Below are 57,671 nucleotides of genomic sequence, written 5' to 3' on the forward strand. Positions count from 1 at the left end.
TTAAAATTATGAATTTTTTTAAGAAAAATGAGACTAAATATGCTGCATGGGAATAATCAACTTTTAGACGCCAGGGTAATAGTTCCCACACTACCAAGCTCATCTCATCTTGAAGCGACAATGTTTGTGCGTGGAATATCCAATAGAGGAATTCCACTCAAGTTCATAAAAATTCAACCCTATTTGATACCGAATATCCAACTCTCAAATGAGAGAACGGAACGAGTTGATGTAAGAGTCCTGCCTGTGATATTCAAATTTATTAAACCTGATGACATCAATATTTTCCCAGGACAACTAGTTGATATTTACATTAAAGGAAAAAAATGAAACAAATAAAATCATTATTTTTCCTTTTAATTTTATTTATATTAAATGGGTGCACATTATATCAAAAACCGAAAATCGCTCCTTTAGAAGTACCAAAGCACTTTAAAATTCCTGTCAAAATCACTAATAAAAATCTAAAAGATGATTGGTGGAACAATTTTCATGATAATCAATTGAATCAACTGGTCGCTTGGGCATTAAAAGAAAACTTAAATTATCAAATTGCGATCAAAAACATTCAAATTTCACAAACTTATGTGACGCAAGCAGCCTCTGCCCTCCTACCACAAGTGAACCTAAATTTTGATGCAACGCGTATCAAACTATCACGGAACGCTATTAATACCTTTGGCACTGCAAATAACTTGGGATCAAATAACCCATCAGTTCCATTGCGAAATTTCTCAAGTCCTTTTACTTCCATAGAAGGTTTTTTATCAGCCAGTTATGAACTTGATGTTTGGAATCAAATTCACAACAGCGTCAATCAGGCCAAGGCGAATACTGTGGTCAGTGCCGCAAATAGTGATGTGATTAAACTGACCTTAATCAGTGATGTAGTAAATACCTATTTCCAAATAGTTGCTTTAAATACAAATTTAGCCAATTTACGACAGCAAATTTATTTTTCTAACGAACAGTTAAAACTCACTGCGAGCCAATTTAGGGGAGGTCTTGTTGATGCCCAATCCATTGATGATGTAAAAATTCAAATAGAATCGATAAAAATCAATATAAGCAGTCTTGAAAAACAAAAAATAATTCTATTGAATTCAATGGCTTATTTGTTAGGTCAATATCCAGAACATTTTAATTTTCCAATCAATAGCTTACTCACTAACCGATCTTTCTTAGGACTAGTACCAAAAGATATACCTTCCGCTGTTCTTAGCAGGCGCCCAGACATTCGTGGAGCATTTTATCAAGTCGTTGCTTATGGTTATCTTGAAAAACAAAATATAGCTAATTTTCTGCCTTCATTTAATTTAACGGGCAATTATGGATTTTCTAGTCCTAATTTAAAGAACTTTCTTTCGAGTGGAAGTGTTTTCTGGAATTACGGAACCAACATCTTACAACCAATTTTTGATTTTGGCTTAAGAATGAGCGAATACAAGCGCTCCAAATATCAGTTTGAAGCCGCATTTTTGAATTATAAAAATACAGTAATTAATTCGATTAGCGAAGTGGATAATGCACTATCATCTTATCAAAAAGACTATCTAGCCTTGCAATCTTACCAACATCAATCTGCACTATTTAAAGATAAATTAAGAATCACCACCGCACAATATAAAAGTGGGCTTGCTGATGATTCAAGTTACTTAACTACGAGTCTGACTGCACTCCAAACCAACTACAACCTGGCGAATCAGCAGTTTCTTGTTCTGCAGGATATTGTACAGGTTTATAAAACCTTAGGCTTAGGTTTAAGCACCGAACATCAACCTGATAGTCATGGAATACATCATGCTAAAAAATATTTATGATTTACAGCATAAAAAATATTATTTGCTTGCTTTATCTTGTCTGGTTTTATTGTTGCTTTCATTCGCTACATTCGCAGCAAATAAAGTCGTCGACTTGGACATTAGTTATAAAACAGTTTACTTTGCTAATAAACCCGCTAAGGCTATTGCAGTAAATAATCAAATCCCTGCCCCCACCTTACATTTTAAAGAAGGTGATAAAGTAACTATCAATGTTTACAATCATCTTGATAAAGGAACAGCGATACACTGGCATGGGGTGTTGGTTCCTTGGCAAATGGATGGTGTAGAAGGTGTTGCTCAAACTGAAATTCCTCCAGGCGGTGTTTTTCACTATCAATTTACTTTAAAGCAATCAGGTACTTATTGGTATCATGCACATGCGGGTTTAGAAGAACAACAGGGTTTGTATGGCGCTTTTTTAATTGACCCTAAAATACCACCTCATTATGCTTATACTAAAGATTATGTAGTCGTTTTATCGGATTGGATTAATACCAAGCCAGAACAAGTGTTAGCTAATCTAAAAAAATCCGGGGATTATTACGCACCTCGTTTCCCACTACAGCCATCCCTAACAAAATTTCTCCATGATTACCAAAAAGCATCAAAAAATGAGCGACAAAACCTTCTCGATGATTATAAAAGCATGCAGCAAATGCGCATGGGCATTTACGATATTAGCGACGTCGCCTTTGATGCATTTTTAATGAATGGCCATCCTAAAGACAACCCATGGACTGCACCAGTCAAAGTAGGCGACATTGTCCGTTTACGAATTATCGATGCCGGAAGTAGTACAATCTTCCGTATCAAAATACCTGGTTCTACTATGAGTGTTATACAAGCTGATGGAAACGACGTGCAACCTTATTCTGTTAAAGAGTTATCCATTTCACCAGCTGAAACCTACGATGTTTTAGTGAAAATAGAAAAGAATAAACCTTATATTATTTATGCAGGTTCAAAAGATACTGTAGGCGCTGCTTATGGTGCTTTAAAAACAGCTCCAAATCAAACAGTCAACTATGCTCAAGTAAAACCGTTCCCCGAACCTATCCCTGTTACTCAAGAAATGATGAACATCATGATGGGGGGTATGTATCAAGGCAACTTACCTATAAGTCAGCAAAAACAAGATGCCCCACACTCCACAAAACAAAAACGTATGATAAAAATGGATCATGGTATGCATATGGGACATTCCATGAATATGAAAATGCCTACTGAACCCACTCGATTTAAAGATACAATAGCCCCTTCCAACTCATCCTATATGACCTCATTAGAAACAAAATATCGCGATTTAACTGCCTCAGTCCCAACTAATGATCCCAATAAAGCTGTAGAGGGCGTCATTAATTTGGAATTATTTGGGTACATGGGTCAATACATTTGGTTTGTCAACGGAGTACCTGGTTATAAAGCGAAACCTATTCCATTAAAAACGGGTAAGCGTTATCGCTTTGTATTTACCAATCCATCCATGATGCATCATCCCATGCATATACACGGTCATTGGTTTATTGTACGCTCTGGAAAAGATGCTTTTGATCCTTTGAAGCATACGCTCGATATTCCACCAGGAGGAACAATCACTGCCGATGTAGATACTGATGCAAGCGGCCAATGGTTTTTTCATTGTCATATGCTTTATCATATGATGACTGGAATGAACCGGGTCTTCCAATATACGACTATAATTGAAATAGCTGAAGGCAAGGCTAAACCGGAACATATTGTTAAAGACACTTCTTTCTATAATCGTCCCATAATACGAGTTGACGAAGCAATTAAGCCAATTAACTTACATTTAGTAAAGCACCCAATGGCGCATGGTGCAGGCTTTTGGTTAGCAACTTTTCTAGATATAGGTGCAGATCCTTTCCACAATTCACAGCGTCTTACCTACAAAGGCATGTTTGGTCCTGATTATAACAAACTGGAATTATTTACTAATGATGCTGAAATTTATAAAGGGGTGGTAGAAAACGCAGATATTGATATCTTTTACTGGCATTTAATCAGTCAATTTTGGGCCATCAAAGGTGGCGCAAACTATTTTAATCAACCTGCCAATCGACCTTATTGGCAAGCAGGTGTCGGTCTGGAAGGATTAATGCCTTTTTTTATTGATACCAATATAAGAACATACTTTTATGGTGGTAGTGTTAAATTTGATATCGAATTATCGCGAGATACACAAATTACTAATAATTTTTTAATCAGAACAGGAATTCGCAGCATTTTAGCGACTAAAACAGTTGTTAATGCTCAAATTGGCAGTGGCTTAAATCAAATGCGCTATACCGTAAGACCTTATTATCGTCTTATACCTGGTGTAAGTGTGTTTGTTGAATATGAAAACGAACATGATTATGGAGCGTTTAAAACACTCGAAGATGAAAGTTCCACGCCAGATATCTCTAATACTGTTTCTTTAGGGCTGACCCTTCTTTTTTAGAAAAACTTTATTAGCCTCTCATAGATCTAGTAGCCTGGGTCGGCGCAGCGGAACCCGGGTTCTTAGTAAATGGATAATCCTTATCCCGGGTTCCGCTGCGCTGCACCCAGGCTACAAAAACAGGTTTTATGTTCAATATTCAGGGTAATCACCTAGTATCCAACTTACTCTTGAATATAAAAATAAGTTACACTACCCTAAAATTTGCATTATGGATGCTTAAGTTGAGTAATACGCCAAGGATCATTGTACTCAAAAAAACAAATATGCTGTTTGATTTTCTAAGCAAACTGATGTTGTTACTGGTTATCATGTGCGTTTTTATCCCTCTCTCCCCCAAAATGCCAGCCCCGGGAATTGACCCTTCATGGGCCCTTGGCCTAAATCAAGCAGTTGCCCAAGGATTAGCATTTGGTCGAGAGATAATATTTACCTTAGGGCCCTATTCATCTCTTTATACAAAAACTTATCATCCAGCTACAGATTTCCTAATGATTACCGGATGTCTTAGCTTAGCCGTATCCTACTGGCTCTGTCTGCTTTTTTTAATGAGAGGAAAACAATGGTACTGGTTTATTATTTATTGCGTACCACTTTTAGGCATGATGTATGCTCGAGACTCATTATTTTTTTCATATCCATTACTTGTAGGATTAATGAGCTTCAAAATAATGTCCACAGAAAATCGTGATATGCTCGCAAATAATTATCTTTTATTGCTTGTTTTTTTTCTATTTACCCCATTTGGCTTACTTGTGCTCATCAAGGGGTCTATGCTCATTCTTTGTATTCTTACGCTTTTTTTATGCGTTATCTTTTTTTTCACCAACGATGAAAAAAAACTTGCATTGATTTGCGTTGCCTCCCCTTTAGTATCACTGATTACGTTTTGGCTTGCAGCAAGACAACCACTCGCCTCCTTACCTGATTACCTAATAAGTACACTCCGTATCGCATCAGGCTTTACTGAAGCAATGTCTACGAGTGGGAATATGAACGAAGTAATTCTCTATCTACTTACTTGTATATTAATTTTCCTAGCTATTTCCTGGCAAAAACACATATCAAAGGGTGCGAAAATATTCTTACTGGGGATTTATTTTGCTTTTTTATTTGTTTCTTTTAAAACGGGCTTTACCCGTCATTTAGGCCATGCCTTTATACCTGGTACTTCTGTTTTGCTTGCAGCGCTATTTTTACCCTTTATTTTTAATTCTTGGGCCAGCTTTCTGCTCATCCTGGTCTCCTTAAATAGTTGGTATTATATGAATAGCCACTATACCCGTATATCAATTCGAGATAACTTCATCTCTTCTTATTCCGCTGCCTGGCATGGGCTAAAAAGCAGAGTACATGATCCCGATTGGCTTAAAAAAAATTTTATACTTACTATGAATTTCTTACGTGAACAAGCGGCCATCCCTATTTTACAAGGGACTACTGATATTTATTCATACAATCAAACGTACTTAATTTCTTCGCAAAATATTTGGTCACCACGTCCCGTATTTCAGAGTTATTCTGTTTTTAATCTAAGCTTAGCCGAAAAAAATAAACAGCATCTTCAGGGAAAACATAGTCCTGATAATGTTATTCTTAATGTTGAACCCATTGATCAACGTGTCCCCTCTCTGGAAGATGGGGCGAGTTGGTCTTTATTATTGACCAATTATCAACCAACTCAGTTGACACATAATTTTCTATTTCTTCATAAAAAAAAGCACTCCCATCCAATAAATCTAACTTTGTTAAAAAGCGAGTCTCATACTCTGGGTGAGCAAGTCAGGTTACCCAAGAAACGACTTCTGTTTGTTAATATTGATTTGAAACCTACTATTTGGGGTACTTTAGCAACTATTTTTTTTAAACCTCAACAATTACAAATCACTTTGAAACTAGGAAATGGCACTACAAAGCGTTACAGACTTATTGCAAATATGGCAAAATCCACCTTTCTTCTCACGCCACTTATTGAAAATACGACTGAATTTTCAATGCTCTATGAAAAAAATAATAAATTAAATGAAAAAAGAGTGAGTTCTTTTGTCATTACTACAAGTCAAGGAAGAAATTGGCATTGGAATAATACTTATACAATCAACTTTAAATATGCTAAGCACTGAAACTTTTATAATAAAAGCGCTTACAAGAAACGCTCTATTTTAGTACAACATATAATCCCCTCCAGAGAGAGGATAAGAAGAGAAAATTAAACCGGGTTTATTTTTGTAAAGAATAACCCTCATCAAGCCAGCCTTGTAATCCAGTCTCTAATGAATATACATGGGTATATCCCATTTTTTGCAAACTTTCGGCAACCAGCGCACACCGAAATCCTCCACTACAATAAACAACAACCTGATCATTTAAATTAGGGATTTTCTTTTCGATATCTCGTTCAATGATTCCCTTACTCAAGTGCATTGCTGTTGGTATATAACCTGTTTCCCATTCATTAAGCTCGCGTACATCAATAAGAAACATAGGTTCTTTTGACTCAATTTTTTCTTTTAATACTTTAGGTGTTATTTCTTTAATCCGCTTCTTAGACTCTGCTACCAGTGACAAGAATCTCTGGGCATGTTGTTTTTTCATCAATTTTTCCCCTGTATTATTTCATTTTACTTTCAATAATTTACTCCCATTCACTCATGCTTGCAAATCCATTACGTTTAAATTCTCACCTATATGTTATAATTATAATCATATAGTCTATGCAGTAACCTATGCCTTAAATGAATCCGGAGTATGCGATATGAAAACAAAAACATTTTTTGGACAAGTATCTAAGCATGAACATAGAGGTCATAAGCATAGAAGTGAATATCCCAGAAGAGTATTATCGTTTGTCGAGAAAGAAAAGTGGCATACGACAACAATTCCTTCAATCCCCAAATACTTTGAATCATTCAAAAAAATGTTCTCGACAAGTTATGATACGTTCCCCAGGATTGCGGAATCAATAGAAAAACAAAACAAAGGTCGATTTATTTATAGAGGAATGAGTCTTGCAGAGTTAACGAACATCCTCCGTAATACAAAATTCATTAGTTCGCCTAAGCAAAAAAAACAAGATCACTTTGATATTGCTGAGCATGTTGTAGCTAATAATAGCTCAAGATTTCTTGGTTTAACCCCATCATTACTGCTTGGTGGTACCTACGCCAGTATGAGTTCAATAATACCCAGTAATGGAGCCATAATACAAACCAATCTTCCACCTTTTTTTATTGACCCTAAAGAATTGCTAGGAACCCATCCTGAGTTATATCAACGCTACCATCAGCGTAAAGAAGGCGATGAACGTGCAACCGACACAACAAATTTCCAAGGTATATCTGATGTTACGGAAACAACAGCAAAAAACACAGAAATCACCATGATTAGCAATTTTGGTAAAACTTATGTCGGCTTAGGAATGCACGATGTAAAATCAATTCATTTATTAACGATTCCTGGTGAAATATTAAGGAAATGGACGAGCATAAAAACTCCTTTGCATGAAATCAGCTTTGAAAATCCAGATTATAAGCCTAGAGTTTGTGCGATTAAAACGGGTTTTGTAGCCCATGATAATTATCTTAAAGAGGAATTTGATTTAGTTAATAGAAGAAACATAGATATGGGGCTCATTCCCCCTGAAGGTAGGGTGATTACATTACATGAAGCAGAGGAATTAGCCCAGTCAGGTTTATTGGAGCAAATTAATGACGCATTTGCCAGTGATAATACCTATGTTTTTTCCCATGTTCCAAGTACCATTCCAGTTAATGATATAGAAGGAATTACGAAATTTATAACTGAAACAATTGCATCATTGCCAAACGTGAAAAGAGTAGGACCTGTAATTGAGGAAATCACCGATGAAGAACCTCAAGGACCTAAAAAGGATTAGTCCGTTCAACCTATCAATTTTATTGATATATGGGGGCGATTGTGAAAATAAAATTTCAATTCACCTCTTCAATTAATGATCTTTTCCAATTCGCTTAAACCAATTTTTTAGTTCAGACCAAAAAGCAATAATCCCTATGATAAGGGTAAATAAGATGACTGTAATGACCATTTGAACTATAGGGAACTTCAGTTCATCATGCGCAACGAACCAGCTCGCAATTGATCCTGAAATTACAAAAAGCACTCTTAAAAGCCACTGAAACATAAATAACACTCCAGATAATTTATGTGTCCAACACTACATTTAAAGTATGTTTTGCGATCATATATTCTTCATTTGTAGGAATAACACCCACAAATACTCTGCTTTGAGTATGACTAATCACTGCTGCATTCCTCATATTTGCGCTTTCATCCAACATAACACCCAGCCAAACCAAGCGCTCACATATTTTTTTTCTGACTGGTGCTGAATGTTCGCCTATTCCGGCAGTGAAAATGATCGCATCACAGCCTTGTAAGCTACTGGCTAAAGCACATAATTCTCGTGCAGCTCGATAACAAAATAATTCAATCGCTTCAACAGCGTTGGTTTCTTTACTTGATTGCAGTTCACGCATATCACCGCTGATTCCAGAAACCCCCAAAAGACCTGATTTTTTATATAAAATGGTATTTACTTCTTCTACCGATAGTTTTTTTTCTTGAAGCAGGTACAAGATTACTCCAGGATCAATCACACCGCAGCGGGTTCCCATCATTAATCCATCTAATGCAGTAAATCCCATAGAGGTTGTAACACTTTTAGCATGCTCCATAGCGCACATACTTGCACCATTACCAAGATGAGCAACGATTACTTTTTTGTTTTTTATTGGCTCAGGTAATACTGAAGCAATGTATTCGTAAGAAATACCATGAAATCCGTAGCGAACAATGCCCTCTTCACTTAATTCTCTAGGAATAGCAAAAAGAGTGGCCAGTTTATCTTGAGTTTGATGAAATGAAGTATCAAAACAAGCAACTTGTAACAAATCAGGGTAACGTTTCAAAATGCTTTCGATTATGGCAACATTATGTGGTTGATGAAGTGGTGCCAAAGGATTTAAGGAGGATAATTTTTTAATGGAATCTGGGTTGATTAAAATGGGACGATCAAAAAAACGCCCTCCATGAACTACCCGATGTCCCACCGCTTTTAAAATATAATGAGTTGGTAAATGAGCAATCCACTCAAATAAATAACTTAACAAAGATTCATAACCCGATGATGAAATGGATTTTTTAACAATTTGCTCATGTTTTGCATTAGAAACCGTAATTTGTGGATTATCAAAAATACTTTCTATTTCACCATGATAAATTAATGTTAAAGAAGAAATAAAAAGGCTAAATTTAATACTGGAAGATCCTGCATTAATGACCAGAATCACTTCATCAAGTTGATTTAATTTCATTATTTTTTCTTCGTACGTACAATAAAGCCATAACACATGATGCTTTTCTCGATAACTCATCGCTACCACGGCTAGTAAGGATAATCGGAACATGAGCCCCTAATACCATCCCTGCAGCTTCAATACCTGATAAATAAGTCATTTGTTTGTACAGCATATTACCTGACTCAACATCTGGGACAACTAAAATGTCTGCATTACCTGCAACTGGGGAACAAATGCCTTTTTCACGTGCTGAATCCATGGAAATCGCATTATCAAATGCTAATGGACCATCTAAAACCCCTCCGGTAATCTGACCACGCTCAGCCATTTTACACAGTGCAGTCGCATCAAGTGTGGATGGGATTTTTTCATTTACAGTTTCAACCGCAGAAAGAATCGCAACCTTAGGGGTACCCAATCCAAGTGCGTGGAATAAATCGATCGCGTTTTGTACAATGTCACACTTCTCTTTTAAATTAGGGAAAAGATTAATTGCTGCGTCAGTTAAAAAAATCGGCTTTGGATAATTAGGCACATCCAGAGAAAATACATGACTCATACGGCGCCCCGTTCGCAAGCCATTTTCTTTGGCAACAATTGGCTTCATCAGCTCCTCGGTATGAATTTTCCCCTTCATGATTGCCTCAACTTTTTTTGTTGCAGCCAGTTTAACTGCAATCTCAGCAGCTTCATTGCTGTGTTCTGTGGCAACGAGCTCATAAGCTGAAATATCTATGTTGGCTTCTTTTGCTGCATCAAGAATTTTTTGTTTCGGTCCAACAAGAACTGGTGTAATTAATCCCTCTTCAGCAGAAGCAATTGCGCCTTTAAGTGATAGTACATCTACCGGATGCACAATAGCTGTTTTAAGAGGCTTTAATTCATTCTTCGCAGCAATTAAACGCTGATACCAATGTTCTTGCTTGGGTTTAAGTTCTACTTCCGGTAGCTCAACACGTACTCTTTTAATTTTGGTTGTTGGTGCTATAACTGTTGCAAGGCCACTAATGACCGTTTTCCCCAGCTGATTCACACACTTACAATCAAGTTCAACAATATGTTTTTCAGGTATTTTATTCGCTACTGTAAGCGTAACAGTAATTGTATCGCCTAAAGCAACTGGATGTTCAAATTTTAAGGTTTGATCTAAATAAATGGTCCCAGGCCCGGGTAGCTCAGTTCCTAAAACAGTAGATAAAAGAGATGCACCCCACATTCCATGAGCAATGATTTTATGAAACATATCATTTTTAGCATATTCTGCATCAACATGTGCTGGATTTACATCTCCAGACATAACCGCAAAAAGCTCGATGTCTTCTTGAGTTAATGTTCGTATTAAACTGGCTGACTCACCAATTACTAACTCATCAAAGACGTGATTTTCTATATAGCTCATTTGGATGCCTGTCATAAAAAAATTGATGCAAAATCCGCTTTGAAAAAAAGTATTGAATTCAAAGCGAAAAAAAGGGCCCCATAGTGACGATGGGGCTATTGTATGTTTATTTTGCTTGTTCTACTTTTATATCTCGAGATTTTCCTTTTGCTTCTGCTTTTTTAGGCAACTCAACCCAAAGCATCCCTTTTTTAAAACTCGCTTTAACCTTATCTATATCAACTGTTGAAGGTAAGGAAAGTGAACGCTCATATTTACCATAACCAATTTCTCGAGATATATATTTTTTATTTTCATTTTTTTTAGAAGTTGTCTTTTCACCAGTAATAGTGAGCACATTACCACTAAAAGACACACTAATGTCTTTTTCATCCATGCCGGGCATTTCCATCTGAATGGTAAAATGATCTTTATCTTCTACTACATCCATTGAAGGCATTAGATTCAGATTCTCAAACTGGTCCCAGCTCTTACTGGATGCAAACATATCATAAAAATCACGAAATGCTTTATCAACTTCTTGTTGGAGGTTTAAAAAGGGATTATGAGAATGCTCGATTGAAATTGGGTTGCCTTTCTTCCATTTTAACAATGTATTCATGTTATTGACTCCGTCCAATATAATTTTCCAATTAATAATAAAAAATACACCAAAATAAGTTTGATATACAAAAGTAATTTGTCAAGCAAAATAGGTTTCACTATTTTAGTCTACAGTTTAATAGATATTCTATTATTTTGAAGATTAAAACAATTAGGGAAAAATCATTATGATGCATGCAATGGTTTTGGAGAAATCAGGGCAAAAATTGATCTATAAAAACGTAAAAAAACCTGCTCCGCAAAAAAATGAAGTGCTCGTCAAAGTGAATGCCTGTGGTATTTGTCGCACCGATTTACATGTTATGGATGGCGAATTAAAAAATCCCAAACTTCCCCTTATTCCAGGCCATCAAGTTGTTGGTACTATTGAAAAAATTGGTTCTTCAGTTACCAATTTTGTAATTGGACAACGCATTGGGATTCCTTGGTTAGGAGGAAGTTGTGAAGCGTGTCAGTTTTGCTTATCAGGGCGTGAAAATCTTTGTGACCAAGCTCGCTTTACTGGCTATCAAATTGATGGAGGATTCGCAGAATATTGTGTCGCGAACCATCGATTTTGTTTCCCTATACCCGATGGTTACGCTGACTATCAAGCTGCACCACTTTTTTGTGCTGGATTAATCGGCTATCGCGCCTTGTTAAAAACTAATAGTGCCGAACATTTAGGGTTATATGGTTTTGGTGCAGCAGCACATATCCTTATTCAGGTAGCGCAAAATCAAAAGCGAAAAGTATATGCCTTTACTAGCCCCGGAGACCACCATGCTCAGAAATTTGCCTATAAACTAGGAGCAACATGGGCAGGAGACTCAAATAAATCCCCACCTCATCTTCTTGATGCCGCAATCATTTTTGCACCTGTTGGCCCACTTGTTCCACTTGCACTTCGCAATACAATAAAAGGTGGAATTGTAGTTTGTGCTGGAATCCACATGAGTGATATTCCTAGTTTTCCCTATGATATTCTCTGGGGTGAGCGAACTCTTTGTTCTGTTGCAAACCTCACAAGAAAGGATGGAGAAGAATTTTTATCATTAGCACCAAAAATTCCTGTTAAAACGGAAATTCATACTTATCCATTGACTGAAGTCAATCAGGCACTTGATGACCTTCGTTATGGACGGTTTACTGGCGCAGCAGTGATTACTATCTAAAATTATTGACTCTAATCCTCTCGCAATGATTCTTTAGAAGTACATTGTAGTGCGTTGTAGCCTGGGTGCAGCGCAGCGGAACCCGGGGATAATCTATTCTGTAAATCCCGGGTTCCGCTGTCGCTGCACCCAGGCTACAAGACCACAAGACTAAAATGTAGCTTACATAACAAAATTTTTTTATACCTCTTGATTTGATATATGAGTTTTGGGACCATCGGCGTATGATACGGTGTCATTTATTTATCAAAGGGAATTATTATGTTTCAACAAGCAATTGTACGTACACCATCGCCCAACTTAATTCATGGATTAACATCAACCCCGGAATTGGGTCGTCCAGATTATGCAAAAGCCCTGGAACAACATCAAAATTACATTACTGCACTGACAAACTGTGGTGTGGAAGTGACTGTCTTACCCGCAGCAGATGATTTTCCTGATTCATGTTTCGTAGAAGATCCTGCGCTCCTTACAGATAAAATCGCCATTCTAACTCGACCGGGTGCTCGATCAAGACAGGGTGAAGTAGATTTAATTGAGCCGTGCGTCCAAACTTTTTATCAAGGTCGCACCTATAAAATAAAAGCTCCAGGAACATTGGAAGCAGGCGACGTTATGCAAATTGAGGATGTTTTTTACATAGGGATCTCACAACGTACCAATCAAGAAGGCGCCCAACAATTAGCCACCTTATTGGCACAGTATGGCTATAAAAGTACCTTAATCGAACTTAAAAAATTCCTACATCTTAAAACAGGGGTTTCATATTTAGGAAATGGATGCGTGCTCGTCAATGGCGAATTAGTTAATCATCCTGCCTTTAAGTCATTGAAACAATTAATTATTAGTGATAATGAGGCTTATGCAGCGAATTGCATTAGGGTCAATAATACGGTCATTATGCCTCAAGGTTTTCATCAGGCTATAGAAATGGTTCGCAGTTCAGGTTTTCATGTCGTTACTGTGGATGTAAGTGAGTTTCGTAAAGTTGATGGTGGTTTAAGCTGTTTGTCATTGAGATTTTAATGAATAAAAAGCTAACCATTTTTAGTTTAACCTTGATGACCGTTGGTTCGGTAGATAGCATTCGCAATTTGCCTGCTGCAGCATTAGTTGGAGCAGATATTTTTTGGTATTTTGGACTGGCTTTATTTTTCTTTTTATTACCCAGTGCAATTATTGCAGGATGGTTTTCCGTCACATCCCATGCAGGAATTTATGAATGGGTAAAAAAAAGTCTGGGCAAAAAAGCAGGCTTCATCGCCATTTGGTTTCAATGGATGCAAAATGTCCTTATTTATCCTACATTCTTCAGCTTTATAGCTGGAACACTCTTATATTGTATCAACCCAAATTTTGTTGAAAATAAAATACTTCTGTTTACCCTAATCAATCTCCTTATCTGGTGCTTGACTTGGGTGAACATAAAAGGGTTTTACTTGTCTCATCGGCTGACTGTTTTCTGCTCTATATTCGGACTATTGCTCCCTTTTATTTTAATTTTAACTATAGGGGCTATTGAGATGATATTTTATCCTCAATCCCTAAAACTCATTTCCCCTTCCCATCATCAGGATTCATGGGCATCTCTAACCGCGATTATTCTTTCCTTTTGCGGTATTGAAATTGCTGGGGTTCATACTCAAGAATGTAAACCTGGGGCTCTGCCTAAAGCCATTGCTCTATCTGTAATTATTATTTTTTTTACCATGCTCTTTGGTTCATTGACCTTAGCGTTGCTTCTTGCCCCACAACAATTAAATCTTATTAGTGGCGTTCCCGAGTTGTTTCAAGCATTTTTTGCACAAATTCAATTCGCCAACTTAAGTTTGATTGTCAATATTTTAATAGTTATTGGGTGTATTGGTTGTGCCAATAATTGGCTTCTCTCACCACTAAAAGGTCTTTTATTTGCGAGTAATGAGCTCACTAATTCGGCGCATCAATCCGCATCTAAATTCTTGCTTATACAAGCATGTGGAGTCTCATTTATAAGCACTCTTTTTTTATTATTTCCGAGCATTAACGCTTCATACTGGTTTATGATAACTTTAGCAACTCAAATGTATTTGCTCATGTACGGGTTCATGTTTGCAGGTGCTGTACGATTAGCGTGGCAAGAGAAAAAGCGCTTTTACTGGTTAATTATTATATGTTCCCTTTTTGGATTTATAGGTATCGCAATTGCAATTGTAGTAAGTTTTACGCCTCCAAGTTCATTAAAATATGGTTCCCTCCTGTATTATGATTTATTTATTATTGCCTGTTTGTTACTTATTGGTTTTTCATCCATTTTATGGAAAAAAGCTATAAAAGTAGCGCCAAAAGATACAAAGCACTTTAATCTGTTGATGAACCAACAAATTCAAGATTAACATCTTGATTTCTCGGTTTATTACGAAATGAACCACTTTACTTTAAACCCAAAAAAGTTTATAATTTGTACAGATATGAATATTGGAGTTCTTCTGTGCCCACTACATCACCAATGACTTTAACTTCAAGTCAACTAGAACAATGGTTTGCTACCATAGAACGAAATAACAATCCTAATAGCCAAGAAAAGGATCCTTATTTGGCGATTCAATTTCTTTCTCGTTTTGGGCTAAAAAATGCGAAACAGGTGTTTGAGTTCCTTAAAACAGCTGGCGGTCACGAAACAATCAATATGATAATCAAAGAACTTATTAAGGAAGAGGCTCAACTTCAATTCATTAGAGAACGAAATGCCGAGGAAATGCTTAAGCAACAACGATTGCTTTATCTTCTTATGGCATCCATTGCAAAAGACAAAGCACTTGCAAAACACGTTAATGAAGTTATTCAGCAACAAATCGATCAAAAACTTAAAGAAACAAAAACTGTTGAAGGACCAAAAGCTAACATTATTGCACTACAAATTATGGACGCTAACATTCAAGCATATACTAAGGCGCTCAAGGCTTTAGATGAAGAAGAGAAAAGCATCGAGGAAGAATTAGAAGAAATAGAAGAAGCGTTGAAGGCTCTTGAAGAAGAAGCCTTATTATTGGAAGAGAATCATGCCTATATGACTGACCATTTGGATGTGATCAGTACATTTCTTCAGGCGCCTCTATTCAATAATCAACCAATGACTCAATTTGTTAACTATTCGAACCAACAAGTAGCTTCTTTAACTTCACAGCTAGACACTCTTAGAGCACAGTATACAGCACAATCAGCTACCACAAGTGATGTCAGTGGCGTCCAAGAGATTGTTGAATCACCCATTGCTAGGAAAATTCGAATGCTGCAAGATCAAATTGACTTTTATAAAACTCAATTTGAACAGCCGCCTCAAAGTCAAGAACAAGTAGTTCAAAAATTAATTGATCAAGTTAGGAGCAGATTGGATCAAATGCAACGTCTTGATCAAATACACGTACCAATACCGTTCCGTGAACGAGAGTTAGATGGATTAAGATTACAAGAACGTGCATACCAGCAAGCTCAGCAATTTTTGAAAAAGGAAAAAAATCTCCTCAATGCTCAGCCGAATCCTGTTGATGATTTTAGCCAAGCTATTTTAATTATTGACCCGATTGCTGACTACTATGCAAGAAGACAACAACAACTCGATTCACTGAGTCAACGTATGCACCCTCTTAAATCGAGGCAGAGTAATGCCATTGAGCGCCTTGAGCAAACCAAAGCAAGTAAGGTCGAGATGCTTCATGCGTTAACGAGTGCTAAAGCTCAACGCGCATTATTAAGCCAATCTCATGAAGTCACACCTTTAGCAATGACACCTAAACCCACCCCAAAAGTAGTAGCTCCTAAACCCGAGCCTCAAAGCAGCTACTCCCTTATGATGCGTAGTTTAGATTGCTTGGCACCAACCCATCCACCTGCACCACATCCTAAAGACATTAGAAGTGCGCTTGAGGCTATAGTTCCACCAGATGGAAAAGGTACATTGGATGCACAAATCAATGAAGCTAAACCCGGTGAAATTATGCAACTTGGTTGGCTCTATGGAGCTAAAAAGCTGATGCCAGATATTCCTATACCCGAATTGGAATCCGATTTAAGGCATAAAAAATAGTGTAGGCTGGGCTGTTAAGCCCAGTCTCGGGCCATATTCACGGGCACGCATACGTTCACGTAAAAGCTGAGCGTAGAATTATAAAGAATCTAAATTCTTTTGATATTCTATTTGACAAGATCAAGCACAAATTGTTACTATTCAAGTAATGAATAATTTATTTCACATTCTGTAATATATATGAGCAATGGCGCACAACATCAATTTTCTTTAAACAGCTCGGTTAAGTTGGCGCGTGTTATTGCTTCTGTCGTCTCTGTTGTTGTGGTGGTAGTGGTCTTCCTCTCCTCGCCCTAGAGTCGCGTTTTTGATTATCAGCCTCTCTAGGGAGAAGGCAAAATAATCAAAGCGATACGACTAACTATCTTGAGGAGATTCATTATGGGAAACGCACTTGATGCAGAAGCATCACAGAAACAAATTACTTATCGCGCCATCTTTATCATTAGTTTATGTGCTGCATTTTTATTTTATAAATACATCCTCCAAAACTTTCCAAGTGTAATGCCTCAACAACTGATGGACACATTTCACCTCCAGGGGTTAGGCCTTGGTGTTTTATCAGGTGTGTATTTCTGGACCTATCTAATTGTTCCCTTATTTGTAGGAATTATCCTCGATCATTATGGTACTCGATGGGTTACCACAGGAGCCATTTTTTGCTGCGCCCTTGGAATTTATATTTTTTCGCAAGCACAGGATTTAAATACCGCTATTTTAGGACGCTCTTTAACCGGAGTTGGTGTTTCTTTTGCTTCCATCGCTTATTTTAAACTAGCAGCAGTATGGTTTCCCAAAAAACATTATGCCTTGCTAACCTCATTACTTGTTACTGCAGCTATGGTTGGTGCAATTTTCGGGCAAATGCCATTAGCATGGTTAGTTGATCAGATAGGTTGGAGAGCCAGTTTAGCCAATGTAGCTTGGATGGGAATAGTTTTAGCGTTCATGTTCCTATTTATTGTTAAAGATAACCCAACTTTTTCCTTTGAAAAATCTAAATCTGAAACGCATGCTTCAAAAAACCCTCATCTATGGCAAGATATTTTATTGATTGTAAAAAATAAACAAAACTGGCTATTAACTGGATACAGTGGTTTAGCATTCTCTCCCATCGTTATTTTTTGCGGTTTATGGGGAAATCCTTTTTTACAAAAAGCATATCATTTAGATAAATTAGTAGCTCCGTCACTTATTTCTTTAGTTTTCGTAGGATTAGCAATTGCATGTCCTGTATTTGCATTGTTTATTAACCGCATACAAAATCGTTGTGCTTTTATGTTTTACAGCACTTTAGTCTCTGCTTTATCCATTAGTTTGGTGATCTACGCGCACCCTATGCCAATCTGGTTACTGAGTGTATTACTTTTTCTTTTTGGCTTTAGTTTAGGCGCATTTCCATTAGTATTTGTAATTGGGAAAGAATCAAATCCATTATATCTTGCAGGTACAGTAACCTCTTTAATCAATGCCAGTGACGCTTTCTTAGATGCAACTACTGAGCCTGCAATAGGGAAACTTCTAGATGCTTTTAGCAATGCAGGTACTTCTCACGATTTTTCACTATTTAGTTATCATATTGCTTTGGCTATTTTACCTTTATACCAAATAATCGGAGCATTTTTGATGAGATGGGTTAAAGATGAGCATCGTGCAGTTCATTGAGAATGCAACGATTCATTAAAAATTGTAGCCTAGGTGAAGGTGCATGCCGTAGCCCGGGTTTTCCTTCCAGCGATTTCCCGGGTTCCGCGTCGCGGAACCCAGGCTACAATTCTGTTTGGATCAAATAAAACAAGTTATTCAATTACTCTCAACATGTACATACACCCACGCCAATATGCCTGAAATAAGCTTCACTTGAATCCGTTTATAGTCTGCCACTTCATAAGAATCAGCTTTTTTTAACTCCTCGGCACTGACATCAAATACCATGCCGTCTACACTATCCGTTGAATTTCCAGTATAAGTAATAATTGGATGCTCGTCTTCACCACTTGCAGCAATAACATCCGAATCCTTTATTTTTACTTTTGACATGCCAAAACCAGGAAGACTATCTGCTGTGCCATCCAATTTTCTTCCAAAATTACTTAATTGCACCGATTCATAACGCAATGTGCCATAAGAAAATAGTTTTTCAGTATTCACAGACTTATACCTTCAAATAATAGTATTGGTTGATTATCCAGATTTTATTATCAATAACAATATCTGGAATATCATAATTAAATCAAATGACTCAATTTATAATTCAAACCTTTGTTATACTGTAACTATATACAACGCACTATTTAGGGAAAATAATGCGCTTATTATCAATTCCTTACATTCTATTTGGTTTTGCATTTTCATCACTTGCAATAGCAAAGCACACCCATCATAGTGATGCTGTAGGCCTTGACCATAATTTTTCAAAACAAGAACTCTCTATTTATATCGATCAAAGCAAAATATTTAAAAATATTCCCAACTTACAAAAGGCCGGACTAGTAGATGCAAATCTTTCCAATACTGAAGCAGGTTTTTATAAAACGGAACTCGCTGCACTGGTATCAATACCCTATGTTATGAAAATTATTCATAACCTGTATTCCTCGAATAGAAAAACGGATCAGATTTATATTAAATCTTACCTGCTAGCTACAGATCTATATGGTAATAACACACCATTTTTTTGTTATTCATTCACTTTTAACCGCCAACTGTATCAAAAAATTAATTGGAAAACTTTTCAAACTAACGATATTGTAAAAATTGCACCCAATTTTAAAACGTCAGATACATGCAAGATACTTGATGAAACAAGCCCTCTTAGCATTTAATGGTTGCGATTTTGATGCATGTTTGAACTGGCTACAACTTTATTACGACCCATTTTCTTTGCTTGATAAAGTGCTTCATCCGCTTTGGATATCAAATCAACTACTTTTTTCCCATCATAAGGATAAAAAGATATCCCAACTGAGATCGTAACGGAGATTGGTTCTTCTTGGTTGACGTCGATAGTGAACTGTTCAATGGACTCACGTAGTGTCTCAGCTTTTGATTTTGCAGCATCTAAGCTATTGGTTTTTAAGAAAATTATAAACTCCTCACCTCCCCAACGTGATACCAAATCATCTTGACTACATATTTGACGTATTTTTACAGCAAATTCAAAAAGAACCTGATCGCCAACCAAGTGACCATAGGTATCATTTATTCGTTTAAAAAAATCAATATCAATTAATAAAAGAGCAAATGGGAATGGATTACTTTTAGACTTTAGAATTTCATTTTGGAGATATTCTTCAAAGAACCGTCGGTTATAAACACCAGTTAAACTATCCTGAGTAGATTGAGTTTTTAGAACATCACGAAGCTTAATATTGTAAATGCTCAATGCAGACTGTTCTGCGATAATTTGTGCTAAAGCAATTAATCGCTGTTTGTCAGTATTTAACCCAAATTCCACATAAAATAGTCCTAACATCTCATTTTGGGCAAATAAGGGCAAACAAACATAACTTTCAGGTTTTTTATCCGCTTTTTTAATATGATTGCATAAAACGCCTTCAGTGGTATCAGAAATATAATAGGATTGATGCCTTAATATCGACAAGCAATTTTTTGGTTTAAAAAGAAATAAATTGGAAACGGGCTCACCCCAACTTAAAACTCTACTAATTAGGTCTAAGTTATCTGACGAAATCAGATAAACAATCCCAGAAGTACCTGATAAAATGCGTTTACTGTAATTTTTAATGATTTCAACCGCATCATTCATGGAAAGACTTGATTGCAATAAGCTCATTAACTCCTTCAATAATTCAAGTTCTTTATTTTGCATTTCAAGACTTTTAATTACATTTTCAAGTTCATGTTTTGATTCTTCAATTTTTCTTTCACTTTGAATACGCTGGTGAACATTGATTGCAAAATGACTCACACCGATAAGCTTACCGTCTGAATCACGGATTGGGTTATAATGTATTTCGAAATCCAGCCCCTCATGTTGTTTGTCTTTAAATGACTCAATCACGGTGAATGCGGAACCTTTCATTGCTTTTTCCCAAAGCGACATAGTTTTCTTTTGGTTCTCTTCACTCATTTTCGGTAAAAGTGCCCTAAAGTTCATACCAATTTCTATATCAATTTTGAAAATACGATAAACTTCACATTTATACATTGTATTAAACGCAATAAAATCATAATTCAAATCAATTGCGGCAACTAAATCACTACTCCCCTCAATAATTCCATGTAAACGTTCACGAGCATTAGCCAATTCTGTTTGTGTTCGATTTAATTTTTCAGTATTTCCTTTTATAAATTGCAGTGTATAAATTAAAAATCCAGAAAACAGCGCCATAAGCATTCCAGTAAACAAAATCATGGATGGAAAAAATGATGTAATAACCTGAGCATGAAGCGCAGTAGAAGGCCAAAGTGTGATCTTCCAATTTTGCCCGAACAAGGGAAGAATAATGCTGTGTTTCCAACCCTTGTAAAAGGTATGGTCTCCTTGTGCGTTAGTAAACAAAAGTCCTGAAGCATCAGAGATGCTCAGATTGTATCCTTGTATATCCGTTTTCTTTAAAATGTCTTCTAAAAACATTTGTGTGCTTAAAACTCCGACCATAAACCCTTGAAACTGTTTTTCTTTAATAATTGGGCTCATTAATAAGATCACTTTATCTTCATCAAGGAGATCAAACTGGGTACTTAGTTGCAGCTCATTTTTTGTTAAACTTTTTGACATTTCTTTACGTCGATCTGCATCTTTGTATAGGTTAAGTTCTTTAATTAATTCATTACCTTCTTTAGGCACAATCCATTGTGTAATATATTTGTTATCAACCCATTCAATTGCTCTATAACCTGGTTGATCGTGAATGTAATGCATCACATCAGCACGCCATTCATTCTCCGGCGTTGTTTGTCGATTCAGCCAACGATAAGTAATTCTTGAAAAGGAAGAGGTAAGCTCAAGGATGTGAGACTCAATTACATCCTCTATATTTTCAACTTTCAACTGTAATAACATGCTCAATGAGTTTTCTTGATTTTTTTTAGTGAACTGCCATCCTAATATGGTGATATTTAAAATTATAAAAACTGTTATTAAAGGAAGAGAAACGAGTGCATGCTTTACATTTTTTGAATTAATGTAGGAAATGACACCTAAACTTAAAAGAATCAATCCAGCAGAAGTATAGATAGAAATTTTCATCCATCTGCCAGCGCCAAAGACTGTTGCGAAATCAATAAAATAATTGGTACTGGCTATAAACCCCAAGCTTAAGGTAAAAAAAACGCCAAATAAACTCAGCCAAAGCCAAGCAATGGAAAAATGAAATGAAACAATAATAAGACAAAGAGCAATAATGAGAAAACCAAATGCAACACTTGGTGCAGTAGGTCCTGGATATTGATTGAAATTGAGTGCAAAAATTTTAATAAAGAACGCGTCAAGAAACTGAGTATTCAAAATATGTTCAGCCAAAATAAACCCAGAAAATAATATGAGAATACAACTAAGCGTTCGGCTGGATTTAATCAACTTTCTATTTAAACAAATTAATGATGAGCTTCCTAAAATAAAGCAGAGTGCCGTACTTGGCTTCATAAAAGCATATCCAGGAAAATCAATAAATAAGTGAGAATCGAAATACCAAATGAATAAGACCAAAAAGCCAATAAGGAAACAAATGTCCCCGATTAAATAGGTAAAAATTCTATAGTATCCCTTCTCGTTCATATTCTTTTCCTTTGCTATTAATTTAGTATAAGCCAAAGAAAAGGGTTATATATAATTGAAATTATGTAGCCCAGTTACAATGAGCTGGGCTTGGAAACAGGAGTGTTAAAAAAACGGATATAGCCAGTCTTTAAGGAATAATATTGAGAGATTAAGTAGGACTGCCTTCTAAACTGTATTCATCTAAAGCCAATAATATTTTTTCCTCAAGTGATTTAGCTTTTTCTAGAGGTTGATTCACACCATTGATAATAATAGAAAAAATAAATGTTTTTTCGTTTGGATTAATAATGAAACCCGATAATGATGAAATATCATGCATTGAACCGGTTTTAGCATACACTTTTTTCTCTAGCATGGTTTTCTTCATTCTGTCTTTTAAAGTTCCTGAAACACCTGCTTGCGGTAATGCCTTGATGAAAATCGTTTTCATGTCTTGATCTTGATAAAGATCCGTAAGTAAGTTTACCATTTGCTCCGCAGTTACCAAATTATAACGAGTTCCTTCACCATCCACGATCTCCATTTGCGAGAGATCCAGGTGTGTATGCTCAGATAATACTTTTTTAATCGCGAAAGCTCCTTCTTTATGAGTCCCCTTTCCAGTGAGTGAATAACCTAATTTTTTGGTTAAACTGTTCGCATAAAGATTATCCGACTCCTGTAACATATGTATTATCAATTTACTGAGTGCTTTGGATTGAAAGCTAGCAATAAAGTCCGTATCAGATGGGGATACTCCTGTAATGATTTTTCCTTTCAATGCAATACTACTTTTATCAATAGACTTTTTGATTACTTGTTTTACTAATAAAATAGGATCAGGAATGGCAAGTTCTATTAACTTAGGATTTTTTTCTTGAATCATACAGCCATATAAGCGCATGGTATTATTGGGTTTAATTTCAAGATTCAGGCTACAATGATTTTTTTCCTCTTCTTTACTCACTGTAACTACTTCATTAATAAGTGTTAATGCTTTAGGTAGGGTTTTGGGTTTGACCTTGGCTGGTTGGCCTAATTCATTTGCACTAATTAATTCATAAGCTACTTTATTTCCATTCAAAATTGCCGCTGTATCTGGAGCAGCGTAATACCAACCTAAATCGTCATAAGAAGTTCCGCTTGGGTAATACGGGGCTTGATATTGTGAGCTGTCAATAATCACATTACCGTTTATTGCGTTTACTTTATTTTTTTTCAAATTGAGTAATAAAGAAGTCAAATTATCTACAGTAAATGAGGGTGACCCTGTAAATTGAACATAGTAGTCTTGATTTTTTCGAGACAGAGTCGTTATAAAGCGATAGTCAGGTTTTAATTGATAAAGTGCCGCTGCAGCTGTAAGTAGCTTCATCCCGCTGGCTGGAGACAATAGCTTATCAGCATTTCTGCTGTAAACAACTTGCCCTGTCTTTGCTTCTTTAATAAGTATGCCAACAGTTGCATGGGGTAGCTGTTGTGCAATAATCCCATCTATTTTTTCTGATAGCGTTTGAGAATTAGCAATTTGATTAAAGAAAAAAGCAGCAAAGACCCATAAATAATTAGAATAACGCACGGCATTTACCTAATAAAAGAGACAATGAGGTATAGCTTTACCCATTCAGAGCCGAAGTGCAACCCCTCTAATCTAAGAATTTTACAGATGCATCAATTCAGGATTCATTGTTATCCTAACTACAAGGAGTTTGATATGTAAATAAAGGGTTGCTGTTTCTTATCCAACCAATGAAGGAGCCTAAGCAAATGAGGTTCATCCATAGCAATGCATCCATAAGTCCCTACATTTATCGATCGCCATAGATGTATAAAAATAGCACTTCCAGCACCGGGAACTACTGGATTCATATTGTAATTGATTACTACTCCCATTTTATACGCGTCAATCAGCATAGATTCATAACTTTGGGCATCTGTATCTCCCCTAACCCAAGTGTTATAACTTTTATGTGAGACATCATCTATAAATTTATCATCCGAAGTGATGTATTTAAAATCCATTTTAAGTGCTAAAGGTTTAGATCCAAACGCCTCGCCCAAAGGATATAAACCCGCTGGAGTTTTCATATCCCCTTCTTGCTTTTTCCCTATAGGCGCTATCCCTTTTTTACCCACAACTGCAGGAAAAGAGTCAAACTGCTGTTTCCATTCATGCTTTTGTTTCTTACATGCAGTCACCTCAGCTTCAAAACCTTTGATGAGATGTACTACAATCACTTGCGACGAAGACTCAGGAACATCCTTTAAAGCGACTACAGCACAAGGTTCAGTTGATTGCTCTGTCATTGGCATCAAGAGATAAACCAAACAGAACAAAAGTACCAAAAAAATGAATGCACTTTTTGATTTTATCATTTTATGGGATCAAATTAGGGCTATCAGGCTTCATAAAGCTGCGTGAAAACGTTTCGGGTGTCGGACTTTTTGCATTTAATTCATCAAGATAAATCATCTTAAAATAAGATTTATTAGCCAGTGAACTTATATCCGGATTTTCAGGATAATATTTAAGCAAAGGAAAAAACACCGCTTGCCCAATAATATAACGCTTATCTCTGTTTTCAGGACTAAGTCCCCAAACATTTTGATAAGTCATTGCCGCTTCCTCATGATTATTTATAGACCTATTTCCTAAATAAAGCATCACATGGCCTCCAATATAAATAATCGTCATAAGTGGATGTCCTTTCGTCTTCAAATTACTGAGCCGCTCATCAACTGTATTTTTAGTTAAATCAACCCCAGAACTTATTTTTGCCTGTTGTGCCGAATTACGCGGTAGCCAAATTCCAAATGGAGTAAATAGGCTCTTTAATTCTTGTGAGCAATCATTAAAAAAGAAGGCCCCACCCCAGCCATAAGGACGATTTTGTAATTGTTTCAGGAGCTTAGCCATATTTTTTTTCGAAGCATCAAGAGGCATTAAGCTAGCAGATTGTGAGGATACAAACCCTGTCTGAATCACTGCTTGATGATGTTCGTTCTTTACTGGGATCAAGATAGATATTGAATTATCATCACGACTTGAAAGCGGAAATACTGCACCAATATATCCTGAAAATTGGAAGTGATGATGCTGATTCATAATACTTGTTTCAGTTTCAGTAATCGCAACAAGCCCCTTAGTTGCCGCGTTTTTCCATTGTTCAATAAATTGAGTTGAAGTGTAAGCAATATCCGAGCTTTTTACCCAAGCAAAATAAGCATCGGGTGTTAATACTAAGGACCAAGACTTATCCTGGGACGTGGTGAAAACATAGAGTGGTGTTCCTGCCCAAATTACTGACTCTTGTAAATTATCAAATGGAAATCCTTGTCCTGGCATAGTGAAATGAAAAAAATCTGGAGCATGCTCTGGAAGAGCTCGTGCAAAAGTATTATTTACGGCAATAGCCCTATTTTTTTCGTTAAAACCTAATGCATCAATAGCTGACAAATCCATATTGCGTTGAATACGATTTAGCCATATTGCATCATGCTCTTTAAAGTTTTCAGCATAGTGCCGCTCTTCATTGGGTTTATTTTGATTGTCATATTCCTTTAATAACTCCAATTCAATTTTTTTCACCACAGGAAGAATAGAGAGCACCATTCTATCATTCCATGGAGAGAGACCTTCGGAACTGTCAGAGTAGTAATGATTATAAAACTGCTGCAATTGAGCCACTTGGTATTCATGCGTTAATAAAGGACTCTCATAGTCATCACCGTTGGAAGGTAAATAATCATTGATATTTTGAGAATAAGGTTTTATCGAAAAATCATAAATTGGTACTTCAGTTGCACAAGAAACCGATAAAAAGAAAATCCCTAAAAATAGATAAAAATGTCTACTTAAATACTTGAGATTAAATAATCCAAACAGCATATGACAATCCATATTAATAAAATGTGCACAATTGTATCATAAATGATACTTTAAGTAAGAATTTTATCCTCCAAAACTGCAGTTGATTCTTCTGAGATGGCATCAACATGTTCATGACGCTCAGGGCTCAACAATCTTTGAGATGAATAAAGAATAAAGATACTCAAGGGTAATAAACTAAATAGATCAAAGGGAAACTTTAAAATACCTATACCTCCAAAAACCCCCAAATAGGAAATAACAAGTATCGTCACCATATAAAATAAAAACCAATATAAAAGTGCACTATTATCCCAACTGTTTTTACGATGATAGACGCAATAAATCAGAATACCTATAAGTAACGCGATATCCAACTTCCATATGATTGAAAATCCGCACCAATACAGCATTAAATTACAAAAATAAAATGCAATATGAGAACAAACTAATGCGCCAGAAAGTCTAAAAGGCCTCGGCGTTTGTGGCTGTAATTTACGCATTGCTAAAAGGCATATTGGGCCAATGCTGTATGACAGAATACTTGCAGAAGAAAGAAACGCTACCAACTTCTGCCACCCTGGAAATGGAAGGAATGAAAACATTCCCACTAATAAATTTGCATAAAGCGTCACATAAGGAATCTTATGACGATTCACCTTTAGAAAGGCTTTGGGTAAATGATCATTTAATGCCATTCCATACAAAATCCGCGAAGTTGCTGCTGTATACACTAAAGTTGTTCCAAAAGGAGAAAAAGCGGCATCAATTAATAGCAAAGTAGCGACAACACTGAGTCCTAAAAGCAAAGTTAAACCCACTAAAGGTCCGCTATCTCCTGGATAACTTAGAGTATGCCAACCATTAGTTAGGTACTTCTGAGGCACGGCTGCGATAAAACTCAATTGCAACATGAAGTACAAAATAAATCCAATCAGTACGGCCCCTAATATAGCAATAGGAATATTTCGCTGTGGATTTTTTACTTCTCCTGCCAATATCAAGCCATTTTGGAATCCAGTGAAAGCAAAAGCAACACCTCCCGCTGAAAGTGCAGTGAAAATATTGATCCAACTTTCTTTACTCGACAGATCAATGCTGACATTCTCCAGAGTCGGCGCAGCATGTAGTAAAGAAACTATAGCGATACTTGGTAATATAAATTTAATAATACTTGCATACTTGTTGCATTCAACAAGCAATTTAATACCATAGGAATTCAATAGAACGACAAAAAGCATGATGCCGACTGCTGCAACATAACCATATCCTGAAAGCGTAAACGTTGTCGAATCTTTGACAATTAGTACTGGAAAAAAGTGACTTGAATATTGCAGGATTGCTTGAATTTCTATAGGAGTCATAACGACATAAGACAACCACGATGTCCATGCGAATAAAAATCCAACTTCCTTGCCATGGGTAAAAGTTGGGTAATTAGACATCCCTCCAGAAATTGGGAACATGGTTCCAAGTTCACATAGAGGAAGCGCAATAAACAGCATAAAAATAGTAGCAATGACCCATGAAACCAATGAGTTACTACCCGCCATTTGGGCACTAATGAATGGACTAAACAACCACCCCGAGCCAATCATTCCACCTGCAGAGACAATTAGAATGTTAGTTGTTGAAATATCACGTTTTAACATAAATAACCCTTAGCGTGCAGGCAAAATTCTAATTTAGCCAGAAAGTTTTAATTATACAAGTTTTTAATGACAAGAAGCTCATTTATTAATATTTATTATCCAATCAGTAAGTTAATTGCAGTTTCTAATGTAATACTCACGTTCTATTGCCTCAATTTCCTTGATAATCTGCTCCCCTTTTTCATCGTTTTTTGTATTAAACCAGGCTTCCAAAATCTCTTTTGCTAAATCCTGGGTTAATAGACGATTGGATAGAGCCAAAACATTTGCCTGATTCCATATCCGTGCACCTTTCGCTGTTTGAGCATCAGTACACAGCGCGGCTCGTATGCCTGGAACTTTATTAGCCACGATCGAAATGCCCGTACCTGTCCAGCAAAAGAAAATACCTTCATCACACTCACCATCGCGAATTGCTTTGGCGGCAATTTGAGCAGTTTTTATCCATGCTTCACTTTGTCGTGTTTGGAGTGCACCAAATGGAACAACCTGGTGCCCTAAGCGCTCAAGCTCTTGTACAACGAACTCATTCACTGGATAGAGTTCATCACTGCACACTGCTATTTTCATCGGTTTACTACCTCATCAAAAAAAATCAAAATTATTGAATGCCAAACCAGCCACCTGTATCGCCTCCTGCCCAACATGTATTATTTTTACATGTATTAAATTTTGCGGCACAGAGGAACTTGAACTTAGTTGCTTTACTTATATCCATTCCTTTATATCCTTCAGGCTGACATATTCGGTCCACATAAGTACCCCGAACCCTAATTTGACCCATTACATAAATATCTGCGGCCACAGGGTAAACTCCTTTATTATGTGAATAACATGCAATATAGCAGCCGGGGGTCATAGTATAACTGTTATCTGTTGGTAAAAGGGCCTGTTCAGCACCAGGATAAGGATGATTGACAACCCCATTATTTCCAAGAATATATACAGGAAAAGGTGATGGTAACAAGTTTTTATTTACATCTGGATTCGTTATAGGCTCACCCATAGCAAAACTTTTTACAATAAATAAGAATCCAACACTACTCAATAATATTTTTTTCATTTTTGCTTCCTTAAGGGCTTGGTTATTTAAATTATAGGCAAAACAAAATTGAATTTAGTGGAAGACATGAGGAGGCTAATAATTACTTATAGAGCTAGCCTATGTTCTTTTACCTGAGTACTTGGGAGAAAAGAGAGTATGCTCATGAACTTATGTTTACTTCAACCTAAGTTCGTTTACTCGATCAACGGGTGCAGGTTAGTGCAGAATTGTAGCATAGGTACTCGAACCGATAGCCCAGCTACAACTTATAGAAAAAAATGATTTATTTCAAGAGCTTTCAATTCCATTAAAATCAATATCATAGGTTGAGGCTGGATAAAATCCTTTCTTCATTCTGATCGCTCGGCAAAGCACATTAAGCATCATAAGTGTACTTTTCAATCTTAACCAGGGATATGCTTTATTTTTTAATACATCATGAGCTCTTCGGTAATCTTTAATAAAACGCACCGGATTTTTTAGCATATACTTGAAGCTGTGTAGCATCATTCCTTGGCCAAGCATATAAGGCTGCATATGCTGCATGTTAGGTATATCATACTGACGTTGTCCGCTTAAAATAGTATGCCAATCAATTTTATCGGTTAGTAGATGAAAGCCACTAGTTACTCTCGGATTACACTCTAAAACATACGCGTTATCATTCATTAAAATAAAATCAAAAGCGATTTGACCATTAAATTCGAAACGTTTACAAAATATTTTAATAAATTCATTAATCGACTTAATCTCTGCAGGCTCGAAATAAATTCCTGTGGAACGCCCTGCACTATAGGTCGAGTGATAACATGATTGAATTAACACCTCACCTTTATGAGCAATCGCATAGGCGCTGTATTCTTTTCCTTGAATAAAGTGTTGAGCAATATACGGTTCGTTAATTGGTAGCTCTGCAATGGTCCTTTGCGAAGGTTTTATGAGCGTGCGGGAACCAAAACGGGAAAAAATGGGCTTTAAAACAAGCGCGATATCATTAGGAAGATTTTGTTTGTCCTTATCTGTGTTAATTAACCAACTTGGCGGAGCAATCAAACCATATTCACCAACAAGTTGATTAAACGTATATTTATTATGCAATCGATTTAAGCGTTCAAAAGGTTCGCAAAAAACCTTAGTATGTTTTGATAGTTCATCATAGTCCTGGCTGATATGGAAAATTTCTTCACATGTAGGAATAAGGAGATCAATTTTATATTGAATCACTATTTCTTTTATTGCCTTTAAAAACGCAGCCAAATCATGATTGGGCTTAGGGACAACAAAATGTTTTTTCACTCCTTTAACACATCGTGAAAGTGGAAAAAGCATGCTTTCAGCACTATAAACCTGATATCCCTGATTCATGAGGCTACGCATAATGTCCATGGTAGCAGGCGCCCTACCTCCAGTAACTAAAATGTTCATTTACATCATTCCTTAAAAACCAATTTATATACAAATTCCCATTTATTGACTAACACTCATAGGACTCTCCACAAAAGGATGAGAGATCCTCGCAATTTACGAAGACATGCTAAGGTAGCGCGGCAATAGACCTGAGTTTTGAGAGATGGTCATAAAAATTATATGGCGTTGGACACGCTAATAGCTGTTCTAATTCTTCGCCAAAAGCAACATGATGTTCAGAAGAAATAACTTTCATAAGCATTTCATTAATCATATAGGCCATTTGTATGGAATCGCCTCCCAAGTCGCCAAAAGTAGCATGATTGTCAATAACTTCAAGAGGTAAAGATAAGGTATTTGCAAATATTTGACGAATCATTGGTAATAAATCGTCACCCTCATTGATCTTGGAAGAAATCGATACAGAAATAGGTCTTGGTAGCTTTTTATAATCTACCTTTCCATTAATCGTTAAAGGCAATTCAGTCAAAAAAATAAAATATTTTGGTACCATGTAAGATGGAAGAACAAGAGACAATTCCGCACGTAAATCGGTTAACTGCTCTTTGGAATGAGGTACTACATATGCAACAAGCTCATTATTTTCTAAGTCACCATCTACTTTTGTGAGCATCACTATAGCTTGCGCTACACCCTCAATTGCCAATAAGGCATTTTCAATTTCAGATAACTCAATACGATGACCACGAATTTTGGTTTGTTGATCCTTTCTTCCTAAATAAACAAGCAAACCATCTTCTCGATGTTTCGCCAAATCACCACTCCGGTACATACGCTGTCCTGGAAAAAAAGGATCATCCATAAAACTTTTATTGGTTAGTTCGGGCTGATTCAAATAGCCTACCCCAACAGAAGCTCCTGCAATATAAATTTCTCCTTGCTCTTCAATCCTGACTGGTTTTAGTAGGTTATTTAAGCAATAGATACGTGTATTCGCCGCCGGAACACCAATAGGCACACTACCTTGAAGATCCTTTTTGGGATCATATTGATGAATCATGCAACCCACAGTCGTTTCTGTAGGACCGTATTCATTAAATATTCGTGCAACAGGTAATTTTTCACTAACTGTTTTGGCCAATTTGCAGGGTAAATCTTCACCACCAACAACCAAAGTGACTTGATGCTTTGACTTCATAGGTAAATTACTGATCATTCTCAGATGTGATGGTGTAAGTTTTAAAAAATTAATTTTTTGATTAGTCAGTATGCCTTTTAATGTCAGCGAGTTGATAGGGTCAGGAATTAACATCATGCTTCCCCCTGAAAGCAAGGGCAAATACAATGAGCTCACTGTTAAATCAAAAGCCATACTCGTAAATAGTGCTGTATGGTAAGGTTGATTACTATCGCGATACGCATCAATGGCCCAGAATAAATAATTCAACAGTTGACCATGATTGATCATTACTCCCTTGGGGGTACCTGTAGACCCAGAGGTATAGATAATATAAGCCAATTGATTTAGCGAATTTGTGTTTATCTGGGGTGCATTTGCACCAACGATATGTAACGGTATGTAGGTACATAAACCTGAATAATTTAATACCGTATTCTGCTCATGAACAACTAGAGCAGGCTTGGCATCTTCTAATAAAGTTAAAACCCAAGCAGTGGGTGATTTTATATCAATAGGAATATAAGCAGCACCAAGATACCAGCAAGCCAGCATGGAGCAAACCATATCTTCATTTCGTGGTAAATAAATAGCAACCATATGCCCAGAGCGAACACCAAATTCGTAAAAATAACTGGCGATTTCCAAAATACGGTGCCCTAATTGTTTATAAGTTAAAGTTTGAGTCTTTGAGATTAGGGCATGCTCATAGGGATGTTCTATGCAACGTTCCCATATCTTTGTAAAAATATTTTTTTCTTGCGGATAAGCAACGTGTGTATTGTTGTATATAGGCCATAACGTATCACAAAGTCGCTTTTTATCTGAGAAAACCTCAGATTCATCCATCAACTTTTTAAATTGGTTCGCTAAGTGAACGCATTCTTTGGCTGTAGCATGCGCATTTGATATAGAGAAGCAGATTGTTGTTGCATTATTATGCTCCGTTACAATAAACACAATTGGTGCGATAGGAACATTAATCGGTAAAAAATAGCCATCGATGGCTTTACTGCCCTGTTTTGAATCAAGATCGGTTAAATTAATCGATAATTTGGAAACAATTCCAGACATCATGTACCGATTTTTTTTATTTTGATAATAAATCAATGCATCGAGTAATCCCTTTAGCAACCACAAAGGTAAATGACGCACCATTGCATCGTACTTCCCAATCCGCAATTCATTTTGGCTACCTAACTGTTTCACAATATCACTGTAAATGATGGGCCAAGTCTCTCCTTTTTTTGCCTCAACAAAAATAGGGTTTGCAAAATTCGCCGTAGTATTTGCATCAGCAACATGTTGACGTAAATCTACAGGAATCATAAAACGAGCCTTTTCAGCACCCAAATCAACTCCGGCAGCTAATAGTATTTGGCAAATCTTGGCAGTAATGGCATTGATTTTTCCAGGAAGGGTTACCTTATGCCAAAGATAATGAGAATGGGTAAAACCCGTGTTCCCTGTTGGTGCGATGCAATCCAATGGAAAATTAGGACGATATTCGTCTTTTCTATTTTGTTTGAGAAAATCATAATCGGTCATCAGCAGCTGCGTACCAATTAAAGGCTCTTTTCTCCATGCACGAAAAATCTCATTCACCCAGTGATATAAGCCCATACCATCCATTACGCCATGAAAGGCCCGGAATAGCAAAAAATGGCGTGTTCCCTTTATATAGGTAACTTGTGTGGCGGAATGTCCAGAATTAAATTGATGTCCATGGAAAAATGATGCATGTTGAATATCCTGACCATCCCATTCTCTCTCTATAACTTGAACAATCTCGATATCTATCAATGATTCTCGCGAGTACCATATCGAATTGATAGATCTAAAATTTGCGTGCAAGTTAACATATGAATTAGAAGAGTTTGTTTGAACAATAGCTTGATTGAGGGAAGATACGTCTACTTCTGCATCCATTTCAAGCACCAGTTGCAGCGCAAAGGAATAATTCATCAAGTCACTGACAATATACAGTTTTTCACTAGGTGTTATTGGGCGTTGGAATTTTTTTTTAAAGTGACGAAACATAATCAAGCAAAAAAATGAGATACTTTTGCACACAATTAAGTGTAATCGAACAACAATTATATATTAAAGGAAACCTTATACCAATAAGCTTAAATGAAACATCATCTGGGTACAGCTTTGCTGTATACCCAGACTGTATGTTTTACGATGATTTTCTACGTTGCATAATTTGCGAAAAGAATTCCGGTTTATTCAGTCCCATCGATGCAAAAATTTGGGGGACTCTATCCCAAGAACCTTCTTCCTCAATACTTGCGACAATTAATTCAAAACCAGCTTTTTTATCAGGTTCTAAGCCCCAACCATTAATATAACAAAGCCCTCTTAATCGCTTCGCAGCTACATGCTTTAATGCTATTGCAGCAGATAAATATGCATGTGCTTCTTCAAAAAGCTGATTGCATTTTTTCAGATTTGTTTCACTTTTAAAAACGCCATCTTTTTCCAAATTTTGTCTGAACTTAGCTTCTTCAAGTGTCATTTGGCCTATTTGATAATTTGCTTCCGCATCATCCAAACCTGCAGCCGCTCTATAGCACTCCATATACATTAAATTAGCATAAGGAAATTTTTTATTTCCTTTTAACTTACTGTAAATGGATGCTAATTCAAAATAGTAAGCAATCTCTTTTTTTAGCATTTCATCTCCGGGTTGGTTATTTACCCGATTCGCTTGCATCGCTTTTATTTTCTTAACAATTTTTTTAATTTTCCAACGTTTTAAATACGCCATAACCTCTCCTGCCATGTGCTATGATGTTGATTGGATGAGATATTGCAATAAAAAAATCACGATCACAATCAGGATCATTAAACCAAGAATCTTTAATCCAAAGCCAGCAGATTCTCTTATTTCTTTCCCAATTTGTTTACTTGGAGGTTTTTCTTGCTCCTCTTCAACTTTCAACTCTGATTTATAAAGATTATTATCTATGTGATTGGATACAAAGTAAGAGATTAATCCAGTAATCATACTCGGTACAAAAAATATGAGCCAAACTACAACCTTACTGGCTCCAACAGTATAATTATATTCATCCTGCAATGAACTCAAAAGATCTAAAACAATAGCAGGAACATTATAGTTTAATCCCCAGGCCAGGTAAGGCAAGATATATAAGCTAAAGAAAAATAAGCCTAGGCAAAGAACCAAACAAATCATGCCTAAAATATAGAGCTTACTATTACTGCTAAATCGATCCTGTTCCATATTAACCTTAAAGTATCCTTTTCTTAAATTTAAGATAGCAGATGGATTTAAATAAGTACACTTACTGGTGATATTAACTAATTCATTTTAAAATGTAATATAGGTAATTTTTTTAAGGCAGCACATGAAACGTTATGTTTTTATGATCTCTGACGGCACAGGGATTACGGCAGAAACTTTTGGTCATAGCTTAATCACTCAATTTGAAAACATAAAATTTGAACAACTCACTATCCCCTACATCGATTCATTAAAAAAAGCAGAACACGCGGTTGAACAGATTAACCATGCATTTGATGAGCAGGGAATCAAGCCTTTAGTATTTATGACTTTGATTGATCCAGAAATAAGAAATTACATTAAAAAAGCAAATGCCCGTGTATTTGATTTATTTAGTACTTTTATTGGCCCTATGGAAGAAGAGCTTAATGAGAAATCCTCTTATACTGTTGGAAGAACTCATGGTGTAGGTAACAGTAAACTTTACTTGCACCGACTAGAAGCAATCGATTTTGCGTTATCTCATGATGATGGCGTGAAACCTAGTGGATATGACAAGGCAGATATTATTCTTATTGGCGTTTCCCGGTGTGGAAAAACACCAAGTTGTTTGTATATGGCACTCCAATATGGAATTTTAGCTGCTAACTACCCGTTTACTGAAGATGATATTCTTGGCTTTAAATTACCTGATATATTAAAACCTTATAAAAATAAACTTTTTGGATTAACCATTGATCCACAACGTTTACAACATATTCGAGCGGAGCGCAGGCCCAACAGCAAATACGCATCACCAGAGCAATGTCGGCTCGAAGTCAATGAAGTTGAGGCGATGTATCAGAAGGAAAAAATTCCTTATATTAATTCGACAAAATACTCTATAGAAGAAATATCGACAAAGATACTTGCTGCATCAGGTTTACAGCGTAAGATATGATATAACACGTAGCCGGGTGTAGGCAAAGCCGTAACCCGGGTTTCGGAGGTAATTATGTTTCCAAATCCCGGGTTCCGCTTTGCTAACCCAAGCTACAGGCTTAAATAGTTATATAGGATTATTTCGGAGCACTAGGAAAATCTGCATTACAATCATATCGATTATCATTTGCTAAAAAAGTCTTACAGCTTTGATTAATCGTATATTTCACAGTGGTAGAATCTGGAACAGCAGTATTTTGTTTGGAATACATTTGCCAAATAATAACACCTCCACTATCCTTTTGCTGGTCAAGAATTTTATTAACTAATTGATTTGTCAGTTGTAATTGACCATTAATATTTTTAGGATAAGCTGGCTGATTGACTTGAAAACCAAATTGAATTTTTGCATTAATATGATATTTAGCGGGTAAAAAAGTTACTTTTCCAATATTATCAATTGTTAGACTAGGTTTGCTTACAGTCTCTGCTTGCAACCAATTCGTATAGTCTTTCATATATGCGCTGACTTGACCTGGTAAATCTAAAGGTCCATCAACATATGGTGCGCATACTGCCGGGTTATCACCGCATAAATCATAGGTCATCAAGCCCAAGGTATCAAAACGTGACACTACTGCCTGATCCTTATTCATCAGGTTATACCATAACCCTTTCAAATTTCCTTTCCACCAAAGACCACCCTTTGTATATATATCAGGGAATTTTTCTCCAGTTACAAAGCCTGTAATTGGGCGTGCCCCAACAGGAGGCGCAGCGGTAGCAAATTTAAGGTATTTAGCTCCTGGGTCATCCATTAGTGCATGTAAAATTGCATCAACTTTATCAATTGTTTTAGGCATAACAAACGAAGAGCCAGAACTTGTTCCATATTTCATAAAGTTGTTATAAGTTGGTCCTCCTGCATTCAGTATTCTTCTGGCTATACCCGTTGACCACTCTCCATCAGTACTGGGTCCCCATGTCACTGCATACTGATTCGCATGCCACATTTCTTCATAGTCAAAATCAATACCATCTACACCCAAATCATTTGCTAATTTGATTAAATTTGTATAAGAGGTTTTTGCTTTTTGAGCTTGCACCTTATCAGGGTTAGTCGGGTCCGGAAACCAATCGTAAAAAACTTGGGTTTGAGCGGAGGAACGCGGACCACAAGCCTCCTGAGCTACCTCAAAGTTACAGCTGTAATTCCATCCTCCTACAGAGAGAAACGTTTGAATATTTTTTTCTTTAGATAGTTTGATCGCTGCTTTTAATGCATTAAATGCCGGCGCCCCTTTGCCATCATGGTCCGTAAAATAGCCTAATATACCCGTATCAGCAAGGCTACCTGTCTGATAATCATTTAATGTTGGTCGAACAAATGAAAAGAGTACGCGGTTAAAGTTAGGTTTTTGAAGTTTAGTCAAATCACTAACATATTGTTGAAGTTGTTCAGGTTTGTCTAGAAGCAAATAAACAGATACAATTTTTTCATTGGCAGTGTCATTGGTGTTCATTGATGCCTGGGCAACAAGAGTAGAAGATCCCAGCATCGATATGGTATATAGCACAGAGAGATAAATCTGTTTTAAGTTCATCACCTATCCCTGACTGCTCAATGAATATTTGATTAAATTATATATATTTAATTGGGATAAGCAAATGGATCAACCCCAGGGATTAATAATCCGTGGGGTTCAAAGGGCACTAATTAAATGAACTACGATACAACCCATAGTTGCATGAAATCTTCTACTTTCATTGCTGCAAGCGTATTTGTATCACTCATAGCGTGCATGATGCGTTCAACGCGATCTGTAGAAAACTGAGTACTTAAATTCTTCTTAAATTTGGATAATAGAACAGGGATACCTTCTTCACGTCTGCGTTTGTGACCAATTGGGTATTCCACTGTAATTAAATCACTCTCAGTTCCATCTTTAAAAATTATCTTTATACTATTTGCAATAGAGCGCTTTTCGGGATCAAGATAATCACGAGAAAAATGTTCATTTTCAGTGACATGCATTTTATCGCGCAATGCATCGATGCGTGGATCTGCAGCCACATCATCCTCATAATGTTCGGCCTTTAAGTCGCCAAATAATAAACCTATAGCAACCATGTATTGCAAACAATGATCTCGATCTGCGGGATTATGCAAAACACCTTGCTTACTAATAATTCGAATTGCCGACTCATGGGTCACTAAATCAATTCGAGCTATATCATCAAATCGGTGTTTCACTATAGGATGCAACATCACGGCACACTCAACAGCAGTTTGTGCATGGAATTCGGCAGGATAGGATAACTTAAATAAAACGTTTTCCATAACATAACTGCCATACTGACGCTGAAATTTAAATACTTTCTTTTCAAAAAGAACATCATAAAAACCCCATGTCGGGGCGCTTAAAGCACTTGGATAGCCCATTTCTCCTGCTTTAGCAATTAAAGCCAATCGCACAGCTCGGGACGTAGCATCCCCTGCAGCCCATGACTTTCTTGAGCCGGCATTCGGAGCATGTCTATAAGTTCGCAGACTTTGGCCATCCACAAAAACTTGCGACAAAGTTCTTAACATCGTGTCTCTATCAGCACCAAACAATTGGGCTGCAACTGCGGCACTGGCAACTTTAACCAAAAAGACATGATCTAACCCAACTCGATTAAAACTGTTTTCCAGAGCGAGACACCCCTGAATTTCATGCGCCTTAATCATAGCGGTAAGTACATCCTGCATTAAAATTGGTGTTTTACCCTTTGTACAATTTTGTCGACACATATAATCTGCAACTGCAAGAATGGCGCCTAAATTATCGGAAGGATGACCCCATTCTGCCGCAAGCCATGTGTCATTGAAATCGAGCCAACGGATCATAGCACCGATATTGAAAGCAGCTTGTACTGGGTCTAACTCATATGCAGTACCAGGAACCCGTGCTCCACCAGAGAGAACAGCGCCAGGAACAACTGGACCTAAAAGTTTGGTACATTCAGAGAAATTTAGTGCAAGAATACCACAACCCAATGTATCCATGAGACATAAGCGAGCCGTTTCATAAGCTAAAGCACTATCAATTTTCTTGTTTAATACATAATCCGCAATATCAATCATTACCTGATCGTAATCAGGCTTAATGTTATCTTCTACATAACTGTGCATAATAACCTCTTGTGTCTACGATACTATCATTATGTTAAGAAATCCCTTCTCCCCCATAAGGGAGAAGGGAAACCATATTTAATATATGAATTGAACAGTTACCCTCTCGTCTCAATAGTAGGGAACTTCTGGGGTTCAGGCCCGGTATATTCAGAAGTTGGTCTTATTAATTTATTATTTGCTCTTTGTTCAAATACATGTGCTGACCATCCTGTAATACGCGACATAACAAAAATCGGAGTGAACAAAAACGTAGGAATGCCACAATAGTGGTATGCTGAAGCGCTATAAAAATCCAGATTTGGGAATAATTTCTTTTCATTCCACATCACTTCTTCAATGCGTTCTGAAATGTGATACAAAAGAAGATCCCCTTTAGCCTCACCTAAACGAAATGACCACTTTTTGATAATGTCAGAACGAGGATCACTGGTTGTATACACACGATGTCCAAATCCCATAATAAGCGCTTTATTAAGCAGCATTTTTTTCAATTCAGTTTCGGCTTGATCAGGGCTATTAAAACGTCCTATAAGGTCCATTGCCGCTTCATTAGCGCCTCCATGTAAAGGGCCACGTAGTGTACCAATTGCACTTGTAATTGCAGAATAGAAATCGGCAAGTGTTGCGGCAGTCACTCGTGCAGCAAAGGTAGATGCATTGAACTCATGCTCTGCATATAAAATTAAGGATACATTCATCATTTGAGCTTCTAATTTACTTGGCTTTCGGCCATGCAATAAAGCAAGAAAATGAGCGCCGGTTGTTTCTTCATCACTTAAACCAGATATTTCTTTATTATGGAAATGCCATGCGTACCAGTAACACATCATTCCTGGAAATAAAGCCAATAAACGATCTGCAACATGATTTTCCTGAGAAAAATTATCTTCTGGTTCAATTGTTCCCAAAAAGGAACAGCCAGTTCTCAACACGTCCATGGGATGAGTGTTTTTAGGAATTAATTTAAGAATTGTCTTTAAACTTTCTGGTAATGTTCTCAAGCCAGTCAGCTTTTTGGTATATGCATCCAATTCTTTTTGAGTAGGAAGCTTCCCGTAGAGTAACAAATAGGCTACTTCCTCAAACGTGGCATACTCAGCTAAATCATCAATTGAGTAGCCTCTATAATTTAAACCTTTACCTGCTAGCCCAACTGTACAAATTGCTGATTGTCCTGCAACAACACCGGCTAAACCGCCGCTTTTAACACTCATTGTCTTCCTCCATCAATTGGTCTAGTTTTTGTTCGTATTGATAATAACCAAGTACTTCATACAATTCTTCTCGAGTTTGCATTTTATCCAGCATGGATTTTTGTGTCCCATCCTGAAGAATGGTCTTATATGTATTCAAAGCGGCTTGGGACATTGCTCTGAATGCGCTTAAAGGGTATAAAACGAGCGACACACCAACTTGTTTCAGCTCGTCTTGACTAAATAAAGGAGTTTTACCAAATTCAGTTATATTCGCCAGAACAGGTACTTGGACTGCTTGTGTAAACGTTTGATATTCATCAAGACGAGTCATCGCCTCAGGAAATATCATATCAGCGCCCAATTCAATGCAAAGCAATGCTCGTTCGATTGCTGCGTTCATACCTTCAACAGCATAGGCATCTGTTCTTGCCATAACGACAAAATCGGGATCCTGACGTGCATCAACTGCAGATTTAATTCGATCCCCCATTTCTTTCATAGATACAATGGCTTTATTAGGTCTGTGTCCACATCGTTTTGCCAATACTTGATCTTCAATATGAATGGCTGCAACTCCCGTTTTCTCCATGAGTTTTATTGTTCTGGCTATATTAAAAGCATGTCCCCATCCAGTATCTACATCAACAAGAAGGGGTAGAGAACATGCTTCAGTAATTCGACGTGCATCTTCAAGCACTTGCGATAAATTGGTCATACCAAGATCGGGTATACCATAAGAGGCATTTGCAACCCCTGCTCCGGAAAGATAAATTGCTTTGGCCCCAGCAAATTGCGCAAGCATAGCAGAATAAGCGTTTATGGTACCCAATACAGGTAACGGTTTATTTTCTTTGATTGTCTGTTTGAAGGCTTTGCCCATGGAACCTGCCATTAGCGTCACTCCTTGATCTTAAAATATATGAACCATCGTAGCCTGGGTGCAGCGCAGCGGAACCCGGGTTTCTTGAGTGGATTCCTGAACTATCCAGCTACAGGTTTAGTATTATGCTCTAATGAGAATTTCATCTCAATCGATTTTAATAGCACCACGAATTATATTTTTACGTAAGAAACGTGCGGGTGATAAAGCGTGTTGTAAACTTCTTGGTAAACAACTTATTTCATTATTAATTACAGAAGCGAGCCATTCTGCGCATAAAGGAATGGTCGTAAGACCGCGAGAACCAAAGCCAGCACAGGCATAAAGCCCAGGATAATAAGATCCAGCCTGGGCTATCCAACGTTTTGCGTTCGTTTCCAATTGCGCAAATTGTTGTATAAATTGCTCAGCCTCAGCAATTTTACCTACTAAAGGAAGATAATCCGGTGTTGATGCTCTAACTCCAGCCCAGTGGTTGCTTACCTCATTAGACCATAAAATCTCCGGGGCGAGTTGTCTAAGTTTATCTAGGTTAATTCGATCATCATGGGATTTAAGTTGAGGCTCTGCTGATTTTAACTCATAAGTGGCGCCTAATTGATGTATACCTCTAAGTGCAGGAAGAACATGACCATCACCGCATATTGGCAATTTTAAGCGAGTACTTTGTTCTGTTGCCGAAATTGCTGTCATTTGACCTCGGATAGGTTTGACAGGCAGATGTTTAGTTTCTTTAAACGAATTAATTTTATAACCATTTGCTAGAATAAGCACTTCAGTTTCTAAATCATTCACTATCCACCTTTTCTCAAAAGCTAATTGACTTACTGACGTATTAGTTAACAGAGAAATACCTTCTCTATTAATTAAAAACCGACATAACTCTGGGGAATTAATCCATCCTGACAAAGGAATATATAATCCGGGCTTATCTAACAAAAAACCTGCCAAATCAGAAGCTTGTTGTATATCGACTAGAGAACCCAACTCTGGATAATGATCCAGCCAAGAATGTAAACTGGATTGGGTTGCCTTTTCCTTGTCAGAGTATGCAAGAAGCAAAGAACCACACAATTCACCAATCTTTGCCTGATTTAAAATACGTTGATAGGTTTTTGCAGCATACAAAAATGCAGCTAACATAAATTGTGTTAAGGGTGAGTTGTAAGCAGAGAGCTTAGGGAACAAAACCGCTTGCTGATTTGCTGATCCGCCATTACCCACCTGAGCCAACTCATCAACAAGAGTAACCGTCCACCCTCTCTTATTAAGTGCATATGCAGTAAAACAACCAGCTAAGCCAGCTCCTAAAATAACAGCTGATCTACTGGAATACTGCTCAGGCACACTCACATGCCAAGGTGTATGTCGTTTTGTTTTTGTTGCATTTTGTATTGTAGTTTGTATAAAACGAGCACAAAGCATATGGCGTTTTCGCCCAAACCCTTTTCTTTTTTCGACAACAAATCCATTTTCACTTAAGCTTTTTTTAACAGAGCCTGCAGCAGTATATGTTGCTAAGGTAGTTTGCTCTTTAGACAACAGAGCAATCGTTTTAAGTAAAGCATCCGACCACATACTTTTATTTTTAGCTGGCGCAAAGCCATCTAGAAACCATGCATCAACAAATACTGTTCTGAGTTTTTTTTCCAGCGAGGGTTCTCCACAAATTAATAGCTGTTCATAGCACTCCAGCGCATCTCCTAACATTAAAGTTAAAGTCACTCTGCCATCACAAAAAGTCAGATGATGATATCCAGGAGTCAATACGGGATAATGTGCTATAAGTTGCTGGGCTTGCTTTTCTAATTGCGGCCAGAAAGCAAGACTTCTTGTTAAATCAGGAAGAGATAAAGGATGTTTTTCACATGAAATGAAATGCAATTGGCAGGATTTAGGAGCATGTTGTTCCCAAAGACTCCAGCTGACAAGAAAATTTAAACCGATTCCAAACCCAGTCTCAGCAATAGTAAATCTTTGTGGTTTATCATTAGGAAACGATTGCCAACGCTTGATTAGATTATTTCCATCAATAAATACATGAAGCGATTGATTTATCCCACCTTCAGAAGAATGGTAAATATCATCATATTGCATTGAAAACGGCAGAGTCCCACGCCAATCCAGCTCTGCCTTTTTAATAGGTACAAAAAAATTACTCACATACAACCACTCGATTTGTAGACATACTTTGGGGTTCTTGCAATTCAGTTAGCTTTTTTTCCTGAATGAGCTCCCGCAACTTAGGCACTAGGATAAAAAGCACAATTGAAGACCCAATTGCAAATAACCCTAGCATTAAAAACACATGGCTATAACCACTATTAGTTACCAAAGGTGAAACACTGTCCTGCCCCTCAATCATCAAGTTTGAACTATAGCTAGACAAAGTTGCACCAACACCTGAATTGAGCATCCACATTCCCATCATCACACCCTGCAATGATGAAGGAGCCAAATATCCTATCATAGCATAGCCAATTGGCGATATTAAAAGTTCACCAATACTTTGTAAAATATAACTAGTAATAATCCAACTGGGGCTCACTAATCCTTCATAATTAGCGTACGCTATGCCAATAGGCAATATGGCAAAAGCAATCCCAATAAAAAGTAATGCCAGTGCAAACTGAGTAGGAATATTAATTTGTACGCCATTTCCGCGCATTTTATGTAATAATACCCCTAATAATGGACCACCAATGACTATAGCTACCGTATTAATATTTTGGAACCATTGTGGTGGAATAATCCAACTTGCATATTCTCGCTGCACATTATGATCAATAAAGACAGTAAGCCCCATTGGTGCTATTTGATAGAGCATCCAAAAAACAGTCCCTACAATCATAAGCACGGCAAACGCAACCATTTTATCTCTGGCTTCTTTTGCTGGTTGTTGTTTTGCCAAATACAAAATTACTCCAAGCATTAATACGCCTGTCACAAGGACTAACTTTTTAGCCCAGTCAGCATATTGCAACATTCCACTCAACATGAAAGGAAGTATAATAATAAGTATGACTCCTAAAAGAACAGCTCGTTTTTGAGAAAGTTTGTCTTTTTTGGAAAAGATCGTTTCTGCATCGGATAATTGATGCCAACAATACAAGCAAATGATCAAAGCAATTAAATTCCCTAAGCTACTCAATAAAAAAAGACGTTCATAATTCTGGGTAAGTTGAAAAACACCACTCAAGCTAAAACCAACAAAAAAACCAATATTCATCCCTGCGTAGTTCATAAGAAAAGCAGTCTCCCGACGAGTGTCTTCAGGAGCAAAACGTTGGGTTAACATGCAATTTAAGCACGTTACATTTAAACCGGACCCGGTTAAAAAAGCAGCTAAACCATAATAAAGAAACGAGATCTCTCCAAATGATAATAAAATACATCCTATAATTTGTGCTACCATTCCTGCACAAAACAACGCGCGGTTCGAGAGCAAACGCCCGCCCCAAAAACCACCAAGCAAATGCAAGCCGTAATTGAATGCAATAAATACACCCATAATGCTATTGGCAGTGCTAATTTGAAGCCCTAACTTCCCTTTCATGTACAAAACAAGCGTTGAGTAAAGAACACTAAAACTTAAAGTCGAAACAATCTGAATAAAAAAAAGAGGAACAATTCCTTGTGGCATCGATTTGATGAATTCCTTTTTGTTTGCCATTACCGACATCATGACTTCCTTGTTATTTCAAGACCGTCTCTGAATATGACATGTGGGAAAATTACTGTCTAGTATCTTTAAAAATTTATTTTTTTACCTTTTTATACTCCAGATGTAGCCTGGATTAGCGCAGCGTAATCAGGGATCTTCACATATAAACCCGGATTACGCTGCGCTAATCCGGACTACAATTTAGACATATCGATTTATTATTTTTTCAACTGTTGCAGAACTTCCTCGGCAGCCATTTGAGTTTTAACAATTTCATCTTTTCCATGTGCGCTAGAAACAAAACCAGCTTCATACATAGAAGGAGCAAAATAAACACCTTTTCCTAACATCCCGTGATAGAACTTTTTAAATAAAACCTCATCGGATGCAGCGATGTCCGCATAATCTGCAATACGGGTTTTCTCTGTAAAACAAAAACCAAACATACCACCTAGTGAAGCGGCAAAAAATGGAATATTTAATGTTTCAGCAACAGAGGCTAAAGCTTGAGTTAGCGTTTGTGTGGTCTGGCTTAACTTGTCAAAAAATCCATTTTTTTCAATTTCGGATAAAGTTGCAAGGCCTGCGGCCATAGCTAATGGGTTCCCAGAAAGTGTTCCAGCTTGATAAACAGGCCCCTCAGGTGCTAAAAAGGACATGACTTCTGCTCGCCCACCCAAAGCACCTACAGGCATGCCTCCGCCAATAACTTTACCAAGGGTAGTAATATCAGGAGTGATTCCGAATACGCCTTGAGCTCCAGTTAACCCCACTCTAAAACCAGTCATTACTTCATCAAAAATCAATAAGGCGCTGTATTTATCACATAATTGACGTAATCCTTGCAAAAACTCTAGATCTGGCAAAACGAAGCCCATATTTCCTGCAACTGGTTCTAAGATTACCGCAGCAATATCATCAGGAAATTTTTCAAATAATTGTGCTGTTTGCTCTAGATCATTAAAATTTGCGGTTAGAGTGTGCTCTGTAACACTTTGTGGAATTCCGGGGGTTGAAGGTATACCTAAGGTAAGAAGACCAGAGCCCGCTTTGACTAGCAAACTATCGCTATGTCCATGATAACAACCATTAAATTTTATAAATTTATTTTTCTTGGTTACTCCACGAGCCAACCGAATAGCAGTCATTGTTGCTTCAGTGCCAGAATTTACCATCCGTACTTTTTCAATTGAAGGGATTAAAGAGATAATTTTCTCAGCCAATTGTACTTCAAGTTCGGTAGGTGCTCCGAAACTCATACCACTATGGAGCACTTTATTTACCGCTTCAATCACCTCTGGATGACAATGTCCAAGGATTAAAGGCCCCCAAGACCCAACGTAGTCAATGTATTCATTATTATCGACATCTACAAGATAAGCTCCCTTACCTTGTTTAAAAAAGATAGGATCACCGCCAACACCTTTAAAAGCTCGAACAGGTGAATTAACCCCACCAGGAATAAGTGCTTGGGCTTGATGAAATAAATCTGTTGAACGCGTCATAAAAATCTCCGTAATTTTGCGGTATAATATTACATACATTCCGAAAAATTGGCAAAAAAAGAGGGTTAGTCTTTACATCGAAGCTTACAATAGCTAAATTACGCCCTTTTATAACGAGTATTATCATGCAAGAATATAAAAAATATATTTGTGTCATCTGTGGCTTTATTTATGATGAAGCTGAAGGATGGCCTGAAGATGGAATTGAGCCGGGTACACGTTGGGAGGATGTGCCAGAAAACTGGTTTTGTCCAGATTGCGGCGCCGGTAAGGAAGATTTTGATATGGTGGAAATGGAATAAGCTTCTCGATATGGCTGTAAAATGTAGCCTGGGTGCAGCGAAGCGTAACCCGGGGACTGTATGTCGCGAATTGCTTTCTTAACCCGGGTTACGCTTCGCTGCACCCAGGCTACATTCTACGGTTTTACCACAACCAATAGCACTATCCCTATTAAGAACAAAGTTGGTATTTCATTATAAATGCGAAAAAAACGAGAACTTTTTTGATTTTTATTGTGGGCAAATGCTTTTAAATAATGACCGCATAACAGGTGATAAATCCATAAAAGAACAACAAAACTTAATTTTGCATGCATCCATCCGGCCTTGAGATAATAAGCTGGATTATAATTGAGAAGCCATAATCCTAGTAAAGTCGTCAGTATCGCGGCAGGCCAAGTAATTCCATAATACAATCTTTTTTCCATTATTTTAAAACGAATAATACTCGTCTCATCATGAGTATCCGCATGGTATACAAATAATCTCGGTAAATAAAATAATCCAGCAAACCATGCAACCATTGCAATAATGTGAAATGCTTTAACATATAACATAATTAATTCCCTGATTTACGCTTACTTTTTTTTCGTGAATGTTTCAATAAATTTAGAGATTCAACTGATAATGAAAAACCCATAGCGAAATATATATATCCTCGAGGAATATGAAAAGAAAATCCATCAGCAACTAAGACCATACCAATTAAAATTAAATAACTCAGGGCAAGCATTTTGATCGTTGGATGTTCTTTAATAAATGCGCTAACCAGTTCACTAGCAAAAATCATAATGAAAATTGCACAAGTAATTGCCAAAGCCATGACCCAAAATCGAGAGGTCAGGCCTATAGCAGTTAAGACACTATCGAGGGAAAAGATAATATCCATTATTACAATTTGAAAAATAACCATACTGAATGTTGCTTTAAATGAGTGGCTTTTCTTTTCACTTATGGACATACTTTCTTCAGTAACATCCTGGTGAATTTCATCCGTAGCCTTCCAAATTAAAAATGCACCGCCTAACATGAGGAAAAAATCACGTGCAGAGAAAGACATATGATTTATTGTAAGTAAGGGCTTGGTTAATTTGATCAAATCAACCGCGACTGCAAGTAAGAGCAGACGCATCATCCAGGATAAAGCGAGTCCCAAGCGCCTTGCTTTTTTTCTCTGCTCTGAGGGTAATTTTTCAGATAAGATTGATAAGATAACCAGATTATCAATTCCTAAAACAATTTCTAATATGATTAAGACGATTAAACTCGCAGTAACATCAATAAAATCCATCAAGTCCTCGGATGTCAGAAATTGAAAAAAATTATATAATATACTCTTAATCCAACATTTACCTAAGTTTTTCTGTAAAATTTACAATCCAAATTGTATATAAAGCTAAGGTTTATAAAGGCAAATATTCACTTTATCCTTTTGCTTCGATATAATGTTTACGTTTCATTAATCTTGTGAGATACAGAGATCATCAAATTCATCAAAAAGCTGCTAAAAAGAAACAGAGCTCATGTGCCACCTGTTGCTTCAGCTTATATAATCCCAAGGAATAAACATTCCATATCTAAGGCGGACATTAGTAGCAATGCGCTCAAAGTACTAAACCGCTTAATTGGCGCTGGTTTTCAGGCATACATTGTCGGAGGAAGTGTCAGAGATTTATTGTTGCATAAAGCACCTAAAGATTTTGATGTTGCAACCGACGCTACCCCTAATCAAATCAAGAATTTATTTAGAAATGGACGAATTATTGGTCGTCGATTCAAACTCGTGCATATACTTTTTCACCGAGAAATTATTGAAGTTGCTACGTTCCGAGGACACGTAGCTGTTGATGAAAGCCAGCAAACAAATGAACGTGGCATGTTGGTTCGCGATAATGCCTATGGCTCGCTTGATGAAGATGCTTGGAGGCGCGATTTCACAATTAACTCGCTCTATTACAATATTAATGACTCCACAATTGTTGATTTTACTGGTGGTGTAAAGGACGTTGAAGAAAAACTGATTCGGATGATTGGTGATCCAGTAAAACGCTATCAGGAAGACCCCGTCCGAATGTTACGCGCGATTCGATTTAGTGCAAAATTGAATTTTAAACTTGCATCCGAAACAGAGGCTCCTTTTCCTGAAATTAGTCATCTCATTACTCATGTTTCCAATTCACGTTTATTCGATGAAATGACCAAATTATATCAATGCGGCAATGCAGAAGTGGTGCAAAAACTGCTGATGCAATATGGTTTATTTCAATATTTATGTCCGCAAACCAATGCCCTATTAAACAGTACATATCCAGTAAATGCATTATTAGCCATTGCTCTGGAAAATACTGATACACGCATACGCGAAGATAAACCAGTAACTCCTGCATTTTTATTTGCAGTCCTTTTATGGTTCCCCATGATTGAATGTTCAAAGGAGCTACAAAAAAATGGAATTGATCCACTTCCATCCATAGAAAAAGCGATGTCGATTGTCATTGCTGAGCAAAATAAAATTATCTCTATTCCCAAACGCTATACTCAAATTATTCGTGAAATTTGGTTATTGCAGTATCGTTTTGCAAAAAGACTAGGTGGAAGAGCCTTTAACCTATTACAACACCCACGTTTTAGAGCAGCATACGACTTCATGGCTTTACGTGCTCTTGCAGGTGATGAATCCATGGAGCTAGCGCAATGGTGGACTACTTTCCAAGATGCTGATGAAGCAGAGCAAACCAATATGGTTACACAATTGACACCTGATGCTTCAAAACGTAAGCGCCGACGTAAGCCTAAAAGTATAAAAACAAGTGATGTATAATGAATACTTGTTATTTAGGTTTAGGATCAAATCAGCAAGTTCCTGAACGCCAACTACGAAAAGCAATTAAATCAATAAAAGCCTTGCGCAATACAGTTGTTACTAAAGTATCATCTTTCTATTGGACTAAGGCTTGGGGTTTACAAAGCCAGCAAGATTTTTGCAATGCAGTGATTGAGCTTTCTACACTTTTATCTCCTGTTCAATTACTTAGTGCATGTCAAAAAATTGAAGCGCAACAAGGACGAATTCGAAAAAAACGCTGGGGGCCAAGAATTATTGATATTGATATCCTGTTTTATGAGAATCGCATGATTCAATCTAAGAAATTAATAGTTCCTCATCCACACATACAATCTCGAGATTTTGTTTTGATGCCTCTCCTGGAAATTAATCCTAATTATAAATTGAGTAACCCGGATGTCATATGACATTGTAGCCTGGGTGCAGTGTAGCGGAACCCAGGTTTGAAAAATGAATTAAGCTCCTCAGTCCCGGGTTACGGCTTGAGCCTTCACCCAGGCTACAAGGTTTAATTGAAAAACTATCCAATATACATTATGAGCTTTATCCAAATAAAATGCACAATACTATGCCATCTGCCATCCAGTTAAACCAAATTATTTCATATTTTGTGATGTAAAATAGGTACTTATATCGAGGAATCTACTATTATTTACAATAATAAATTCAATTGTGAGGCTGCTATGTATAAGAATATTTTATTTGCTACGGATTTGCTCAAAGAACATAATCATCTCACAGATAAAGCAATTTCTATTGCAAAACAATTTAATGCCAAATTATACCTATTGCATGTCATTGAACTCCCTGCGAGTTTCCAACTGGCACAAGGTCTGGGTTTTACAGAGTTAGCAAATCCTGCTAAAGATGATGCACAAACAGTCTTATCCTTATTGGGCGAAAATTTTAATATCCCACAAGAACAGCAATTTGTTGAGGTAGGCTCGGTTAAAGAACATATTTTTAATAAAGTTAAAGAGTTAAATTGTCAGCTTATTATTATTGGGAGCCACTCTTCTATTGGCTTACATTCATTTTTGGGCAGTACAGCGCATGCAACGGTTAATCATGCTCCATGTGATGTTTTAACATTACGACTTTAATAACTTGAGAGCCTGTTTGCATTTCGCTAGCTTGAGCCAAAATAGCCTGGTTTTGAGCACCGAAGCGCAGCATACATGGAGTATGTGAGCATCGGAGCGCATAAAATCAGGGCAGTTTAGCCAAGATAGTAGAAATGTAAACAGGCCCTATTAAAGGATTGATTATGCAAATCACATTTCTTGGCGCCACTGGCACTGTAACAGGTTCCAAGTATCTTCTTTCGTTTGATAAAACAAATATCTTAGTGGATTGTGGTCTTTTTCAAGGACCTAAGGAATTACGTCTAAGAAATTGGAGTCCTCTGCCATTTAATCCCGAAATCTTGGATGCTGTCATTCTCACACATGCCCATATTGACCACACGGGTTATCTACCTCTATTAGTCAAGAGTGGTTTCAATAAACCCATTTACTGCACGTACGGTACTACCGATTTATGCGAAATCTTATTACGCGATAGTGCTCATCTCCAAGAAGAAGATGCCAAACATGCCAATATGCAACATTACTCCAAACACCGCCCTGCACTTCCGCTTTATACGGTTGAAGATGCTGAAAATGCATTAAAGCTATTTCAACCCCAAGCATACAACAAAGTAATTAAGCTGCATCAGAACCTAAGTGTCCAATTAATCCCAGCTGGACACATCGTTGGCTCTTCCTTTGTAAGGATACAATATCAAGATACCTCGCTTCTTTTTACGGGCGACTTAGGGCGGCTGCATGATCCGGTAATGAAAAAACCTACCGAAGTTCAACAGGTTGATTACCTTGTTACTGAATCCACCTATGGCGATCGTCTGCATGAAAAAGAGCCTCCTAAGCTGACCTTAAAAAATATTATTAATAAAACCATTCATCGAGGCGGTTCAGTCATTATCCCAGCATTTGCTGTGGGTCGCTCACAAATACTTTTGCATTATCTTTCAGAATTAAGAAAAGAAAACGCAATTCCAAATGTTCCTATTTATTTGGACAGTCCTATGGCGATTAATGCAACGCAAATTTTATATAACCACATAGAAGACCTTCGGCTAACCCAGGCCCAATGTCAGGAGCTCTGTGATGTAGCAACCTATGTGAATGCAGTAGATGAATCAATTGAGTTAGATTTAGACAAAACACCGAAAATTATTCTTTCAGCAAGTGGCATGGCATCCGGAGGTCGTATTGTATTTCATATTAGAGCCTTCGCTTCAGATCCACGTAATACACTATTATTTACAGGGTACCAGGCGGAAGAAACACTGGGGGCAGAAATACTTGCAGGTAAAAAGTTTATAGAAGCTCATGGCAAAATCATCCCTATAAATGCTCAAGTAGAAGCAATACGCAGTACTTCAGCACATGCAGATTATGGCGAAATACTTGGTTGGCTTAAGCAATTCCAACAGCCACCTAAAAAAACATTTGTAACTCATGGAGAACCTGAAGCTGCTTTATCTTTAAAACAGAAAATTGAAACTCAACTTGGCTGGCAATGTTATGTTCCTGAGTATGGACAGAAAGAAGAATTATGAATAAAAAACATACAACCTTGACACTTAAGTATTTGGGCATTAATACCCATAAAGAACCAGTTATTTATATGCGTGAAGATTGTTATATTTGTAAATCGGAGGGATTTACAGCTCAAACTCGTGTTCGGGTTATACTCAATAAGCTGTCTATCATTGCTACATTAAACACTATTGAAACGAATTTATTAAGGCACAATGAAGCAAGTCTTTCAAATTATGCCTGGGAACTACTCTCTGCAAAAGAAGGTGACGAAGTCGCAGTAATCCATCCTCAACCACTAGACTCCCTGAGTTACATCCGTTCTAAAATTTATGGTAATGAATTGACTGCAGACCAAACAAATCACATCATCAAAGACATTGTGTCAGGACAACTTTCGGACATTAATATAGCAATGTATATTGCTGCGAGTGGCGGTGACAGACTCAGCCAAAAAGAAATTATTGATCTGACTCGAGCAATGGTTAATTCAGGTCAACAATTGTCTTGGGAACTACCTTTCATTGTGGATAAACATTCTGTGGGTGGTTTGCCTGGGAATCGAACAACACCTATTGTCGTCTCAATTGTCGCGGCATTTGGCTTGGTAATTCCCAAAACTTCCTCTCGTGCAATCACATCACCAGCAGGAACAGCGGATACAATGGAAGTATTCACTAATGTCAATTTAAATATAAATGAAATGAAAAAAGTTGTTGAGCAGGAAAATGGCTGCTTGGTTTGGGGTGGCTCTATGGCATTAAGCCCTGCTGATGATTTACTTATCCGCATTGAGAGAACTGTAAATATCGATAGTGAAGGACAAATGGTTGCGTCTGTTTTATCAAAAAAAATTGCGGCGGGTTCAAATCATCTTATCATCGATATGCCTGTAGGAACCACAGCTAAAGTTCGAACTATTGAGAAGGCTGAGTCATTAAAAAAATTATTAGAATCAGTTGCAGAAGAGTTTGACCTCAAAATAAAAGTGATACTCAGTGATGGTTCACAACCAGTAGGTCGTGGAATAGGCCCTGTTCTAGAGGCATTGGATGTGTTAGCAGTTTTAAATTGTGATAAAAATGCCCCGCAAGATTTACGTGAACATGCTTTAGCATTAGCAGGTCATATTATAGAGTTTTCCCCTCACGTTTTACCTGGGCAAGGGCTAGATATTGCAACGCATCTACTGAACAATGGCAAGGCATTAGCCAAATTTGAAGCAATTTGCCGAGCTCAAGGAGGTATGCGAGAGATAAAAAAAGCACCGGTTGTGCATACAATTGAATCAAAACGCTCAGGTATCGTTATTAACATTGATAATCGCCATATTTCTCAATTAGCGAAATTAGCGGGTGCGCCCAGATCAAAAGCAGCAGGTATTGAATTATTAACCGAACTTCACTCAGTGGTCAAAAAATCTCAGCCTCTTTTTAGAATCTACGCAGAAACTCGCAGCGAACTCAATTATGCCCTAGATTTTCTGAAGCATGGGCATGAAATATTTCAAATTGAGGCCAGCACATGAAAAAAAACCCTCTCATTTTTTCGTTATTTGGGCATGATGAACTGACTCGCACAATTCAAAAAAAATGTCATTATGAGTTAGGAAAAATTAGTTTTCATCAATTTCCTGATGAAGAAACTGTAGCAAAAGTCGAATCTGATGTAGCAAAACGAATTGTTATATTTGTAACCAACTTACTGCACCCCAACCCAAAAATTCTTCCGCTTTTATTTGCTGCACAAACAGTAAAATCTTTAGGTGCTACCCAAATAATTTTAATAGCTCCTTATCTTACTTATATGCGTCAAGATAAAGTATTTGAATCAGGCCAAGGCATTACATCTGCATATTTTGCACAATTGATTTCCTCCTATTTTGATCGCTTAATCACTATTGATCCGCATTTACATCGTTGGAAAGATTTAAGTGCCATTTATGAGATACCAACAACTGTACTGCATGCGACAGATAAAATTGCATCTTGGATTCATCAACATGTATCTAATCCAATTCTTATTGGCCCTGATTCAGAAAGTGCACAATGGGTAGAAGCAATTGCTCTAAAATCATCTGCCCCTTTTACTATTTTGGAAAAAAAACGGAAAAGCGATACTCAGGTTGAAATTTCCATTCCTGGGATAAATCAATATCTTAACGCAACACCAATACTCATTGATGACATTATCTCTACAGGAATGACAATGATAGAAACATTGAAGCATATAAATTCATTAGCTATGCAACCGGCAATTTGTATTGGTGTTCATGCCGTTTTTGCAAGTAATGCATATCAAAAACTTTTAGTTTCACATATAGCTAAAATTATTACCTGTAATACAATTCCTCATACTACAAATTGTATCGATATGAGTCAGGACATTATTGATTTGCTGCGCCAATGGAACCTATAAATGAATAAGATCATTACACCTACAAATCATATTAATATTATTAAATCTTCCGGTGAAAAAGTCCCATTCAACCCTCGTCGTATTTATCGTTCGTTAAAGCGGGTTGGTGCAGACGAATCACTTATAAATAAAATTGTTCATGAAGTATCGCAATCAGTAGTTGATGGAATGACAACTCATGAAATTTATCGCATTGCATTTCGACTGCTACGCAATCAGTCAAAAGCCTTGGCTGGTAAATATCATCTAAAACGCGCGATTATGCAGCTTGGCTTTTCTGGGTATCCATTTGAAAAATATATTGCCGAGCTCATGCGTCATCAAGGCTTTAAAGTACTCAATAACCAAATTATCAAGGGGTATTGTGTTAACCATGAGGTTGATGTTGTTGGAGAGCGTCAAAATGAACATGTTTTTGTTGAATGCAAATACCATAATCGTTTAGGTCTTGCTTGTGATGTAAAAGTTACTTTATATTTCAAAGCACGATTTCTTGATATTGAACAGGCTTATACTAAAAAACCAGAAGAAGCACTCCAGGGTTGGCTCGTAACTAATACTCGTTTTACCAACGATGCAATACAATATGGTCAGTGCTCTGGCCTACATTTAATTAGCTGGGATTTTCCTCAAAAAGGCAATTTAAAAGAGTTAATTGAGTTTTCAGGTTTATATCCAATCACCTGCATTACTAACTTAACGAAGGCAGAAACCGAAACGTTACTTGGGGAAAATATACTTTTATGTAAAACAATTGCTGAAAATCCTGCTCTTCTTAATAAATTAAATATTGGAGCAGCAAGAATGAAACAGATTATTCTGCAATGCCAGGCACTTTATAAGTCTAGAAAATACGAGAATTAGGGAAAAAACTGTTGACCGTAGCCTGGGTGCAGCGCAGCGTAACCCGGGGTTCTGTACATGAATAATTCTTTAAACCCCGGGTTACGCTGCGCTGCACCCAGGCTACGATTTTATATGAAAAATCAAAAAAACAGTTCGTTATTTTCTGCTTTTTTCTTTCTTTTTGACATGTTTCATTAATCTTCTTTTCTTATTTACTTGACGCTGTGATAATTTAACTTTTTTATCCGCATAAGGATTTGTTCCCCCTTTAAATTCTAATTTTAAAGGAGTCCCTACCAATCCTAAATGCTTAATAAATTCATTACTTAAATAACGCTTGTAGCTATCAGGTAAATCAGCCAATTGATTTCCATGAATTACAATGACTGGCGGATTGTGACCACCAAGATGAGCATATCTCAATTTTATTCTGCGGCCATTCACACAAGGAGGAGTATGTTTCATGCTAAGATCTTGAAGCAAGCGTGTTAATTTAGGGGTTGAAAAAGATTGGACCGCTGAAGCATAAGCTTCATTGATGTCTTTAAATAAACTACCTACTCCACTACCACGTAACGCGGATATAAATCTAATTTTTGCAAAACTTGCGAAATGTAATCTTCTGGATAACTCACTTTTTACTTTTTCCTTATGCTCTTCATCCAGGCCATCCCACTTATTTACCGCAATAACTAAAGCCTTACCGGATTCAATAATAAAACCAAGTAAGTTCATGTCTTGATCAGTAATTCCTTCCCTAGCATCAAGAAGCTGTAAACATACATTAGATTCTTCAATAGCTTGTAATGTCTTAATCACAGAAAACTTTTCTATTTTCTCATCAATTCGAGATTTTCTACGAACACCCGCTGTATCAATCAGAGTATATTTCTGTTCATCACGCACAAAAGGAATTGCAATACTGTCTCGGGTTGTACCTGGCATATCATAAACAACAACCCTTTCTTCGCCTAAAATTCGATTAATTAATGTTGATTTTCCAACATTGGGACGACCAGCAAAGGCAATTTTAATTGCATTATCCTCTTCAATTTGATCATCTTGAGATGCAAATGGTGATAATACATCATCAAGCAACGCAACAATACCTCTGCCATGTGATGAAGAAATAGAATGGATATCTGCAACACCTAATGCGTGAAAATCAGCACAAGCCACATCATCATCCAGCTCTTCAGTTTTATTAACAACGAGATGTACTTTTTTACCTAATTTACGTAAATTATTGGCAATTTTTTCATCAATTCCAGTTAAACCCGCTCTTCCATCGACTAAAAAAAGAATAATATCCGCTTCATTAAGTGCAATTTCTGATTGTTTAGACATTAGATTATCAACAGCTATATCATCAACACCGATACCTCCTGTATCAACTACAATATAGTGTTTATTATCATGCTGAGCTTGACCATACTGTCTGTCGCGAGTTAAGCCAGGAAAATCAGCAACAAGGGCATCTTGTGTCTTGGTTAGTCTATTAAATAAGGTAGACTTACCAACATTAGGACGCCCAACAAGTGCAATCACAGGGATCATTTATTAACTCACAGATAATTGATTAAGCATTCCATTGTCTGTTAACACATATAACTTTCTTCCTACCACACTTGGAGAAATACTGACGCTCCCTGAAACTTTTGAACGACCTATAATTTCACCTGTTTGAGCATCAACAAAATGTAAATAGCCGGTTTTATCACCAACAACCAAGTCATTTTTTACCAGTGATGGTTCGGTTAGTCCTCTTGCTTTGAGGCCAGTTTGCTTCCAATTCACCTGTCCATTGTGTTTATCAATAGACCATAAGACATCATGACTGTCAGTTACATACAAAGTATTTCCACTTAAGACCATATTTTTATAGACAGAACCTGGCTTTCTCCAAATGAATTGTCCATTAGCTAAGGAGAGAGCACCAATATACCCCTGATAACTTGCAAGATAAACTACATTATTGTCTACAATGGGATCAGCATCTATATCGACTAAGCGCTCTACATCACTCGAACCGGATGCATAGGCAATACTTCGTTGCCACATAACTCGCCCTGTTTCCCTATCCAACGCATCCAATTTGCCATCAGAAAAACCGATCAGTACCATATTTCCCATAGCAACTGGCGATGAGCTTGCTTTAAGAATTAAGCTGGGGGCACCGTGCTCAGCCATCCATATTTGTTTGCCGTCTGCTGCATTAAATGCATAGACCCTACCATCGATTGTCTTTACAATTACTTTTCTGCTAAGAATGGTTGGTGGCGATAAAATTTCTCCAGTAACCTTAGTTTGCCACAACTTTTTACCATCATTTTGGTTAAGTACGACCAATGAAGAGTTATTTGTACCTAAAGCAATGTAACCACTGGCTACAGCAGGACCA

General features: G+C 37.1%; 48 protein-coding genes (1 of these 48 running past the window's edge). 20 read left to right on the forward strand and 28 right to left on the reverse strand.

Going from position 1 to position 57,671, the window contains the following annotated elements:
- Positions 1-39: 39 nt before the first annotated feature.
- The 4 genes from Lstg_RS03040 (at position 40) to Lstg_RS03055 (ending at position 6,407) form a co-directional block, all read left to right on the forward strand.
- Positions 40-330, forward strand: a complete 291-nt coding sequence (locus Lstg_RS03040; protein WP_238585360.1) for a hypothetical protein — start codon at positions 40-42, stop codon at positions 328-330.
- The gene (locus Lstg_RS03045; protein WP_058476199.1) at positions 327-1,820 is read left to right on the forward strand and encodes an efflux transporter outer membrane subunit; all 1,494 of its coding nucleotides are present in this window, start codon (positions 327-329) and stop codon (positions 1,818-1,820) included. Before Lstg_RS03040 ends, Lstg_RS03045 begins: the two co-directional genes overlap by 4 nt.
- Positions 1,801-4,284, forward strand: coding sequence for a multicopper oxidase domain-containing protein (locus Lstg_RS03050; protein ID WP_058476200.1), 2,484 nt, complete (start codon positions 1,801-1,803; stop codon positions 4,282-4,284). The genes Lstg_RS03045 and Lstg_RS03050 overlap by 20 nt, the downstream gene beginning before the upstream one ends.
- A gap of 215 nt (positions 4,285-4,499) precedes the next feature.
- Entirely contained in the window at positions 4,500-6,407 is a 1,908-nt protein-coding gene (locus tag Lstg_RS03055; protein WP_058476201.1) for a hypothetical protein, read from the forward strand.
- 97 nt (positions 6,408-6,504) lie between these two features.
- Here Lstg_RS03055 and Lstg_RS03060 read toward each other — a convergent pair whose 3' ends face one another.
- Positions 6,505-6,879 (reverse strand): rhodanese-like domain-containing protein, encoded by a 375-nt coding sequence (locus Lstg_RS03060; RefSeq protein WP_058476202.1) that lies wholly within the window; start codon positions 6,877-6,879, stop codon positions 6,505-6,507.
- A gap of 160 nt (positions 6,880-7,039) precedes the next feature.
- On the opposite strand from Lstg_RS03060, the gene Lstg_RS03065 reads away from it, so the two are divergent.
- The gene (locus tag Lstg_RS03065; protein WP_058476203.1) at positions 7,040-8,179 is read left to right on the forward strand and encodes a hypothetical protein; all 1,140 of its coding nucleotides are present in this window, start codon (positions 7,040-7,042) and stop codon (positions 8,177-8,179) included.
- Positions 8,180-8,251: 72 nt separating this feature from the next.
- On the opposite strand, the gene Lstg_RS03070 is transcribed toward Lstg_RS03065, so the two are convergent.
- The 4 genes from Lstg_RS03070 to Lstg_RS03085 form a co-directional block, all read right to left on the reverse strand.
- A complete protein-coding gene (locus Lstg_RS03070; RefSeq protein ID WP_058476204.1) occupies positions 8,252-8,446 on the reverse strand; it encodes a hypothetical protein in 195 nt (64 codons plus the stop codon).
- A gap of 19 nt (positions 8,447-8,465) precedes the next feature.
- Positions 8,466-9,638: an acetate/propionate family kinase gene (locus Lstg_RS03075; protein ID WP_058476205.1), complete on the reverse strand. Its 1,173-nt coding sequence runs from the start codon at positions 9,636-9,638 to the stop codon at positions 8,466-8,468.
- Positions 9,619-11,022 carry a bifunctional enoyl-CoA hydratase/phosphate acetyltransferase gene (locus tag Lstg_RS03080; protein ID WP_058476206.1) on the reverse strand — a complete coding sequence of 468 codons (1,404 nt, stop codon included), beginning with the start codon at positions 11,020-11,022 and terminating at the stop codon, positions 9,619-9,621. The genes Lstg_RS03075 and Lstg_RS03080 overlap by 20 nt, the downstream gene beginning before the upstream one ends.
- Before the next feature lie 106 nt (positions 11,023-11,128).
- The gene (locus Lstg_RS03085; RefSeq protein WP_058476207.1) at positions 11,129-11,623 is read right to left on the reverse strand and encodes an Hsp20/alpha crystallin family protein; all 495 of its coding nucleotides are present in this window, start codon (positions 11,621-11,623) and stop codon (positions 11,129-11,131) included.
- Positions 11,624-11,795: 172 nt separating this feature from the next.
- Between Lstg_RS03085 and Lstg_RS03090 the strand changes: the two genes are divergently transcribed.
- From Lstg_RS03090 to Lstg_RS03110, 5 genes are all read left to right on the forward strand, one after another.
- A complete protein-coding gene (locus Lstg_RS03090) occupies positions 11,796-12,779 on the forward strand; it encodes a zinc-dependent alcohol dehydrogenase family protein (RefSeq protein WP_058476257.1) in 984 nt (327 codons plus the stop codon).
- 261 nt (positions 12,780-13,040) lie between these two features.
- Positions 13,041-13,808 carry a dimethylarginine dimethylaminohydrolase family protein gene (locus Lstg_RS03095; RefSeq protein WP_058476208.1) on the forward strand — a complete coding sequence of 256 codons (768 nt, stop codon included), beginning with the start codon at positions 13,041-13,043 and terminating at the stop codon, positions 13,806-13,808.
- Positions 13,808-15,157, forward strand: coding sequence for an APC family permease (locus tag Lstg_RS03100; protein WP_058476209.1), 1,350 nt, complete (start codon positions 13,808-13,810; stop codon positions 15,155-15,157). The genes Lstg_RS03095 and Lstg_RS03100 overlap by 1 nt, the downstream gene beginning before the upstream one ends.
- Before the next feature lie 95 nt (positions 15,158-15,252).
- Complete coding sequence (locus tag Lstg_RS03105; protein WP_133129182.1) at positions 15,253-16,848, forward strand: hypothetical protein; 1,596 nt, start codon at positions 15,253-15,255, stop codon at positions 16,846-16,848.
- A 381-nt stretch (positions 16,849-17,229) separates the two neighbouring features.
- The gene (locus tag Lstg_RS03110) at positions 17,230-18,513 is read left to right on the forward strand and encodes an MFS transporter (protein WP_058476211.1); all 1,284 of its coding nucleotides are present in this window, start codon (positions 17,230-17,232) and stop codon (positions 18,511-18,513) included.
- A 138-nt stretch (positions 18,514-18,651) separates the two neighbouring features.
- On the opposite strand, the gene Lstg_RS03115 is transcribed toward Lstg_RS03110, so the two are convergent.
- Positions 18,652-18,999, reverse strand: coding sequence for a gamma-glutamylcyclotransferase family protein (locus Lstg_RS03115; RefSeq protein WP_058476212.1), 348 nt, complete (start codon positions 18,997-18,999; stop codon positions 18,652-18,654).
- A 155-nt stretch (positions 19,000-19,154) separates the two neighbouring features.
- Here Lstg_RS03115 and Lstg_RS03120 point away from each other — a divergent pair, with 155 nt between their 5' ends.
- Positions 19,155-19,673, forward strand: a complete 519-nt coding sequence (locus Lstg_RS03120) for a hypothetical protein (RefSeq protein ID WP_058476213.1) — start codon at positions 19,155-19,157, stop codon at positions 19,671-19,673.
- Here the strand turns inward: Lstg_RS03120 and Lstg_RS03125 are convergent.
- From Lstg_RS03125 to Lstg_RS03175, 11 genes are all read right to left on the reverse strand, one after another.
- Positions 19,670-22,591: a diguanylate cyclase gene (locus tag Lstg_RS03125; protein ID WP_058476214.1), complete on the reverse strand. Its 2,922-nt coding sequence runs from the start codon at positions 22,589-22,591 to the stop codon at positions 19,670-19,672. The genes Lstg_RS03120 and Lstg_RS03125 overlap by 4 nt on opposite strands.
- A gap of 151 nt (positions 22,592-22,742) precedes the next feature.
- The gene (gene dacB / locus Lstg_RS03130; RefSeq protein WP_058476215.1) at positions 22,743-24,152 is read right to left on the reverse strand and encodes a D-alanyl-D-alanine carboxypeptidase/D-alanyl-D-alanine endopeptidase; all 1,410 of its coding nucleotides are present in this window, start codon (positions 24,150-24,152) and stop codon (positions 22,743-22,745) included.
- Between the two features lie 119 nt (positions 24,153-24,271).
- Positions 24,272-24,949: a L,D-transpeptidase family protein gene (locus Lstg_RS03135; RefSeq protein WP_058476216.1), complete on the reverse strand. Its 678-nt coding sequence runs from the start codon at positions 24,947-24,949 to the stop codon at positions 24,272-24,274.
- 1 nt (position 24,950) lies between these two features.
- Entirely contained in the window at positions 24,951-26,462 is a 1,512-nt protein-coding gene (locus Lstg_RS03140; protein WP_082650791.1) for an SH3 domain-containing protein, read from the reverse strand.
- 50 nt (positions 26,463-26,512) lie between these two features.
- Positions 26,513-28,093, reverse strand: a complete 1,581-nt coding sequence (locus tag Lstg_RS03145) for an APC family permease (RefSeq protein ID WP_058476217.1) — start codon at positions 28,091-28,093, stop codon at positions 26,513-26,515.
- Between the two features lie 111 nt (positions 28,094-28,204).
- Entirely contained in the window at positions 28,205-28,663 is a 459-nt protein-coding gene (locus Lstg_RS03150) for an RpiB/LacA/LacB family sugar-phosphate isomerase (protein ID WP_058476218.1), read from the reverse strand.
- A gap of 31 nt (positions 28,664-28,694) precedes the next feature.
- Complete coding sequence (locus tag Lstg_RS03155) at positions 28,695-29,156, reverse strand: hypothetical protein (protein ID WP_058476219.1); 462 nt, start codon at positions 29,154-29,156, stop codon at positions 28,695-28,697.
- Positions 29,157-29,426: 270 nt separating this feature from the next.
- Entirely contained in the window at positions 29,427-30,563 is a 1,137-nt protein-coding gene (locus Lstg_RS03160) for an ATP-grasp domain-containing protein (protein WP_058476220.1), read from the reverse strand.
- A gap of 109 nt (positions 30,564-30,672) precedes the next feature.
- Positions 30,673-33,723: a non-ribosomal peptide synthetase gene (locus Lstg_RS03165; protein ID WP_058476221.1), complete on the reverse strand. Its 3,051-nt coding sequence runs from the start codon at positions 33,721-33,723 to the stop codon at positions 30,673-30,675.
- A gap of 142 nt (positions 33,724-33,865) precedes the next feature.
- Positions 33,866-34,456 (reverse strand): SEL1-like repeat protein, encoded by a 591-nt coding sequence (locus Lstg_RS03170; protein WP_058476222.1) that lies wholly within the window; start codon positions 34,454-34,456, stop codon positions 33,866-33,868.
- Positions 34,457-34,474: 18 nt separating this feature from the next.
- On the reverse strand, positions 34,475-34,933 hold the full coding sequence (locus Lstg_RS03175; protein ID WP_058476223.1) for a hypothetical protein: 459 nt from the start codon (positions 34,931-34,933) through the stop codon (positions 34,475-34,477).
- A gap of 124 nt (positions 34,934-35,057) precedes the next feature.
- On the opposite strand from Lstg_RS03175, the gene ppsR reads away from it, so the two are divergent.
- A complete protein-coding gene (gene ppsR / locus Lstg_RS03180; RefSeq protein WP_058476224.1) occupies positions 35,058-35,873 on the forward strand; it encodes a posphoenolpyruvate synthetase regulatory kinase/phosphorylase PpsR in 816 nt (271 codons plus the stop codon).
- A 118-nt stretch (positions 35,874-35,991) separates the two neighbouring features.
- Here the strand turns inward: ppsR and Lstg_RS03185 are convergent, their stop codons facing one another.
- The 7 genes from Lstg_RS03185 to hemL all read right to left on the reverse strand — a co-directional run bounded on the left by Lstg_RS03185 (position 35,992) and on the right by hemL (position 46,277).
- A complete protein-coding gene (locus Lstg_RS03185; RefSeq protein WP_058476225.1) occupies positions 35,992-37,458 on the reverse strand; it encodes a glycoside hydrolase family 18 protein in 1,467 nt (488 codons plus the stop codon).
- Positions 37,459-37,580: 122 nt separating this feature from the next.
- Positions 37,581-39,029, reverse strand: coding sequence for a bifunctional 2-methylcitrate dehydratase/aconitate hydratase (locus tag Lstg_RS03190; RefSeq protein ID WP_058476226.1), 1,449 nt, complete (start codon positions 39,027-39,029; stop codon positions 37,581-37,583).
- A gap of 98 nt (positions 39,030-39,127) precedes the next feature.
- Positions 39,128-40,246: a bifunctional 2-methylcitrate synthase/citrate synthase gene (gene prpC, locus Lstg_RS03195; protein WP_058476227.1), complete on the reverse strand. Its 1,119-nt coding sequence runs from the start codon at positions 40,244-40,246 to the stop codon at positions 39,128-39,130.
- Positions 40,236-41,120 carry a methylisocitrate lyase gene (gene prpB / locus Lstg_RS03200; RefSeq protein ID WP_058476228.1) on the reverse strand — a complete coding sequence of 295 codons (885 nt, stop codon included), beginning with the start codon at positions 41,118-41,120 and terminating at the stop codon, positions 40,236-40,238. The genes prpC and prpB overlap by 11 nt, the downstream gene beginning before the upstream one ends.
- Before the next feature lie 135 nt (positions 41,121-41,255).
- Positions 41,256-43,271: a bifunctional tRNA (5-methylaminomethyl-2-thiouridine)(34)-methyltransferase MnmC2/FAD-dependent 5-carboxymethylaminomethyl-2-thiouridine(34) oxidoreductase MnmC1 gene (mnmC, locus tag Lstg_RS03205; protein WP_058476229.1), complete on the reverse strand. Its 2,016-nt coding sequence runs from the start codon at positions 43,269-43,271 to the stop codon at positions 41,256-41,258.
- On the reverse strand, positions 43,264-44,790 hold the full coding sequence (locus Lstg_RS03210) for a peptide MFS transporter (protein ID WP_058476230.1): 1,527 nt from the start codon (positions 44,788-44,790) through the stop codon (positions 43,264-43,266). The genes mnmC and Lstg_RS03210 overlap by 8 nt, the downstream gene beginning before the upstream one ends.
- Positions 44,791-44,990: 200 nt before the next feature.
- A complete protein-coding gene (hemL, locus tag Lstg_RS03215) occupies positions 44,991-46,277 on the reverse strand; it encodes a glutamate-1-semialdehyde 2,1-aminomutase (RefSeq protein ID WP_058476231.1) in 1,287 nt (428 codons plus the stop codon).
- A gap of 125 nt (positions 46,278-46,402) precedes the next feature.
- Between hemL and Lstg_RS03220 the strand changes: the two genes are divergently transcribed.
- Positions 46,403-46,579: a rubredoxin gene (locus tag Lstg_RS03220; protein ID WP_019232400.1), complete on the forward strand. Its 177-nt coding sequence runs from the start codon at positions 46,403-46,405 to the stop codon at positions 46,577-46,579.
- 116 nt (positions 46,580-46,695) lie between these two features.
- On the opposite strand, the gene hemJ is transcribed toward Lstg_RS03220, so the two are convergent.
- Together hemJ and Lstg_RS03230 are read right to left on the reverse strand one after the other, a co-directional pair.
- Positions 46,696-47,115 (reverse strand): protoporphyrinogen oxidase HemJ, encoded by a 420-nt coding sequence (gene hemJ, locus Lstg_RS03225; protein ID WP_058476232.1) that lies wholly within the window; start codon positions 47,113-47,115, stop codon positions 46,696-46,698.
- Positions 47,116-47,117: 2 nt separating this feature from the next.
- Positions 47,118-47,849, reverse strand: coding sequence for a TerC family protein (locus tag Lstg_RS03230; protein WP_058476233.1), 732 nt, complete (start codon positions 47,847-47,849; stop codon positions 47,118-47,120).
- A gap of 234 nt (positions 47,850-48,083) precedes the next feature.
- Between Lstg_RS03230 and pcnB the strand changes: the two genes are divergently transcribed.
- The 7 genes from pcnB (at position 48,084) to Lstg_RS03265 (ending at position 55,288) form a co-directional block, all read left to right on the forward strand.
- Positions 48,084-49,379: a polynucleotide adenylyltransferase PcnB gene (gene pcnB / locus Lstg_RS03235; RefSeq protein WP_238585361.1), complete on the forward strand. Its 1,296-nt coding sequence runs from the start codon at positions 48,084-48,086 to the stop codon at positions 49,377-49,379.
- Positions 49,379-49,810 carry a 2-amino-4-hydroxy-6-hydroxymethyldihydropteridine diphosphokinase gene (gene folK, locus Lstg_RS03240; RefSeq protein WP_058476235.1) on the forward strand — a complete coding sequence of 144 codons (432 nt, stop codon included), beginning with the start codon at positions 49,379-49,381 and terminating at the stop codon, positions 49,808-49,810. Before pcnB ends, folK begins: the two co-directional genes overlap by 1 nt.
- 276 nt (positions 49,811-50,086) lie before the next feature.
- Positions 50,087-50,506 carry a universal stress protein gene (locus Lstg_RS03245; RefSeq protein WP_058476236.1) on the forward strand — a complete coding sequence of 140 codons (420 nt, stop codon included), beginning with the start codon at positions 50,087-50,089 and terminating at the stop codon, positions 50,504-50,506.
- 164 nt (positions 50,507-50,670) lie between these two features.
- Positions 50,671-52,026, forward strand: coding sequence for an MBL fold metallo-hydrolase RNA specificity domain-containing protein (locus tag Lstg_RS03250; protein WP_058476237.1), 1,356 nt, complete (start codon positions 50,671-50,673; stop codon positions 52,024-52,026).
- Positions 52,023-53,534: a thymidine phosphorylase family protein gene (locus Lstg_RS03255; protein ID WP_058476238.1), complete on the forward strand. Its 1,512-nt coding sequence runs from the start codon at positions 52,023-52,025 to the stop codon at positions 53,532-53,534. Before Lstg_RS03250 ends, Lstg_RS03255 begins: the two co-directional genes overlap by 4 nt.
- Positions 53,531-54,424 carry a ribose-phosphate diphosphokinase gene (locus Lstg_RS03260; RefSeq protein ID WP_058476239.1) on the forward strand — a complete coding sequence of 298 codons (894 nt, stop codon included), beginning with the start codon at positions 53,531-53,533 and terminating at the stop codon, positions 54,422-54,424. Before Lstg_RS03255 ends, Lstg_RS03260 begins: the two co-directional genes overlap by 4 nt.
- A complete protein-coding gene (locus tag Lstg_RS03265) occupies positions 54,425-55,288 on the forward strand; it encodes an ATP cone domain-containing protein (RefSeq protein WP_058476240.1) in 864 nt (287 codons plus the stop codon).
- Between the two features lie 138 nt (positions 55,289-55,426).
- Here the strand turns inward: Lstg_RS03265 and der are convergent, their stop codons facing one another.
- Both der and bamB read right to left on the reverse strand, forming a co-directional pair.
- On the reverse strand, positions 55,427-56,827 hold the full coding sequence (gene der, locus Lstg_RS03270; RefSeq protein ID WP_058476241.1) for a ribosome biogenesis GTPase Der: 1,401 nt from the start codon (positions 56,825-56,827) through the stop codon (positions 55,427-55,429).
- A gap of 3 nt (positions 56,828-56,830) precedes the next feature.
- Positions 56,831-57,671, reverse strand: the 3' portion of a protein-coding gene (gene bamB, locus Lstg_RS03275) for an outer membrane protein assembly factor BamB (protein ID WP_058476242.1). It continues 314 nt past the right edge of the window; the window shows 841 of its 1,155 coding nt (coding positions 315-1,155); its start codon lies beyond the right edge, outside the window — the gene reads right to left on this strand; it ends in the stop codon at positions 56,831-56,833.

Origin of the sequence: Legionella steigerwaltii (assembly GCF_001468065.1) — a bacterium.
Classification (GTDB): domain Bacteria; phylum Pseudomonadota; class Gammaproteobacteria; order Legionellales; family Legionellaceae; genus Legionella; species Legionella steigerwaltii.

What these genes read in the sequence shown, in the direction of transcription:
- Lstg_RS03085 (WP_058476207.1), bottom strand. Translation starts at nt 11,623, where the DNA reads ATGAATACATTGTTAAAATGGAAGAAAGGCAACCCAATTTCAATCGAG.
- Lstg_RS03245 (WP_058476236.1), top strand. Translation starts at nt 50,087, where the DNA reads ATGTATAAGAATATTTTATTTGCTACGGATTTGCTCAAAGAACATAAT.
- Lstg_RS03065 (WP_058476203.1), top strand. Translation starts at nt 7,040, where the DNA reads ATGAAAACAAAAACATTTTTTGGACAAGTATCTAAGCATGAACATAGA.
- Lstg_RS03220 (WP_019232400.1), top strand. Translation starts at nt 46,403, where the DNA reads ATGCAAGAATATAAAAAATATATTTGTGTCATCTGTGGCTTTATTTAT.
- Lstg_RS03190 (WP_058476226.1), bottom strand. Translation starts at nt 39,029, where the DNA reads ATGCACAGTTATGTAGAAGATAACATTAAGCCTGATTACGATCAGGTA.
- prpB (WP_058476228.1), bottom strand. Translation starts at nt 41,120, where the DNA reads ATGGCAGGTTCCATGGGCAAAGCCTTCAAACAGACAATCAAAGAAAAT.
- Lstg_RS03080 (WP_058476206.1), bottom strand. Translation starts at nt 11,022, where the DNA reads ATGAGCTATATAGAAAATCACGTCTTTGATGAGTTAGTAATTGGTGAG.
- Lstg_RS03060 (WP_058476202.1), bottom strand. Translation starts at nt 6,879, where the DNA reads ATGAAAAAACAACATGCCCAGAGATTCTTGTCACTGGTAGCAGAGTCT.
- Lstg_RS03175 (WP_058476223.1), bottom strand. Translation starts at nt 34,933, where the DNA reads ATGGAACAGGATCGATTTAGCAGTAATAGTAAGCTCTATATTTTAGGC.
- Lstg_RS03050 (WP_058476200.1), top strand. Translation starts at nt 1,801, where the DNA reads ATGCTAAAAAATATTTATGATTTACAGCATAAAAAATATTATTTGCTT.
- Lstg_RS03260 (WP_058476239.1), top strand. Translation starts at nt 53,531, where the DNA reads ATGAAAAAAAACCCTCTCATTTTTTCGTTATTTGGGCATGATGAACTG.
- Lstg_RS03140 (WP_082650791.1), bottom strand. Translation starts at nt 26,462, where the DNA reads ATGCTGTTTGGATTATTTAATCTCAAGTATTTAAGTAGACATTTTTAT.
- hemJ (WP_058476232.1), bottom strand. Translation starts at nt 47,115, where the DNA reads ATGTTATATGTTAAAGCATTTCACATTATTGCAATGGTTGCATGGTTT.
- Lstg_RS03110 (WP_058476211.1), top strand. Translation starts at nt 17,230, where the DNA reads ATGGGAAACGCACTTGATGCAGAAGCATCACAGAAACAAATTACTTAT.
- Lstg_RS03120 (WP_058476213.1), top strand. Translation starts at nt 19,155, where the DNA reads ATGCGCTTATTATCAATTCCTTACATTCTATTTGGTTTTGCATTTTCA.
- Lstg_RS03135 (WP_058476216.1), bottom strand. Translation starts at nt 24,949, where the DNA reads ATGATAAAATCAAAAAGTGCATTCATTTTTTTGGTACTTTTGTTCTGT.
- der (WP_058476241.1), bottom strand. Translation starts at nt 56,827, where the DNA reads ATGATCCCTGTGATTGCACTTGTTGGGCGTCCTAATGTTGGTAAGTCT.
- Lstg_RS03210 (WP_058476230.1), bottom strand. Translation starts at nt 44,790, where the DNA reads ATGTCGGTAATGGCAAACAAAAAGGAATTCATCAAATCGATGCCACAA.
- hemL (WP_058476231.1), bottom strand. Translation starts at nt 46,277, where the DNA reads ATGACGCGTTCAACAGATTTATTTCATCAAGCCCAAGCACTTATTCCT.
- Lstg_RS03165 (WP_058476221.1), bottom strand. Translation starts at nt 33,723, where the DNA reads ATGTTTCGTCACTTTAAAAAAAAATTCCAACGCCCAATAACACCTAGT.
- Lstg_RS03265 (WP_058476240.1), top strand. Translation starts at nt 54,425, where the DNA reads ATGAATAAGATCATTACACCTACAAATCATATTAATATTATTAAATCT.
- Lstg_RS03145 (WP_058476217.1), bottom strand. Translation starts at nt 28,093, where the DNA reads ATGTTAAAACGTGATATTTCAACAACTAACATTCTAATTGTCTCTGCA.
- Lstg_RS03040 (WP_238585360.1), top strand. Translation starts at nt 40, where the DNA reads ATGCTGCATGGGAATAATCAACTTTTAGACGCCAGGGTAATAGTTCCC.
- ppsR (WP_058476224.1), top strand. Translation starts at nt 35,058, where the DNA reads ATGAAACGTTATGTTTTTATGATCTCTGACGGCACAGGGATTACGGCA.
- Lstg_RS03095 (WP_058476208.1), top strand. Translation starts at nt 13,041, where the DNA reads ATGTTTCAACAAGCAATTGTACGTACACCATCGCCCAACTTAATTCAT.
- Lstg_RS03055 (WP_058476201.1), top strand. Translation starts at nt 4,500, where the DNA reads ATGCTTAAGTTGAGTAATACGCCAAGGATCATTGTACTCAAAAAAACA.
- Lstg_RS03160 (WP_058476220.1), bottom strand. Translation starts at nt 30,563, where the DNA reads ATGAACATTTTAGTTACTGGAGGTAGGGCGCCTGCTACCATGGACATT.
- Lstg_RS03100 (WP_058476209.1), top strand. Translation starts at nt 13,808, where the DNA reads ATGAATAAAAAGCTAACCATTTTTAGTTTAACCTTGATGACCGTTGGT.
- folK (WP_058476235.1), top strand. Translation starts at nt 49,379, where the DNA reads ATGAATACTTGTTATTTAGGTTTAGGATCAAATCAGCAAGTTCCTGAA.
- Lstg_RS03185 (WP_058476225.1), bottom strand. Translation starts at nt 37,458, where the DNA reads ATGAACTTAAAACAGATTTATCTCTCTGTGCTATATACCATATCGATG.
- prpC (WP_058476227.1), bottom strand. Translation starts at nt 40,246, where the DNA reads ATGAGTGTTAAAAGCGGCGGTTTAGCCGGTGTTGTTGCAGGACAATCA.
- Lstg_RS03070 (WP_058476204.1), bottom strand. Translation starts at nt 8,446, where the DNA reads ATGTTTCAGTGGCTTTTAAGAGTGCTTTTTGTAATTTCAGGATCAATT.
- Lstg_RS03170 (WP_058476222.1), bottom strand. Translation starts at nt 34,456, where the DNA reads ATGGCGTATTTAAAACGTTGGAAAATTAAAAAAATTGTTAAGAAAATA.
- Lstg_RS03045 (WP_058476199.1), top strand. Translation starts at nt 327, where the DNA reads ATGAAACAAATAAAATCATTATTTTTCCTTTTAATTTTATTTATATTA.
- Lstg_RS03125 (WP_058476214.1), bottom strand. Translation starts at nt 22,591, where the DNA reads ATGAACGAGAAGGGATACTATAGAATTTTTACCTATTTAATCGGGGAC.
- Lstg_RS03150 (WP_058476218.1), bottom strand. Translation starts at nt 28,663, where the DNA reads ATGAAAATAGCAGTGTGCAGTGATGAACTCTATCCAGTGAATGAGTTC.
- Lstg_RS03230 (WP_058476233.1), bottom strand. Translation starts at nt 47,849, where the DNA reads ATGGATTTTATTGATGTTACTGCGAGTTTAATCGTCTTAATCATATTA.
- Lstg_RS03250 (WP_058476237.1), top strand. Translation starts at nt 50,671, where the DNA reads ATGCAAATCACATTTCTTGGCGCCACTGGCACTGTAACAGGTTCCAAG.
- Lstg_RS03255 (WP_058476238.1), top strand. Translation starts at nt 52,023, where the DNA reads ATGAATAAAAAACATACAACCTTGACACTTAAGTATTTGGGCATTAAT.
- Lstg_RS03075 (WP_058476205.1), bottom strand. Translation starts at nt 9,638, where the DNA reads ATGAAATTAAATCAACTTGATGAAGTGATTCTGGTCATTAATGCAGGA.
- Lstg_RS03090 (WP_058476257.1), top strand. Translation starts at nt 11,796, where the DNA reads ATGCATGCAATGGTTTTGGAGAAATCAGGGCAAAAATTGATCTATAAA.
- Lstg_RS03155 (WP_058476219.1), bottom strand. Translation starts at nt 29,156, where the DNA reads ATGAAAAAAATATTATTGAGTAGTGTTGGATTCTTATTTATTGTAAAA.